Origin of the sequence: Cohnella soli, assembly GCF_042655525.1 — a bacterium.
Lineage (GTDB): Bacteria > Bacillota > Bacilli > Paenibacillales > Paenibacillaceae > Cohnella > Cohnella soli.
Map to the genome: position 1 here is coordinate 410,224 of NZ_JBHSMI010000028.1, position 57,671 is coordinate 467,894.

A 57,671-nucleotide genomic window follows, 5' to 3' on the forward strand; every position below is an offset into this window, starting at 1 on the left:
CTCATTCAGGACGGGCTCGACAGGCTGGCGCGCGCAGGCGTAACCCGCGTGTTGGCAGTGCCGCTGTTCGTCTCGTCGGGCAGCACGCATGCGGACGAGATCGGTTGGGCGCTTGGGGCTTATTCCGTAGCCAGAACCGAGACGGAACTGGATCAGTTCCTTATTCCTGATGGGATGTCGCTCTCGTATGGCCATCCGATGGACGATGCGCCGGAATTGATCGGGATCGTGGCCGATAGGTTACGCGCGATGTCCGTCGACTGTTCGCGGGAGAGCGTGCTGCTCATCGGACATGGCAGCGAGGAAGAAGGCTTCCAGCAGGCATGGAACAAAGGGTTGCACGCTGTCGCGGATTTGGTGGCGAAGCTCGGCGGATATATCGGTTACGAGACTGCGTTGTTACTGCCGGATGAAGTGCCGGAGAAGCTGAGGAAGCTGAAGGCGGCGCGTCCGGGAGATCGGGTGCTCGTGATGGCGCTGTTCTTGAGCGAAGGTTATTTTACGAAGGAAGTCGTTCCGCGCAGGCTGGCAAGCTCGGCGTTGGACGATGATTATGTATATGCCGGGCTTGCGCTGATGCCTCACGACAACGTGGCGGCGTGGATCGTTCGTCAGGCTGCGGAATGGATAAGTACGGTTAAAGAAGAGGGGATCTGGCTTGGACAGGATTCGGGCACGGTTGATTTATAATCCGACTTCCGGCAAGGAGGAAGTCAAGAGAAAGCTGGCTGCGATATTGCAGAAGCTGGAACGCGGAGGCATCGAGACATCGTGCCACGCGACGGAATGCGCAGGCGATGCGACGAAGGCGGCTTCGGAGGCAGTCGAACGGGGCTTCGACATGGTCATCTCCGCCGGCGGTGACGGTACGCTGAATGAAATCGTGAACGGATTATCGATTCATGAGCAGGAGAAGAGGCCGGCTCTTGGTATCTTGCCGCTCGGGACGACGAACGATTTCGCGCGAGCTCACGGCATTCCTCGCAGGTGGGAAGATGCGTGCGAGCTGATCACGAAGCGTTACACGACGCCAATCGATGTCGGTCGCGCGAACGACAGTTACTTCATCAACATCGCCGGCGGCGGTTCGTTGACGGAGCTTACGTATGAAGTGCCGAGCAAGCTGAAGACGATGGTCGGCCAGCTTGCCTATTATATGAAGGGATTGGAGAAGGTAACTCGTCTCCACCCGATGCACATGAAGCTGACGGCGGAAGGCGTTGGCGAGTTCGACGAGGAGTTCATGCTGTTCCTGATCGCGAACAGCAACTCCGTTGCCGGCTTCGACCGACTTGCGCCGAACGCAAGCACGAGCGACGGATTGTTCGACGTGTTGGCGCTGCGCAAGTGCAGCTTGCCGGAGTTTCTGCGCATTGCCACAACCGTTCTGCGGGGCGAGTTGATTACGAGCGATCCGCATTTTATTCACTTCCAATGCACCAAGCTCACGGTGGAATCGAACGACCGCGTGCAGCTTAATCTCGATGGCGAGTTCGGCGGCACCTTGCCTTGCACGTTCGAGATTTTGCCAGGGCACCTACAAGTCGTCGTAGACGAGCTTGGAGAGTCGTCGTACCGTAAAAACGGCGGCCCGAACCGGGCGTTGATGTTATGAGTCATTCGCGGAAGAGCGGGGGCAATAGCGGATCGCTTGGTGGAGCTGGCCGCGGTCCGAGTGGGCGCGGTGGTTCTGGGAAGAGTGCGGGACGTCGCGGTGATCTGAGTGAACATGGCAACTCGGGGAAAAGTGCGGGGCGTAACGGAGGGCGAGCGAATAGTGCGGGGAGAGAGCAGCGGAACGGCGTGCGGGATCATGGCGCTGGTCGGGGGCGTTCAACCGCACCTGCTGGAGTTCCGGTCGCGGTCGGCGAGAGCGTCTCTTGCGAAATCATCGGTTTGACGCATGACGGAGAAGGGGTAGGCCGGGTCGCCGGCTATACCCTTTTTGTTCGTGGTGCTCTACCGGGCGAGCGGGTGCAGGCCGACGTTGTTAGCGTCGGTAAGTCGTTCGGGAGAGCTCGGATGACGAAGTTGCTGGCTGCGGGTTTAGGAGCGAGTTTGGGAGCAAGCGAAGGGGACGCAACTGGTGTTGAGGAAGATCGGACAGTTGGGGCCATTCGCGTCGAACCCCCTTGCCCAATCTACGATACTTGCGGCGGATGCCAGTTGCAACATATGGACTATGCCGCTCAATTGCGATGGAAGAGGCAGCATGTCATTGATAACCTTGAGCGGATCGGGAAGCTGACTGTGGTCGGCGGGCGGAGTGCGTCCGTGGGCGAGAGCGGTGCGGCGGGTGAAAGTGCGGGCGATATGGTAAGCGGCGAGGGTGCTGCTGCATCTAATCGACCGGGCGTTATCGTTCATCCGACGATCGGCATGGACGAGCCATGGCGTTACCGCAACAAGGCACAAGTGCCGATCGGCGTTATTGCCGACCGCCTTGTCGGCGGTTTCTATGAACTCGGCAGCAACGACATCGTCGATATGGACGCGTGCCTGATCCAGCAGGAACAGAACGAAGAATCGGTACGCGCCGTCAAAGAGGCGGCGCGGTTATTGAAATTGTCTGCGTATGATCGGACCACCGGACGCGGCCTGCTGCGGCATGTCGTCGTGCGCCATTCCCGTTCGACCGGCCATCGGATGGTCGTACTCGTCACGAATGGGCGCGATATCCCCCACGCTCAGGAACTTGTTTCCCTCGTACGCGAGCAGGTACCCGGCGTCGTCAGCATATGCCAGAATGTGAATACAGTATCGACCCCAGTCGTGTTCGGTGAGGAGACCCGCGTGCTGTGGGGTGAAGAGTATATATATGATGAGATCGATGGCATCCAGTTCGCCATCTCGCCAAGATCGTTCTTCCAAGTGAATCCGGAACAGACGGTCAGACTGTACGGCAAAGCGGTCGAGTACGCTGCTTTAACCGGGAACGAAACCGTCGTTGATGCGTACTGCGGCGCGGGTACAATCTCGCTATTCCTGGCGAGACATGCCGCCCGCGTCTACGGCGTCGAGATCGTCCCCGAAGCGATCGAAGACGCGCGCCGCAACGCCAGTCTGAACGGCATCGCCAACGCCGAATTCGACGTCGGTGCCGCCGAAGTCATCATGCCGCAGTGGCAACGCGAAGGCATCGCCCCCGACGTCATCGTCGTCGACCCTCCGCGAAAAGGCTGTGACCCTCGATTGCTTGAGACGATGCTGGAATTGAAACCGGAGAGAATCGTCTACGTATCGTGTAATCCTTCGACATTGGCGAGGGACTTACGATTGCTGGAGAATGGGGGCTACCGGACTGTAGAAGTTCAGCCGGTGGATATGTTTCCGCATACGGGACATGTGGAGTGCGTAATAGGAATACAACGAATCGATACGTAAAAATCCTTTGTTTTCAACACTTTCCGCTATTTATGACGTTCACGGCGGACGGCAACGACTTCAAAAATAAGCTACTCAAGGACAAAATTGAGGTTTCGGTCGTTTTGGGCTTGGATTTGGACGTCGGGTGGGTAGATATGTTGTAAAGTGTATAGAGCGTCCTTGAGTGGGCGTTCTTTTTGTTTTGATTTGAGTTTACAAGGTGGGTGCTCCATACTAACTATAAGTATCCAATAATCCTATCCAAAGGCGTTGTGGTGGTCACCGCCTTTATCATGCGAAAATGCGAGAAAAACGAAGAAAACATTAATTCATTGAGGGAGTCAACCAAATGGCCACTTGCTTAAAACTCGCAATAACCAAAATCGGCGACTTATTGTTGCACGATACAATCACGCAGGATAAAACCGGGAACACCATAAATGACATAGATTTAGTGATACCGGATTATCAACGTCCCTATAAATGGACAGCGAAAAATGCAATTCAGTTGTTGGACGACATTGTTGAAGCCAAAAACGAAAACAAAGAAACCTATCGGGTAGGAACACTCATACTCCACCAAGAGGGCGAAGCATATAACATCGTCGACGGGCAGCAGCGAACCATCACCTTTTCGTTGTTACTTAGGGCGCTTGGGGCAGACACGATAAAGTTTTTAGAACAGCCCCTCGCTAATAATCCGTTTAACATTCGTAACATACCTAACAACTATCGCATACTGGAAAGACGCGTAAATAATATCATTGATGACAGGGACAAAAGAGAATTGCTTGATTACATAGAAAACAATTGTGAACTCATCGTTGTCATTACAGAAGATTTGTCCGAGGCCTTTCAGTTTTTTGACTCGCAAAATGCACGCGGCAAAAAGCTGTATCCACATGATTTGCTTAAAGCGTATCATCTTCGTGAGATGAACGATATCGATGTAACTGAGACAGAGAAGGTTGTAAAGGGTTGGGAGGATTTAGACCAAAAAGAACTCTCGGCTCTATTCAGTGACTATCTTTATCGCGTGAAAGAATGGACAAAAGGGAATAAAGCTTGGGAACTGACCGAGCATAACATACATAAGTTCAAGGGCATCACCCGGCAGGACAACTTTCCTTACGCTATGTTCTACAAAGGGGCTTTTGCCTATGCCGATTCGGTCAATCGCTCTGCCATGCCTTTCGTTTCAGGCTTACGGAATCTTAAGCCGTTTCAGTTGGACACGCCAATTGTGGCTGGCAAGCCGTTCTTTGACTACGCCAAGCACTACTATGAAATTCTTAAGGATATTCAGAACAACGACAAATATGAGGGCTATTACATAAACGATAACGACATCATAAAAACGCTAAACCTGCGGAAATACAAGAACGGCGCCGGCAACCGGATCACGCGCTTGCTTTTAGATACGGCCATCTTGCTCTATGTTGACAGGTTCTGCCCCGAACGACCCACAAAGGCGGACTTGGAAATGTTAGAACAGTTTGTGGTGTTTGCATTCGTCTGGGCCTATTCGCTTAGGGCTCAGTATTATAATGTCGGCTGGCAGGCAGCACAAAACTTCATTATGGGAAACGACGTCATGAATTCATTCAATATATATAAAATCATCACCGAGTCGGATTCGCCGATATCGCTATTAAGCTTACTTTCCGACAGGGTTAATCCGATACCGGTTAGTTCAATTGCGGCGAAAATGGATAATGTTGACGAACAAGACGAATTCGGCGTTTATCAGAACTACCTTCATTATTTTAAGGTGAACAAATTTATGGAGGACGCAAATGAAAACTAAAACGCTGCCGCTCAAAGAAATGTCTATCGCCGAAATATACAACGGAGACAAGTCAACCTATGAAGTGCCGATCTACCAGAGGAACTATGCGTGGGAAAAAGATGAAATTTCCGCACTAATTCAGGATGTCTATGACGCGTACACCGCTAACAAACAAACTTATTTCATAGGGACGTTGGTGTCATTTCACAAAGGGGACCAGGTATACGAAGTGATTGACGGTCAGCAGAGATTGACCACGATTAACCTCGTGCTCGGCGCTCTGGGTATTTCCCTTCAAAACAAGCTGACCTATCGAGCGCGCAAAAAATCGAACGATACGATCCAAAGCGTTCCCGATTTTAAGATTGACGAACTAGACTATGGAATCGTAAAAGGCTATAAATACGCCAGGGATGCCATGGATGAGATCGTTCCGAAAGCCTGCAAAGATGGCTTTAAGACCTATTTTCAAAACAACGTCCATCTGATTCACTACCAAGTGCCGAAGGATATAGACTTAAACCACTACTTTGAGATTATGAATTCCAGAGGAGAGCAACTTGAAAAACACGAAATTATTAAGGCGCGTCTTCTCGAAAAATTAAATAATGACGATAAGGCGAAATTCAATCGCCTGTGGGAATATTGCAGCGAGATGAATGTCTATATTCAGCAAAAGTACAGCAGCGACAAGAACAGTGCGACTCAGATTTTCGGGAAGTCTCTTGGCGAGTTTGACGATATTATGGATTTTGATGATTTACCGGATGTTAAAGATCACACCAATACGCTGAAAATCAGCGACCTTATCCATTATAAAGGCGCAGTCACCAAGCAGGGCGAAGATGACAAAATGGATACGTTCCAGCCTATTATCGATTTTTCAAACTTCCTGCTGATTGTGCTTAAGCTCACCCGCATGGAAGAGAAAGAATTTGATCCTGCAAGCTTTAATCTCGATGATAAAGAATTGATTCATGAATTTGATAAGGTGCAGGTTGACCAGAAATTTGTCAAAAGGTTCGGATTCAACTTACTGATGGCAAAATATCTGTTGGACAACTATATCGTGCATCATTCAAATGAAGATGACACGATTGAGAACAATCCTTGGAAGCTGCAATACTGGCAAAAAGAAGGGAAGAAAGGGTATCTGAAAAATCTTGGCGGCGATAGCGATACGCATCATAAATTGGTGCAGCTGCTTTCAATGTTCGAGGTATCATTTACCGCAAGGCAAAGGAAAAATTATCTCTTCTACTGCTTGCTGTACTGGTTCTGCTCTGACAACTGGGATCTTGACGAGTATTACAAATTCTTATCGGGATTGGCGGATAAATACTTGACAGACGTATATTTGGTGGCGGATAACCTTAACGAGATCAATACGCCTAAACCCGGCAGTTTTGACAGCGTCATTCTTCACAATTACGTACTTGATGTTACGCCGCACAATGAACGTTTTGACTTTGCCGCAATCTATGGAGACGGCACGAGCAGGTCGAAGGGAATTCCATTGTTCGTGTTCAACTATCTTGACTATAAACTGTGGGAGAAATATGCGAATGAGTTCCGCGGCAAGAAAACAAAAGAAAGCAGTAAAACACGGATTGAATTTTTTACTGCACTTGGCTGTGCCGATTTTGGATTGAAAGTTTTTGAGCAGTTTTATTTTTCGAGAACGCGCAGAAGTTTAGAACATTACTATGCACAAGCCTATGCAAAAGGTCAAACCGATGCGCTGAATGAGGATCAAAAAAACTGCTTTGGCAATTACGCTATGATAGGCAGCGAGATAAACAGTTCCGGTTCGGACTGGAGCCCAAAAACCAAACTCGACCGCTATTTAGATGCATCCGGAAAGATAAAACAGGTCAGCGTCGCGTCGATTAAGTTTATGATTATGATGCAGATGTGCAAAGACAACCAAAATCTTCGAGCATCCGGTCGGGAATGGAATTTTGAAGACATAAAAGCACACCAAGAAAGAATGTTAGAAGTATTGCTTGGGGATAAACAAAATATTCGCAGATAGGATATGTTTGCCGAAATGTCAGCTCTCAGTTGCTACATGTAGAGTGCGTTGTAAAGCTACGTCGACAAGATACTTAAAAGCCCTCAATTACCAGTATTCTGTTTAGTATGCGTCGTTTACGACAGAGAGCAGCTACTTTAGAAATAAGGTAATCAAGGATAAAATTGAGGTTTCTATCGTGTTGAAGTTATAATGTGTGAATATTTCCAACGAACATTAATTGAAAATTATGTATTCAAGAGAACATCCCTTCGAATTTCAGGGGTGTTCTCTTTTATGTACACCCAGCATGGGCGTCATTTATACGGTGAAAGGTAAGCGAAAAATATAGCTCAACTATTCAAAGGATAGTTGGGACAATCCATCACTACTTATAACTTAAAGGATTCCATATCGAGCGAAACTTGTCTTTTAAATTCTGATTGGACCCAGTAATGAACCTCCGTACCGTTAAGTGTATAATCTTCTTTCATGCCAAGCCCCTTTTTGTGATGCATTGCGAAAGCAAAGTTAACCTGAAACGTCGGATTCAAATTTAGATCATAGGCATAATAACTGTTACCTTTTACTGAGACAAACTTGCCGTTATATACCTGATCTGGCTGCTGTACATTAATCGTTTTATCCTTACCTTCTTTATCGTAGATCATATCTCCGACAATGATATCGTAGAATCTCGCATCCCACATACCGAAAATGTAGAGAAGATTGCTCTTTTCGTTCAAATAGTAAAATCTATTTTCAGATCCCCAGCTTATAAATTCATTCAAAATTCCTTTGTCGTTTTGAATCGTGATTGGTTTGCTGTAATTATTGGCAAGATAAACTTTGACTGTTTTCTCATCGGATTGCACCATTATTCCATATGAATTAGCTGAGTAAATTGGCAATACGGTTCCAAGTGGTCCCGTGTTTAGATCAGTAACTTTTGTGTCTCCAGTCTCTGTAACGTTTAACGCCTGAACTCCATCTTTGGTAAGAACAAATACGGTATTTTTCATGAACTGAAATTCAGGTGTTTTGTTGCTATCTTCATAGTTATAGACGACTTTGTCTGTTACAATCCATTTTCCTTTCTTGGCGATTGATACATAAAGGTTGCTGTAACCAGGTGTTTTCGAGAACGAGGATCCCGTATCGTTATTCCAAAAGAAATATAGATAGTCACCTTGTTCATAAAAATAGGTTTGCGTAGACCAATCCGGATAAAAACCCTTTGGATCGAACGTACCTTGTCCATACTGAATCGTTTTGAGAGCAGGTTTTACTTTTCTTATTAGCTGCCAATTTTCCAAACCAATGAATGAATCGTATCCTAAGGCTGTTCCAAGTGTGCCTATATTCACATAAGGTTGCTTCTGGATAATTTTCACGGGTATATTAATTGTTTTACCGTTAATTTTATAAGCGATTTGGGTGTTCTTCGTGTTCAGCTTCCCTTTTGAATGAGCGATGCGGTCAGCAACAGATACTTTTGCCCAGCCTGAAGAGAAGATCCCCTCGGACAGTACAGTCTCATTGTTCGTCCTCTTACCATCCACGAGCAGTGGGTACGATTTTATAGAAGCTGCAGAAGCCGGTACTGCGAGGATCAATACAAACATCATTAATGCGAGAATAATTACAGTTTTTTTCATAGAACCTCCTTGGTGTAAGGCAGCTACTATAAAGTTCAGCAACCTTTTTCATCGACACTCTCCTTATTCGCCATAATTCTCCAAAACTCCTCTAAACCAGGTGGATCTACAACTGCAAGGATGAATTGAGAGTTTAATGGGGGAGTCGAAAGAGTATGTTGCAGAATACTGGAATATTTCGAGAGAGGAGGCAGTGGTGTATTGCAATCCATTGCGAAACAAGCATGGAGAACAAGATTTGCCTACGATGACCATATTAGTTCAAAAGACACGGCACTCTCGGGATTGCATTTTCTTAGTACGCGTTACTATCATTTAAATATCTGATTAGGACTGGAAATAGAGTGGCAGGAATCAGATATGATATTGTCGAATTATAGTTCTTCAGACACGATTTTGATGAACATACAGATAGGAGAAAGATGGATGCTGACAGGAGAAATTCGTAATAAAGTTGATAAAATATGGTCGGACATATGGGCGGGCGGAATTACCAACCCCTTAACCGTTATAGAACAGTTGACTTACTTAATGTTTATTCGTTCCCTTGATGAAAAGGAGCTTGAAAACGAGAGCTTCGAGGCATTGAGCGGTGAAGTGATGCCGAAGATTTTCCCTCAAGATGATAATGGCCAGTCCATGCGCTGGAGCAAGTTCAAGACGAAGGATTCCCGAATCATCTTTGATATTGTTGGTACCAAGGTATTCCCTTTTATTAAGGATATGAATGGAGCGAATACATCGGCCTTCTCGCGTTATATGCAAGATGCCATGTTTCTTGTGCCAACCCCGCAAGTATTGCAGAAGATGATCACTGGTCTTGACGAGCTGTACGAACATGATATTAAAGACTTGGATATGCAGGGAGATCTATACGAGTACATGCTCGGGAAGCTGGCGTCCGCGGGGCAAAATGGTCAGTTCAGAACACCCAAACATATTCGTGATTTGATGGTTCGTCTTCTGGCACCTACGCCAAATGATAAAATATGCGATCCGGCATGCGGTACGGCTGGATTTCTGGTATCAGCATCAGAATATATTAGAGAAAACTACGAGGCTGAGATGACAGGCGAGCAGTGGGAGCATTTTGCCGGGGAGATGTTCTCGGGGTTTGATACGGATCGGACGATGCTGCGACTTTCAGCTATGAATCTCATGCTACATTCGATTACTCATCCTCAAATTGATTATGTGGACAGTGTCTCGAAGCAAAATCATACAGCATCCGCCTACGATATCGTGCTTGCCAATCCTCCATTCACGGGAACAGTCGATGCCGAAAGCATTCACGATAATCTGAGAACCGTCTGTGATACGAAGAAAACGGAACTTCTATTTGTGGCACTCTTCTTGCGCATTCTTCGCAAAGGCGGCCGCTGTGCTTGTATCGTGCCGGACGGCGTATTGTTTGGCTCGACAAAGGCGCATAAATCGTTGCGCAAAGAGCTGGTTGAGAATCATCAGCTTCAAGCTGTTATTTCCATGCCAAGCGGCGTGTTCAAACCGTATGCAGGTGTCAGCACAGCGATTTTGATCTTTACGAAAACGGGCGCTGGCGGTACGGATAAGGTCTGGTTTTACGATATGAAAGCCGATGGCTTCTCCCTGGATGACAAACGTTCGGCTGTGGAAGCAAATGATATTCCCGACATTCTCATCCGTTTCCATAACCTTGAAGGTGAAGCGGACCGCAAGCCAACTGAGCCAAGCTTCCTAGTGGAGAAGTCTGCAATTGAAGCCAATGATTATAATTTATCCATTAATCGCTATAAAGAAGTTGTATTCGAGAAGGTCGAATATGACACTCCTGCTGTGATTATAAGTCGGCTTGAACAGTTGAACCTAAATATTACCTCCAAGATGGAAGAATTGAGGGGGCTTTTGGGTGACTAGGGTGAAATTATCAGAGATTACAAGTGTTATTACCAAAGGTACTACTCCAATGACGTTAGGTTTTTCATTTAATGACACGGGGATAAACTTTGTGAAAGTTGAAAGTATTGGAGAAAACGGGAACTTTCTTCAGCATAAATTTCAATATATATCAGATGAATGCAATGATAAATTGAAACGATCCATCTTGTTTGAAAATGATATCTTGTTTTCTATTGCTGGTGCATTAGGAAGAACCGCTATTGTTACAAAAGATATTTTACCAGCAAACACTAACCAAGCAATAGCTATTATCAGGCCATCACAGAAAAAACAATCATGCCCGAAATTTATACAATTTGCTTTGAAATCAAACAAAGTATACAAACAATTTCAGATGCAAAAACAAGGAGTGGCACAATTAAATCTTTCCTTAAAAAATATTGGAGATCTAGAAATACCTTTTCCCAATCTCGAAAATCAAAAACAAATTGCCAAAACGTTGGACACTGCCGTAGAACTGCTTGCCATACGCAAACAGCAGCTTGCAGAGCTGGATAACCTTATCAAATCGACTTTTTATGATATGTTTGGTGATCCTGTTGAAAATGAAAAAAAATGGGTTGTGATGAAACTTTCACAATTAGGTGATGTGAATAGAGGGGTTTCAAAACATAGACCTAGAAACGATCCGGCGCTCTTAGGCGGCGTTCATCCACTGATTCAAACAGGTGATGTCGCAAATGCTGACTTTATAATAAGGGATTTTAAACAAACTTATTCGGATTTGGGATTAAAACAAAGTAGAAAGTGGCCTGCTGGAACTTTATGCATAACCATAGCAGCTAATATAGCCAAGACGGCTCTAATGGGGTTTGATGCTTGTTTTCCAGATAGTGTAGTAGGATTTACTGCAAATAAATTAACAAATAATATATTTGTATTTGTGTGGTTTGGCTTTTTTCAGAAAATAATAGAGTCACAAGCACCAGAGTCTGCACAAAAAAATATAAACTTAAGAATTCTAAGCGATTTAGATGTAATTGTCCCCCCGATCCAACTACAAAACCAATTCGCCGAAATCGTCACCAAAATCGAAGAGCAAAAGGCTCTCGTCAAGAAGGCGATCGACGAGATGCAGTATATGTTTGACAGCTTGATGAGCGAGTATTTTGATTAGCGGAATTACTAAACTTTTTGAATCGAGAGGTGAATGCTAATGTCTGCAAACTTTGAATTTTTACAGGGGCAGGCGGAATATGCCATGTTTGCGAGTGCCGCCATCGAAGCGGAGCGGGTGCTCGCCACCTCGCCCGCAATGACGGCAGCTGGTAGCCGTAAAGCCCTCGAGTTGGCAGTGAAATGGGTTTATGCTGCGGACAATACGATAACGATGCCCTATAAAGATAATTTGCAGGCATTAGTTCACGAGCCTTCCTTTAAATTTGCAATGGAGAACCAAACCTGGGGCAAGCTGCAGTTCATTATCAAGCTGGGGAACCTTGCAGTACATACAAATCAAGCCGTAAGCCGAAGCGACGCTGTGTTGTCTTTGTCGGCTTTGTTCGAGTTCATCCAGTGGCTGGATTATTGCTACGGAGCCAATTACGAAGAACGCCAATTTGCAGAAGCGAATATACCTGCCGAGAAAGTCGTGCTTGACGAAGCCAAGATCAAAGAGAAAGATAGCCTGATCGAGCAAAAGGATTCCGAAATTGAGGCGCTACGTGCCAAGATTGCGGCTATGAGTGATCGGCTTACAGCTGATAAGGCTCAGCATAAGGAAGAACGAGAGTTCAAACCAGCGGATCCGTCAGAATTTCAAACTCGGAAGAAATATATCGATGTGGACCTGAAGCTGCTTGGCTGGACATTCGGCGACGATGTGCGCGAAGAAATTGAGCTATACGGTATGCCTAATAACGAAGAGAAGGGCTATGCTGACTACGTGCTATACGGCAAAGACGGCTTGCCCCTTGCCGTTATCGAAGCGAAGCGTACGTCCAAAGATCCGAAGATTGGCACGCAGCAGGCGAAGCTGTATGCAGATTGCTTGGAGAAAATGACTGGTAGACGTCCCATGATGTTTACGACCAACGGTTTTGAGACGAATCTATGGGATGACAAAACCTCGCCGCAGCGGAAAGTAAGTGGCATGTTCTCCAAGGCCGATTTGGAAAAGCTGATGAACCGCCGCGATGAACGCAAAGCGCTGGATGAAATCATCATTGATGATAATATAACAGATCGCTATTACCAGAAGGAAGCGATTCGGGCAGTCTGCAAAAGTGTGACAACAGGACATAGACGCTCATTGCTCGTCATGGCCACAGGAACAGGGAAGACGAGAACGGCATCCAGCTTGACCGATGTTTTATCGCGCGGCGGGTATGTCACGAACATCTTATTTTTGGCGGATCGGAAGGCTCTAGTTAAACAGGCTAAGGATGACTTCAAAAACTACCTGCCCCATATGTCTCTGTGCAACCTGCTAAGTAATAAAGACGATAAGGCGGCTCGCATTGTCTTTTCCACATACCCAACAATGCTGGGAGCTATTGATCATGCCAAGGGCGATGACGGGAAACGTCTGTTTACACCTGCCCACTTCGACCTCATCATTGTAGATGAGGCGCATAGAAGTATTTTTAAGAAATATCGGGCGATTTTTGAGTATTTTGATAGTCTCATTGTAGGGTTGACGGCTACTCCGAAGACGGAGGTTGACCGTAATACATATGATTTTTTTGAGATGGAAAGCGGCGTACCGACTTATGCGTATCCCTATGAAACGGCGGTCGAGGTTGACCGGGTGTTGGTTCCTTACCATAATATCGAGACTACGCTGAAATTTCTGGAGCGGGGAATTACATACGATGATCTATCCGCGGCTGATAAGGCACGATATGAAGAGGATTTTACCGATGAGGATGGCGACATGCCGGACTTTATCCCTTCACCTGCGGTCAATGAATTTATCTTCAATCAATCTACGGTTGATCATGTGCTGGAAGATTTAATGACGAAGGGTTTGAAGGTAGCGGGCGGCGATAGGCTGGGGAAGTCGATCATTTTTGCCCAAAATAAAAATCACGCGCAATACATCGTTGAACGTTTCGATAAGCTGTATCCGCAATTGAAGGGGAGCTTTGCCAAACGTATTATTTCCAATGACAACTATGCCCAGAGCATCATTGATGACCTTAAAGTGGCGAGTAAGGAGCCTCACATTGCGGTCTCCGTGGACATGCTTGATACCGGGATTGATGTGCCGGAGATTGTTAACCTTGTATTCTTCAAGCGTATTCGTTCGAAGACAAAATTCTGGCAGATGATCGGACGTGGGACGAGGCTATGCAAGAACTTGTTCGGGGAGGGTGAGGATAAGACTCGTTTTGTAATCTTCGATTATCTTGGCAACTTCGAGTTCTTCCGACAACATCAGGAGGGGTTACAAGGCAATGAAACACAGAGTTTATCCGAAGCTATTTTCGCGAAGCGGATTCGGTTGGTTCATTACTTGCAACAGGCTGACTTTACGGACGAGATGTATCAAGCGATTCGTATAGAACTGATCGCAACGGTAGTGAATCAGATTAATGCGCTGAATACGGAACTGGTATCGGTGAAGATGCAGTTGCAATATATCGAGAGGTATAAGTCTGCGGATGCTTATGTGTGTCTAACGGAACAGGATAAACACCATCTGATCACATACCTTGCACCTATTGTCTTTATGGATGATTCGGATGAATATGCGAAGCGCTTTGATAATTTCATGTATGGATTGATGATCGCCCAGATCGAAGAAACGCCGCAATTCAAAAAAGGCAAGATGCAACTGACTGAAATTGCTGACAATCTGTTGAGGCGTACTACGATTCCGCAGATCAAGGAAAAGTTGCCGCTTATACACATTATCGGAACGGATGAATTTTGGAAGAGCGCTAGTCTGTTGCAATTTGAGAAAGTGCGTGTAGAGTTGCACAATCTGGTGAAGTTTATTGTTGATACTGGTGGAAAAAGCCCGATATATACCAATCTGGCTGATGAAATTCTCACAGTCCATGAGGGCAAAGAGATGTACCAGGCATATGACTTCGAGAATTACAAGCTGAAGGTAAACCGTTATATCGAACAGAATCGGGACGCGCTTGCAATTCATAAGCTGCGTAATAACATTCCGCTGACGGCTCTGGACTATGAGAGTTTGGAAAACATTTTTACAGGGGAGCTTGGAACGGCAGAGGATTATAAACGTGAATTCCAAGATACGCCTTTCGGCCTGTTGGTGCGTAAAGTTGCAAAACTGGAATATGAAGCTGCGATCGACGCGTTCTCGGAATTCATTAACGACGAGTCGCTAAGTCAAATGCAAATTGTATTTGTCAAAAAGGTTATCGATTATATCGTGCAGAACGGCTATATCGATAACGTATCCGAACTAACCAGGCCACCATTTGATAAGCCTCAAAGCTTTATCAAGCTGTTTGACGGCTCGAAGCAGAAACAAATTGTAGCTGCCGTTAATCAGATTAAGGAGAATGCGGTAAAGGTTTTGTGATAGGTGGAAAATGTAAATGCGATTTGAAGAGAGAAGGAAGAATTCAAATACTAACTGACATCTAGGACGCAGCTAACATGAAAGATGTTAAGCTGTTTTTTGTTGTATACCATCATGGGGCGTTATTTCTACAGTGAATGTCGAGACTATCAATCAATTTTATAAGAACCGTAATGTCAAGGAATTGCTGATTTTCCAGCATGTTGGAGTTAGTATCCATTTCACTTTTTGTTATTTAAAGAAAATTAAAGAAGATGTCGAAACGTCTAGTACAGAATGGATGGGGATTGAATGAGGATAGAGAATAACCTGAGGAGAGCAATGGAGGATATCGCGCATACCACACTGGCAGCGAAGAGGTCAGCGTTTGATCCCGCTGAGGTCCACCAAAAATGCAAATTCGTGTTTCGTATTTGCCAGGTCAACTAGGTGGCTGGTTGGCCTATTTAAATATGGCTCAATGATGTTGGTAGCCGGGAGAACGTTGAGCTTTTCGGGGCAAGACTCCGTCAAAAAAACTGTTTTCCTACTACCGTCGTTGTAGGGAACCTGAAACAATTCCTGAATTACATAGCTGTCATGCTTTTCTGGCGAGGAACGGAAGTCGGGGCGAGATTTTTTATGTCCTTGCCCCCCCTCCCTTTCACCCCGGCACCATCTGGAAGGAAGTCTACAACTACCTGGATCGATTTAACGATATGGATATCTCCAAAGAGGTCAACGAGCTAATCAGGCAATCGCTCAAAGAAGATGAGCAACGATTTAAGAGTTTAACGAAGGAAAAAGATGCTGTGGTGGCTGAGCTGAACGCACTATACGCCGAAGTCGTCAAATCGTTGATGGGTAAGAGCGATTATGACCCGAACTTCTTAGTTCATTGATTACGCTAAAAGAAACGGACCTCAGAGAACTGGCAACGAAATTATCGAACCTCGAAGGGGAAGTTACTTCCAGGCAAAATGAAATGAACGATCTGTTCTTGGTAAAGAAGCATGTGCCGGCAGGGAGAGAAATATTTGAAACGGCGCCATTTGAACGAAAGAAAATGATGGTCCATTCCCTGATCAGCAAAGTACAGGTTTTCCGTGACAGAATGGAGATATCCGTCCGATTGCATTTTGGTCAGTTTCTGGATGGAGTTAGAGGTAAGGGGGAGAACAAATCGGAGACAATGTTTGAGCGAGGCGGTCATGAATATAGAATGGAGCAGAAGATTGCGATCCATAAGTAGTCACGATAATTGCTAGAAGGAACAATGATATTGAAGCGTTAGCTGAATGAATTTGGTCCGATGAGTGGTATGAAGACATCCCTCAAAGGGCCATACATATGTATCACAACAACTATCTGTCGATTTCAATAAAAAAGAGCATGTAAGTTTTAATGCTGCTGTAACGTAGCTATAAAAATGATCCCAAAGAGCAGCGAAGGTAGAGGTAGTCAAGCATAAGAGAGATTCTAAAGATTTGCATATCATCGACAAGCATTGTAATATTGTGGTATGGAAAATGGTTCCAAAGTCCTTGAATGTGTATGTAAAAGATAAAATATGTATGCAGTATAAGGATAAATGAACTAATGGGCGGGAGAAAAATGAAAAATTATAATCCTTTGTTTTGGGGGATCTTAATAATAATTTCTGTGATTTTATTTCTATGTTCGCAATACGATCTTAGCGTGCTAAATACTAACCGTTTTTTTCAGAATATAAAAATAATATCGACATACTTTTTTGGCGTACTTCCGTTGCTAATATTAATGGTTTTCTTTCTATTGTTAATGACAAATAAGTGGGCATTTAAAATCGAGAAACTTAGTTTAGGAGGATTTAATCTACTGTTTGATAACCCGGCTAAACTCTATAAAAGAGCTGTTCGATCATTTCTCGATACCAAACGATCGTTATTTAAAATTGACTTTGAACTTGATAACTTTGATGAAACTTTAACTTCATACTATAAAACATATGAATTCTTCCGCGAAGAGATGAAGATCTTAGACAATGAGAAAAAGCGCGGTAGATGGAGTAATAGAGGTGAACAACAGGAATTATATAGAGTTACAAACGAGGTTATTCAGGTGCTTAATGAGTTTCTTACTACCCATCAAAATAATTATAGACGTTGGTATAAGAGAGTTGCTGACACAAACGCTGTTGCTACGATTAATGAAAGTGAAGTCATATATTTTCATATTACACCAATATCTGAAGTGCAAAAATATTATTATAGGTATCAAGAGATCTGCGATGGATTTGCAAGAGTTAATCTATTTTTTAAGTCTACAGTCGAAAATACATTTGAAGTTAATACAGTGAAGTGGGAGAGAGCTACGTAGTACACATTTTTCTGGGGAAAAATCCAAGGTAAGAGTACCAATTGATTAGGGGGCAAGATTAACATGGCTTATCAAGGTACAAGACGAAAAGTGTTTATTTCACATTTTAGAGATGACCGCCGAGAAGTGGATGAGTTTATTGACAAGTTCTCAAATAGAGAAAAAGTTTTTATACCATATGTTCTTGGCGCAAATAATAATGATGAATTTATACAGAGCCGCAACACAGAATATGTAATGACACAGATCCGGAGAAATTATCTGCAAGATACAACTGTAACTATTGTGCTGATAGGCAGTTGCACTCATAGCCGTCGTTATGTTGATTGGGAAATAAAAACTTCATTAAGGCAAGGGGAGTACACACCCAATGGATTAATGGGAATCATATTGCCAAGTCAAGGGAAATCGGCTCATCTTCCGCCTAGACTTAAAGCGAATTGGTCATCAGGACATGAAAATTGTTATGCTCGTTATTGGGTATATCCGAATTCGGCTGAGCAGTTAGGTGAATGGATAGAGGATGCGTTTAGAGCAAGGACAGCAAGAAAACATTTAATAAAAAATGCACAAGATATGATGGGGTATAACGCAAAGTGCAACGTATGTAGCACAACTCATTAAGGAGGGGTGTTAATGGCTAAATTTATTTCTCCCCTTTCTATTTACTTTGTTTGGTATCCATCAGATTCTGATAAAGTTAAACCTGTATTTGATTATTGTTTTGCTTTATTGTCTCGAGATGTAAATAAACCTTTTTCAAGGTCAATGAACCTTCCTATTTACTGCAGAACTAATACGCATAATGGTGTCCCGAAAGATGTCGAGGGGCTTTCTCAAAAAAACTTAGTATTTGTTTTTGTTAGTAGAGATTTAGTTGTCGATGCCTCATGGGTACCTTACATAAAAAATATGTCTCAACAAACTAATTTAACACTGATCCCCATTGCACTCGATACATTGGCGTTTAAGCATACTGTGTTTGAATACCAAAATTTTATTAGAGCGTATGAGTTTGATCCCAATTATTTAAATGAATTGTTCTTTATCGCAATTACTCATGAAATATATCGGTTTTCATTAAACGGAAAATTTCAAAAAATGGCTAATGGAAAGAATAATGCTTTAAAACTATTTTTAAGCCACACGAAGGATGGAGAAAATGGAGTCCTTTTGGCAAAGGCATTGAAAAGCTTCATTGATAATAGCTCTATGAGGAACTTTTTTGATGCCACAGATATAGCGCCTGGGTACAGGTTTGATCAAGAGATTATTCGACACATCCAACAATCAACGATTGTTGCAATTCATACTGACTCCTATTCATCTAGATATTGGTGTCAAAGAGAAATCATTAGCGCTAAAGATAACGACAGGCCCATAATTGCTGTTGACTCTCAGGAAGACTTTGAAGATCGCAGGTTTCCTTTTGCAACCAATATACCAGGAGTTCATATTAACCTTGATGCAGAGCCAACTCAACGAGATTTATTAAGAATATTAAGTGCTACCCTTTTGGAAACAGTACGTTATTTTTATGCCAATCTGCTATTGAAGGAATATAAATTGGCTGGGTTCATTGAGGATGGAGCTGAGATTCTATCACGCCCTCCAGAAGTATCTGACTTAGAGAAAATACTTTCTGTTAATGAAAGTGGAGAAATAATAAGCAAATATAAACAATTAGTTTATCCTGAGCCTCCTGTTTACTCAGAAGAAATCAATTTCTTAAGCAGGCTTGGAATTGAGTGTAAAACACCGTTGACATTGAGTTTCTGTTTTTTATCAAATAAAAATATCGGAATCTCAATATCAGATCTATCTATTGAAGATGTTACTGAAATTGGACAAACATCAGCTCATTTGGTCCAACTCTCACAGGATGTGGCCAGACACTTAATTTCTCGTGGAGCGGAGCTTAATTACGGAGGCGATCTTCGTGAAAATGGGTTTACAGAATTTATTTTTAACGAATCTCTTGCCTACCAGACGAGAGCGTTGACAAGCGAAATCCAACTAAATAATTACTTAGCTTGGCCTATATATAAAGCTGACACTGAGAAAGTGAAAGATTGGAAAGCAAATTATATTTCAATCGCCAGGATGATTGAGTTGGATCCAGCAGATGATGTTCTTAAATTTATTCCTAGCATTGATTCTTTCTTGCCTCCTTCAAATTCGCAGAACTTATATGTTTGGAGTCGGAATCTAACGGAAATGCGCAAAATACTAGCTGAAAAGTGTGATGTTAGGATTTGTGCTGGAGGCAGACTTACGGGATATAAAGGGGTCTTACCCGGGGTACTTGAAGAAATTCTACTTACGCATCAGATGAATCGACCAATTTATCTATTGGGTGGTTTCGGTGGTGTTACAGCGAGTGTTTGTCAAGCAATTCGAAGCCAATCAATACCAAATGAGCTTACAAAAGATTGGCAAGTTGAAAACAATGCAGGATACAAAGAATTGCTTGATCTCTATTGTGAAAGGAACCCAGATATCATTGATTATGATAAAATTGCGGGCTCCTTAGTAAATCTAAATTTAAACAACGGTTTGACAGAAGAAGATAATTTAGAACTTTTTAGTACTCCATTCATTGATGAAGCCCTGTATCTTGTCTTTAGAGGTCTTCAAAATTTGTCTTTAAATAATGGCAAAGTATAGTCGGGTTTGTGATTAAGGCATAAATGAATGATGATCCGATAAATGCGCTGAGTTAATAAGAACAGGAGTTAGGGTGGTGTTGAAATGTATGCTCCTCAGAGTGGAATGTTATTTGTGTTTGAAGGAGTAGATGGGGTCGGTAAAACGACAATTATTAGGGAAGTAGAGTTGGCATTAAGAGAATTAGGAATGTCTTGTTCTGCCTACAGCTACCCTGGAAAAACTGCTGGAACACTAGGAGCGCTTGTATATAACTTGCACCATAATCAAGAGAGTTATTTTTCTGAACCACCTGATCCTTTGAGCCTGCAGATGTTGCATGTTGCTGCCCACATTGACACCCTAAACAAAAATATTATACCGGATCTTGCCGAAGGAAAGATCGTTTTATTGGACAGATTCTGGTGGTCAACTTACGCATATGGTATTGCTAATGGTATTCTTAAAAGTAAAATAAAAGAAATAGTCACACCTGAAATAAATATTACAAACAAAATCCAAGCGATTCATTACTTTTATGTTCATAAGGATCATGGTTTCAGGGAGGATTACTTAAATAAAGTACTGTCAATATATGACCGCCTCTTTCTAAAAAATAACGATTCTGTTACTACTGTAAACAATAACGATACGCTTGAACAGGCAGTAAAAACCGTTTGTGACACTATCATGGCAAATCTAAAAGATAGAGAATCATCGAATCGAAATTCGAAATTAGTAAAAAAGGTTAGGGGCAAAAATTTAACAATTCATATCAAACGTCCTGAAATCAAAAAAACACCTATTTATGATGCATATTGGAGGTTTGCTGTTGAGAGACAAAATGTTTTTTTTAATCGATATTACGAAGTTACATCAGAATGGACAAGAGACCCTATATTGCAGAAATATAAATTTACAAATGCATATCGTGCGTCTGATAGAGTGAGCCAGTATTTAATAAAGGAGGTCATCTATAATGGCGAAACCTACTCAGTAGTCGATATGTTTTTTAGGATAATGTTGTTTAAGTTATTTAATAAAATTGAGACGTGGATCTATTTGAAAAAGGAGTTTGGGGATATTTCGTATAAGAACTACAATTTTGAAATGTACGACAAAGCACTAAATCAGATACTAAATAACAAGGAAGCTATTTATTCTGCAGCATATATTATGCCGTCAGGTCAAAGTTCATTTGGCTATACTCGTAAACATCAAAATAATTTGAAGCTACTTGAGAAAATGATTTCTGACCAACTGCCTCAAAAAATTCAAAGCTTTAAAAAAATGGACGATCTGTATAATGATTTATTGTCCTACCCGACAATCGGCAAATTTTTAGGTTTTCAGTATTGTATTGATATAAATTATAGTGAACTATGCAACTTCGACGAAAATTCTTTTGTTGTTGCAGGTCCCGGGGCAGTCAACGGAATCGAAAAATGCTTCCATAATGCCAGCGGTTTTTCAAATGAAGACTTAATAAAGTATATGCAGTATTCACAAGATCAAGAATTTGAAAGGCTCCAATTACATTTTAAAACATTATGGGGAAGACCATTGCAACTTATAGATTGTCAAAATCTTTTTTGTGAGATAGATAAATATTCGAGGGTAGCTTTTCCTTTATATGGTGATGGGAATCGAAAACGAATCAAGCAATTGTTCATACCCAAAGGAGGGATCGAACTCTTCTATCCTCCTAAATGGAATATAAATGAGAGAATTATGAAGGGGATGCCATGAACAATTATTTTTCTGGCGAGACTGCAAATGATGTCTGGAATCAAGCTCATGCTGAGCTAAATAATAATAGCTCCACTCTTGTTGCTGGTCGTACTGGTGATACTTATGAGCTACTGCATGCAGTTTTTTCAATTTCGAATCCACGTGAAAGGTGGGTAACACATCGGCTTCCTCCGATAAGTATTGCTTTTGCTCTTGCAGAGGTAGTATGGATTATGGCTTCTAGTAATGACGCTGCAGTTATCAACTTCTGGAATCCGCCGCTACAGAGATATTCAGGAACTGGAGAAACGTATCATGGAGCGTACGGATACAGGATTAGAAAAAGATTCGGAAGGGATCAGTTTATAGATGCTTACAACACATTGTCTCATAATAGTCAATCCAGACAAGCTGTGATCATGATCTGGAATCCTGAGGATGATCAACCTAATCAATTTGGAGTTCCGGTTTCATCAGATATACCGTGCAATATTTGTTCAATGCTCAAGATAAGAAATTCGAGTCTTGAATGGACTCAAATTTTACGAAGCAATGACATCTTTTTAGGCGTTCCTTATAATTTTGTGCAATTCACAATGCTACAAGAAATCATGGCAGGATGGTTAAACGTCGGTCTCGGCACCTACACTCATTTTAGTGACAGCTTACACTTATATCTACGAGATTCTGGGAGATTGTCTTCTTCCCAGATAAGCAGTCCCCCAAATTCTGATAATTTAATGGCAGACAAAGAAACTTGTTCAAAAATTCTGGAATGGATTTATGAAAATATGATGATCTTGTCAAGTGGAAAAAATGATGAGAACACAATATTGGAGAAAGCTTTTTTGAAATCAGGGAAAAAGGCATATGATAATATTATGCTTATTCTCGCAGCCTATGCCGCAAAAAGAGCCGGATATGATAGTCTAAAGGGTCATTTAATCGAAAATTGCGAAAACCATCTCTATAAGCATTTGTGGAGAAATTGGGAAGTACAAAATAGTGAAAATCGAGGAGATGTACACCATGAAACAGAAGAGCATTAATGTATTTATCTCACACTATGGAGGGGATGAAAAACACATACCAAAGGTAAAAGGTTTGATAGAAAGCAAAGGCTATACTGTCAGGGATAGTTCCGTTGTAGAAACCGAACCTAACAATGCTAAAAATACAGAGTACATCAAGTCGTTACTCAGAGCAAAAATGGATTGGGCAGGAACGGTTATTGTTCTGATTGGTCCTCAAACACATGAACGTGATTGGGTAAACTGGGAAATTGACTACGCAAATAGAAATGATAAACGAATTGTAGGGGTCTTTTTGCCAGGGGCTACTGATGCCGATTTACCGGAGAGTTTTGAAGATTACGGTGATGCTTGTGTTGAATGGGATTCTGATCAATTAATATCTGCCATTGAGGGGGAAAATATTTGGCATGACAGCACAGGAAATAACCGTCCAGTAGATGGGACAGGACGGGTAACATGTTAAATAACAAAGGAACGCTATATTCGTATGTTCTTACGAGGGACTATGGTTTTGCTCCGAATCCATTTGGAGGGTATTGTACGTTAGCTACTTGTAAACCGGAGATAAGAAAGAATGCTTCGGTGGGTGATTGGGTTATTGGAACAGGTTCCAATAACCAGAAAGTAAAAATGGGAAATAAATTACTTTATGCCATGCAAGTAACAGAAATCTTAGGTTTTGAAGAATATTGGAATGATCAAAGATTTCAGTACAAAAAACCGATTATGAACGGCAGCAAGAAGCAAAAATACGGTGATAATATTTATCGGTTTGACCAACAAGAGCAGAAGTTCTTTCAAATTGATTCGCATCATAGTCTTCCGAATGGTCAAGTAAATCTGATGAACTTGGAGAGAGACACCAAAGGTAAAAAAGTTCTTATTTCCACGTTATTTTGGTATTTTGGAGAGGAAGCTCCACAAATGCCTGTTGAGCTATCTGAGGAATTTGTAAAAAAGGGAGTTGGACATAAAAAAATAAAAAATGAATTAAGAATGAATGATTTTATAGAGTGGATATCTACATTTGAATCGGGATACATTGCAAGACCGTGGCTCTTTAAAAAAGAGTTTGAAAGGTATGATGGGAGAACATAACAATAGAACCTCTTTAATACGCCGAATGATTTGTCCGATAACCTAATCTCTGCTGGCATAATCCCCCATAGCTTGCTGCGAGGAAATTGATTTAAGTTGATATTTTGCTGAAGACACATGAATAATTGGACTTATCTTTAAGAGTGATTATTTTACAAATATATTCTCAGTGTTCGTTCGTATTTCTCTGTTTTCTGTGGTTTTATACTTAATTCTTCTAAAACATCAAGTGCCATATAAAGTTCTTGGTTTATAACATTTAAGTATTGTTCTATGTCACAATAAAGCTCAGATATTTGTATATCGTTAATTATTACGACATCTTTTGATAACTCAGATTTAGATACCATTATAGATTGACTAATAAAGAAAGATATGCTGTGACATATTCTTTTATAGAGTTTAAACTCGTCGTCTGTTAGCTTTTCACTTTCATATGTGTAACCATCAGTAAAACTCATAAGTCGTGCTGTCATTTTTTTTATTTTGGCTAATCGGTTATCAATCCATCTGTCCTTAATAATATCCAAAAAACTACTCCAAGTTTCAAGACGGATGTTTGAATATCTAGCTGCCTCAATAGCTCCGGATTGGTAACCATTTTTTGAAATAATAATACCTAATTCAGCACCACTATCATGAACGACTGTTCTAAATGCATGAATTTTCTCTTTAGTGACGCGAGTTTTCCAATGTTTGCACTCACAAACTATGCGTTTAACTAATTCATTTGGGGCCTCGATAAAGACATCGACTTCAACTTTTCCTCTCGCTGTATCAATTTCATATGGAGTAATGGCTTGATAACCAGCCTCATTTAAATATTTTGAGATTTGATCTTGGAGATCTCGCCAAGTTTCTGGGGATTGTTGTGTAAATTTCATGCTAACTTCTCCTTAGGCTACAACGCCACATAGTAACATATTTATAATTAAAATAAAAAAACCAGTTATTGTAAATAAAATAATTGTTATTTGATCGCTCATGCAATTATCGAGTTGAATTAAGATGTTTTCGGTAGTGAACTCGCCTCACGTGGGAGAGCGCTTCACTGGCAGCGAAGAGGCCAGCGGTTCGATCCCCCTAATCTCCACTAAACCTAATGAATTGACGGCTGTGATGCCGTTTTTTTGTTTTAAAAATTTTCTACGCAGTTCAAGTAATCAATCCGATGGCTATTCTGATTGCTAAAAGTGTCATCAGTACAGTGATTGGCGCAAATAACAATTTTTCAGCAGAAACACCTGAAGCAAAATTTCCTATTGTATTCAGAAAAAAATATCCAAACATGATCCATACGCCGGCCTGAATCGTTTTGAGGCGGAAGGAAAAGAAGCGGAAGTTGTAGAAGATATGCACATTGGCCGCGTACTGACAGACATGGAACGGTAACGAGGGACGGCAGGGTAACCTGCCGTTTTGTTGCAACGGGGATGATTGGCGTTAGAACGCTCCTATTCGTGACAGGCCTGACGCACAAACGCTCACGTAATTGATGGTGATTTCTCCACCGACAAATTACGTGAGCGCTGACATCGAATACAATCAGTTGTCCTTGTTAGGCAATGCGGTCAACCATTGCTGCCGCCATCTGGTCGCCGGTAAATTGCTTCCCCTGGAGAACTCCAAATTCGTCATCAAGTTCAGACTACGGCGCCCAGAGTTGGTGTCAATCACTTGAAAACAAGCTGAGCTTCTTCCCTGTTCATTAACAGATAACCTCACTTTCAATAATGACAAACTCTGCCTCTCCTGATCCTTCATCGTACGTCAAGAGAGTCGCTATGCTTGCTATTATTCAAACGCGTAACGAATGTCGCCGTCGTGATAGAAATTTGTCTGAAGTGTGGGAGAAAAACTTCACATAGTTGAACAAACCTGGAACCGCAGAAGAGGCTGCAACTGCATCTCTTAAGTAAATATGGTTGCTGTCATATGAGAGTGTGCCTTTTGAATCGTGTATAATTTCGGATTCATACTGTCCCATATCGTACTGAGAAAAATACCAAGGCCCCCCATTTTCAAGAAGTGTAGCATTGATGATTAACTTAGGAAGGCCACTTACTTGAAGTTCTGACATTGTATACTTTAATTTGTAAAAGTATTTTTCATATAACCGAGCCAATAATTTTTCTCTTTGTTGAAAAACAGCTCGGAGTTCATTAACAGGATGGAGAAATAGTTTTTCTCTTATTTTTTTTGATACCCCTATTGTAAAATCTTCTTCAAGTTCCTTTATGATATCTACGTAATCTTTATGAGTAAGTTGTTTCTTTTCTAGCAGTTTACTTCTTAATTTGATGAAATAAAGCCCACCAATAATAGAACCGCCAGAAACAGTCGAAATTATGGATATATCTTTTAAAATGTTTTTCTCAGCTAGATTCGCCAATACGCCTAAATGAAAAAAAGAGGCTCTATAACCTCCACCTGACAATGCAAGACCTATTCGTTTACAAGCGATTTTTTTTGTTAATTCTCGTTCTTTTGCATTTTCATTATTCGAGTATAAATTAAATACTTTTTTCTCTTCTGCATTTATTAAAGGCAACTTGAAACCTCCTTAAACCCCGAACCCTTCCAAGCATGAAAATGAAATTAGTTTTATCAATAGCCTTTGAGTTGGAAAATGCCATTGGCGCGGAAGTGATTTACATCCCCCATAAACTTACAAGATTCTACATAAACATTAAAAATCCTTCATAGGCTAGTTATATGTTGAAGGGGGGGTGACGAGGCGAAGATGGTTATTGCGTTACTATCCGATCCATTCTGAGAACTCCATCACTTTTCGACAGCCGGGGCTTTGACCAATTCGACTGTCGCTCTCGGAGAAGGAACGTACAATAAAAGTAAGTGCCCGTACAAGAAAGACAGATCTCAATTTTCAAAAATGGCTGCCCTTTTTAGCTTGCCGCAGCAGAATTCCGCGACTTCCCGGAAATCATTTCTATATTTCACCTAACAGTTCACCTACGGAGACGTCTAGTGCTTTGGCAATTGCAACGACTTCATAATCCTGTACAAGCCGATATTGACCTTCGAGTCTGGACAGGCTGGTGGGACTGATATCCAAACCGAATGTTTGGAGTCTGGCGAGAAATTCCTTTTGTTTCATTCTTTTTGCTTTTCGAAGTGCGACAATCCGAGTGCCAATAATGTTTTTATCGCCTGGCGGCTCCTTTCGGTGCTTCATTTCTTGTCACCTCACATTTTATATAAATAGTATGTGAGGATGTTGTTGATTTAATGCGATAATCGCATTAAAATGAAATAAACCGATATATGCATTAAAAAAATGTATGAATGCATCAGGCACAATCAGAAGAGCTCGGGAAGGGAAGCGGGGCCAACTGATGAAAGAACTGCTACGTAAATACGAGGAAGAGAAGCAGAAGCTGAATGAGCTTGGTCATCAATCGTTGGAGCAGGGAATTGCTCTTGGAGAGAATGAAGCCGTACAGGCTCTGAGTCGGAAGGTGGATGAGTTGCTTATTCGATTTTATCGTCATAAATCCGCAGTAAGGAACCAGGGGTAACATTAGAAATTCATGAGCAATGACCCACTAATAGAATATGAGAAGGGAGATCAGACAATGGGATTCCCGCCCTGGTTTCAAAGAGCCATACAGGAGAGAATGGATTGTGTCGCAGCCCGCATAGTTCGTCATCCTGAAATTCGTAAATTGCGTGAAGAAGAAGACAAAGCGTTTCAAAAGCTGTTTTCTAATATGGATATTGTGAGGTTGCCCGAGTTTTCGGAATGGGAGGATAGGCATCACCATAAACATGCCTTGGAGAACGAGTATCTGTATTTGCAGGGTATAAAGGATGGTGTACATCTTGCAGGCACGTTGTTCAACATCCCGGATGACGATGAAGCAGAGAGGGATCTATACCCTGCTGTACCTGATACCGATTAGGAATATACATGGCAGGAATCGATTACCACTTTGGCGAATGATTAGGAAAGTTGTTGAATTCCTTATCAATTGCCAAGGTGGTTTATTTATATGTCTTTGCCTAATGCCCTGTCCGGGATCTTCACTCATAAACAGAAGTCGTACAAAATGGTGCTCGTTCTCGCTCTCCTCAGTGAAATGGATGCTGCGGGAGAGCGTATGGTCTTTCTTCAAAGCTTAAAAACACGGTTTCAAGCCTTTCTGCAGGACCGAGAATCCAGTGGAGAGCCGGTTGATCCACCAGTCAATGGTAAGGCCAGTTGGTCGGATGTAACTCTTAGTCAGATCACTCAGGTGATACAGACGCCGATCACAGTTCTACAGGAAATTCTTGAGCAAGATCCTCAAGAACAAACGATCGGGTTCAAGAAGCAATTGTATGAAACTTGGGACCAAGACGTCCTGATCGAGTTACATGATTACGCGATGCAAGAGCTGGAGCAGTACTACAGCAACCGGCCCAGTTCATCGACCTTTTCACTCAGAGATACGTTGCATCACATTATGAAGAACTACTTACAAGCCAAAATGGAGCCCTTTGGGAAAAATGCTTTTGGCGACTTCGTACGTCGACAAGTTCCTGCAGGTATCAAAAGTCTGCCCTTTATTCACGAGAATCTGAAGATTCAAGCGTCTGTCGGGCAGGGTGTGTGGGCAACGATCCCATGGATAGCCATTTTGGATCGCCGAATTGGGGAGTCGACACAGCGCGGCGAGTACATTGTGTACCTTTTTGCAGAGGATATGCAGTCGGTTTATCTTACACTTGCACAGGGAGTAACGGAAGCGAATAAGAATGGGCGGGTTGAAGGTCACAAGTATTTACGTCGTAAAGCTCAAGAGCTTAGAGCCATGCTCCCACTGGAAGGTCTAAATAAAGACGAGGAAATTCACCTTACCTCCGGCGGCTTGGGACGTGATTATCAAGTATCCACGGTTGCGTACTACAAATACGATCGTGATCAGTTGCCTGACGAAGGGCAGCTAATAAGCGATTTACATAATCTTGTGAACAATTACGAGCAATATGTCGATGCCGTCTTAAACCCCAATGAACAGGAGCAACCGCCTGTGGCTGATCTTACCGTGAGCGAGCGGCTTGCCGCGATTAATGCCTATATTCGCCGTAAAGGCTTTACCTATCCGGAGCATCTGATTGAGAACTTCTACTTGTCGCTCAAATCTAAGCCGTTCGTCATTTTGGCTGGCGTGTCTGGAACAGGTAAAACCAAGCTGATCAAGCTATTCGCGGAGGCTCTGGGAGCGACCAGCGAGAATAAACAATTTACGCTTATTCCGGTACGGCCAGACTGGAGCGATCCATCGGATCTGCTTGGATACAAGGACTTGTCACACCAGTTCCGACCTGGGCCGCTTACTGAAGTGCTGACTGAAGCGAGTCGACCGGCCAATCGCCATAAGCCTTATTTTATCTGCTTAGATGAGATGAACTTGGCGAGAGTGGAGCATTATTTCAGCGATATGTTAAGCATCTTGGAAACACAGCAATGGCGGGAAACACAGATTGTGACAGACCTGTTGATTCGGGAAGCCGGGCTTGTTAGTCAAGAAGATAAAATGCGGTACGGAAATCTGTATTTGCCGGAAAATGTGTATCTCATCGGAACAGTGAATATGGACGAAACGACGCATCCGTTCAGCAAGAAGGTGTTGGATCGGGCGAACACGCTTGAGTTCAACTATATTCGTCTCGATCAGCTTCCGGAACTACGCGATGCCTCCTCTACTAGAACGACAACGCCACCCGTCCCTGCGCCGAACGCTTTTCTGCGCGCGGATTATCTTCAACTGATTGAAGTATATGATGCTGAGTCGCCGTTCAAGGGACTTATCGAAGAGACGACGGCAAAGCTGGTAGAGGTCAACAACATTCTGGAATCGATCCATTCGCATGTCGGGTTCCGGATTCGGGACGCTGTCTGCTTTTATCTTATCTATAATGAGCAATCGAATCTGCTTCCTAAGGATGCGGCATTCGATCTTCAGCTTCTGCAGAAAATACTGCCAAGAGTTCAAGGAAGTCATGATTCAATTAGACGTGTTCTCCTGCGGCTCTTGGAAATTACGCTAGGCAGAAAACTGCCGATTAACGAATGGATCGAAGACGCCTCCGAGCTATGGAAGGATGTCGACAAGACTGTGGAGTCAGCTAAATACAAGCAAAGCGCGAGAAAAATCATCTTCATGCTGCGGAGGTTAGATGAGGATGGATTCACTTCGTACTGGCTCTCTTAATCGTCCGGTCGAGCTGCTCAGAATCGAGACGAATCGGTTCAATTTATATTTGCAAGGGAAGCCGTTTCATCCAACAGTGGAGACGCTGCGGCTTCATCGCAAGGAAGACTCGACATGGGCGGATGCCCGTCTTCATTACCAGGGGCTCTCGTCTAGTTTAGAGATGATATCTACAAAGCTGTTCTCGCCTGAAGAGCAGAAGCTTGTCCCGTGGCAGCTTGGCGATACGTGTCTTCCCTTATTCTATGAGACGCAATCGTATGAGTTAATCGTAGAAATGGAGCCGGATACGCCGATTACTTTTTACCATGATAACGTTCATCTGCGTGATTCCGTTCTGCCCAAGGGGAGTCGACTGCTGTCCGGGGTGCTCAATTTTCAGAATGAGGTGGGTTTTACGGAGCTTGAGCTTCGTCTTCATGGGGCGCCTCTGTTCCGGCTGCAGTTGGAGATTTTCCCATCCAAAATGGATTATAAGCAGGATTATCAAGCCATTCTTCAGGATGTCAATGACCAGGTCTACAATCTATCCTTCGATTTTATGCGCAAAACTTTTCACCTGACGGGATTGAAGGAGACTCGGAACCAGAGCTTAACTGAGTTTTTTGCGATTTTGCAGCATGTGTTTCAGCAGCTCGTACAGACCGTGGACCGGATGCAGAGCACGCCGCACCACCGGCTGAGCATGGAAAATCGGCTCGTCGAATCGGCGCGGGTCAAGAAGGCTGGCCGTGAAAATGTCACATTTCTAGCCAAACGCCCGCATCTGCTAGCCCCGGATAGCAGGCATGGACTGCTTCAAATCGATGGAAGGGGCTACACGCCAACACACGTGCTGGAGACAAAAAGGTATGTGGATTATGATACGCCGGAGAATCGTTTTGTTCGGTGGGTGCTTGTGCGGGTGCAGACGAAATTGCGGAATCTGAAGCTGCAACTGGGGAAAAAGGAACGGTCGCCGGACCCGTATCTGCTGAAAAAGCTAGCGCGAATGCAAACGGAGATCCAGCGTCTGCTGAAGCTGGACTTTCTGCAGGTGGGGGATATGCGGCAGATGACGATCTCGCTTGTGCTGCAGATGGCGCCGGGGTATCGGGATGTGTACAAGTTTTATTTGATGCTGATGAAGGGGCTGGCGATCCAGAACGATCTCTTCCGCTTATCCATGAAAGATCTTGCCCAGTTGTACGAATATTGGTGCTTCCTCAAAATCCATGAGCTGCTGAGCCGTAAATATGAACTGGTTAAACAGGATGTCATTAAGCTGAACCGAGGCGGACTGTTCGTGAAGCTGGAGCGGGGGAATGCCTCGAAAATGGTGTATCGTCATCCGCAGAATGGCGAAGAGTTCGTGCTGTACTATAATGCGTTGCCATCCGGAGATGGTAGCCGGACGATCGGTCAGCAGCCGGACAACGTACTGACGTTGAAGAAACGGGACTCGGCGGTGGAGTACAAATATATTTTCGATGCGAAGTACCGGATCAATCCCGCTTATGAGGGGACACCTTATCGGGAGAAATATAAGATACCCGGCCCGCAGGAAGAGGATATTAACACGATGCACCGGTATCGGGATGCGATTGTGGTCGGTTCGGGGGCAGACGGTAAGGAATTGGAGCGCAGTATGTTCGGAGCGTATGTGCTGTTTCCTTATGCGGATGAGGAGAAGTATCGGGAACATCATTTTTACAAAAGTATTGAGCTTGTGAATGTGGGGGCGTTCCCGTTCTTACCGAATTCGACGTCGCTGCTGGAGGCGTTTCTTGACGAGATTATTCTGGACAGTCCGGAAAAAGCATACGAACGTTCTACGCGACCTCGGGGAACACAAGAGTATTATACGGACAAGCTGGCCGGGCGGACTGTATTGGTTGGGGCACTCAGCCATGAGGATCAGTTCCGCGACTTGAAGCGTTATGGGTTCTATCATGTTCCTCTGCAGCATTTTACGAACCATGGGACGTTGTCGCAGTTGGAATATGTGGCGATCTATCAATCGATTAAGCGATTTGGCCGAGATCAGGCTGGGATTGCATTCTATGGTCGGGTGAAAACGTGGCAAGTGCTGCCGCGGCGCGAGATTACCGAAATTCCGTCACGACGTGGGGCGACCAATGAACTGTATGTGAAGCTTACGGTCGAGGAATGGGTGGAGCGGGATGAGCGGATTGTACCAGGCGGACATGGCGTGAAAAACATTCTGCTGACATCGAAATACATATTTGATCGCGCGACAGAGGTGGCGGAGCTGCGACTGGAAACGGAAGATCAGTTGCGTGACTGGCGGGAGAAACGACGACAGGGGAAGATCAGCGTGAAGTGGGATGACTATCATCTGGACCGGGCGACGCGGCTCGAAAGGCTGGAGTTAGGCGACGAAGGTGGGGGAGAGGCATAACGATGTGGACGGAAATCGCGGCGTTTTTGAAGGCAAATACGACCGAAACGCTCCTTATTTCGATTATCGGCACGATACTGGTCTGGATGTACAAGCAATTCAAGGGCATGATTGATCGCAGGCAGCAGAATGAGTTGGCAACCATACAGTTAAAGCAAAGTCTCTTCACAAAGCTTGAATTAAGCATTGCGAGCGTGTTTCATCTGGATAATGAATCGAGCAAGCAGCAATTGTATGCGTTGTTGGGTGACTGCGGTTCTTATATGACAAGCGCGCAGCGTGCGATCGTTCGGGATTATTACAAGCAATTTAATCCGATGCTGCTTCATTCCTTACAAGCTTTGACTGTGAATGAGGTGGACAAGCTTGGTCGGCAACTGGATAAAATGAGGGAAAACGAAGATAACAGCGAGTGGTTGAGCTATATTCAGAGGCTGTATGCTCCGATCTGGCCGATGCTATTATTTGCGATCGTTACAATGTATATCGTATTTATTTTCTCTGCCGTAAAGCAGGGGGCTACTTTGTGGATTCAGATTTGCATTTTTCTTCTGTGTGTGACGTTTTTCCTCTCTGCTACGCTACTCATCAGCATGATCATTTTCCTTGTCAAGCGAGATTTGGGCAAACAAGGAGTCAAACGTTGGTTCGTTGTTGCTTTGATTATCGTTGCGCCTAATCTAGCTTTCATTGTCAATCGAGTAGATATGTCCGTTATTGTGTTCGTGATCCAAATCATAGGATTCGTCATGATGTCACGCTTCAAGCGGCCTGCGGAAATTGTTATGGCGTAGTAGGCACATGTTGACCTATACGACGACGAACCGGAAAGGTTACCGCGAGTATAAATCAAATCCCAAAATATGTGTGGAAGCGGGACATCATTCGGAGATGTATAAGCGAAAATAGAGCATAACCAGTGAAAGCCTGTGGTCTAATTCCCCACGGGCTTTTTTGGGTTAGGCACTGCTAACGTTTAGTGTTGATTTTTCTGCTAAGCTAACTGGAAGTTTAGTTAAAGATGGAAATGGAGTATTTATGGAAGAATATTGTAATAAGAGGATGTTTAGGAAGGGATTTGCCGTTGAGTAACGAGGGGACTTCAATTTTGATTTCGTCTAAGAGAAAGCGTTTCCATTGGTAAATATTATAATGCAACTTCACAGAATTATAACTTGCCCATACTCCCTTACGGCTGACAAAAGCCAGGACCAATCAGAGTGAGAACAAGCAGCTTGTCAGCCAAAAAACCAAACGAATATTCAGGTTTACTCAATAGAGGATTTATTGGTCTTCTTCCCGAATAGTAAGTTCACAACGACTGGCCAGAGCAAAATGCTTGCGGATACAGAAAAGCCGGAAGTTTCGTAAAGGAGAAATTTGTCATGGATAATAACTTGAAATCGTTTTGGAGTTTACCAACTGAAGAAGTAATGGAGCGACTGGAGACAACCTCAGAAGGGTTGACTCAAAACGAAGCCGAGCAGAGATTTATTCGATTTCGTTCGGATATGCTCAAGCCTCGAAAGAGGATGGAGACCCTACTGTTGCTGCTCTCTCAAATAAAAAGTCCGATCATTCTGATTCTTCTTTTTGCCGCAGGCTTATCGTTTTTTTTACGCGATTCCATTGATGCGTTTATAATTCTCAGTATCATCCTGATTAGTACATTCCTTGGATTCATGCAAGAGCGGGGGGCCGCAAATGCAGTAAAAAAACTGCTGGCGATTGTTCAAATTAAGGCGTCCGTACTACGAGACGGGAATTCATGTGAAGTCCCCATCACAAGTCTTGTACCCGGAGACGTGATCCTGCTGCATGCGGGGATGTGATAGCGGGCGATTGTTACGTGTTGGAATCGAAGGATTTGTTTCTGAACGAGGCAGCATTGACGGGAGAAACTTACCCGGTCGAGAAGACGCCCTCTGTCCTTGAAAGCGATACTCCATTAGCCCAAAGGACGAACACGCTGTATATGGGGACTAGCGTCATTAGCGGGAGCGCGAGGGCCGTTATTGTCCACACGGGAAATAAAACCGAGTTCGGGAAAGTATCGGATCGGTTGAAGCTTAGGCAATCGGAAACGGAATTTGAATACGGCGTTCGAAGATTCGGATATTTGTTGATGGAAGTCACTCTAATGCTCGTTCTTTCGATTTTTGTCATCAATTTATTTCTGGATCGGCCGGTGCTGGACTCCTTCTTATTTTCATTGGCGCTTGCCGTCGGGTTAACTCCGCAGTTGCTGCCGGCTATTATTAGCATCAATCTGTCCCACGGCGCAAAGCAAATGGCACGCAACAATGTAATCGTAAAACGGCTAGCTTCAATTGAAAACTTCGGCAGCATGAATGTGCTTTGCTCTGACAAAACCGGAACATTGACGGAAGGAATCGTACGCATTCATTCCGCAGTCGACGTAAACGGCGTCCCAAGCGAGAAAGTGCAGCTTAATGCTTATCTAAATGCAAGTTTTGAAACAGGGTATACCAATCCAATTGACGAGGCGATCTTATCGGATCGGCCATTCGATGTTAGCGGTTATACAAAATGGGATGAGATTCCGTATGATTTTACCCGAAAGCGCCTAAGCATTCTTGTTTCCGAAGGGAACGAGCATCGAATTGTGACAAAAGGAGCCTTGCAACAAATATTGGATGTTTGTTCGTTTGTAGAAACGGGGGATGGGCAAGTTGCCGACCTAATCTTGCACAAAGATCAAATTCAACGGCAATTTGAAGACTTTAGCAGGCAAGGGCTCCGCACACTGGGAATCGCGGTGAGAAACATCGGTTCGCAATCGTCCATGAAGATTGACGATGAAGCGAATATGACATTTCTCGGGTTTCTGCTCTTTAACGATCCACCGAAGACGGGTGTCGCCGACACGATCATGAATTTAAGAAGACTCGGCATCTCGCTTAAAATCATCACCGGGGATAATCATCTTATTGCGGCCAATATTAGCCGGCAAATCGGATTGGATCAACCGAAAATCATGCTTGGAAAAGAACTTCATGCGATGAGCGACGAAGCATTAATGCAGCAAGTGAATCAAATCGATATTTTTTCCGAAGTCGAACCGAATCAGAAAGAGCGAATTTTATTAGCGGCCAAGAAAGCAGGAAATGTCGTTGGATATATCGGGGATGGGATTAATGACGCCTCCGCTCTGCATGCTGCAGATGTCGGGATTTCCGTAGACAGCGCTGTCGATGTCGCCAAAGAAGCGGCGGATATCGTATTGCTCGGCAAAGATTTGGATGTCCTTGTTCGCGGCGTTCAGGAGGGGCGGAAGACGTTTGCCAATACGTTGAAGTATGTTTTTATGGCAACAAGCGCGAACTTCGGAAATATGTTCAGCATGGCGGGCGCCTCGCTCTTCCTCCCATTCCTGCCTTTGCTACCGAAACAAATTTTGTTGACCAATCTGCTGACGGATTTCCCGGAAATGACGATCGCTTCCGACAATGTCGATCCGGAAATGGTTGATAAGCCGCGGCGCTGGGATATGAAATTCATTCGACAATTTATGATTACGTTTGGTATTGTCAGTTCCCTTTTTGATTTTGTGACATTCGGGGTATTACGATTTATGCTGCATGCGTCGCCTGAGCAATTTCGGACAGGCTGGTTTCTGGAATCAGTAGTTTCCGCTTCACTAATCGTGTTGGTGATTCGAACGCAAAGGTCTGTATTCAAGAGCAAGCCCGGAAAACACCTGGTTATCGCAACTCTTTTGATCATCGGCCTCACACTGTTGCTTCCTTTCACCCCTTTGGGGCCGCTTTTTGGATTCAAACCGCTTTCTCCCGCAATATTTATCGCCGTCGGGCTGATCGTACTTCTCTATATGGCAACGGCGGAGTTGGTTAAAAAGTTGTTCTATAAAAGGATTAATAAAAGTATCGGAATATTCTGAATCAACCGTGGAAATTCGATACGGATTCAGGTAAGCTATTTTCAAGTGGGAAAAATTTTCCGGGAGGAGATTGGGATGACAATAAAAGAGGAATTGAAGGGAAAAAACATTCTGATTCCCGAAAATCCGGTATCAAATTTCTTCTTCAACAATACGAGATCGGGTCTGCTGTGGTTGATCGTTCGGCTTTACCTAGGGTACGCGTGGCTCAATGCCGGGTATCACAAGATCACGAGTGACAAATGGGTGGGAAGCGACGCCGGAGCGGGGCTAACGGGCTTCATCAAGGGAGCGCTCGGCAAAGCGGCGGACGGTAAAGACGTCACCGGCTGGTATGCTTCATTTTTGGAAAATATGGTGCTTCCACATGCCAAGGTGTTCTCCTATATGGTGGCGTTCGGAGAGACTCTCGTTGGCCTAGGCCTAATACTGGGCTTGCTTACCGGCATCGCCGCCTTTTTCGGCGCCTTCATGAATGCGTGCTTCCTATTCGCCGGAACCCTCAGCACGAACCCGCTGCTGTTCATTTTGGCGACCTGGATCGTACTGGCCTGGAAAGTGGCCGGATGGTACGGGTTAGACCGGTGGGTGCTTCCGTTCCTCGGGACGCCGTGGAATCACCCTAACCGCTCGAAAAGCGGCTGATCGGTCGGAGACTGAACTCGCAGACCTTGCCGCAACAGAATATCCGGGATTGCTAAACGCAAGAACCTCCAATTCACGAAAGAGTGAATTGGAGGTTCTTGCGTTTAGTGGTGGACAATTTTCTCCAGCGGTGGTTAAGTGACGTATCGAAATCTGTTCGATTTAGATAAACAAGTACTGTTTAATAGGTCTCTTCTTCCGAACGATAACTTTACGGTCTTTCACTCTAAGAACGCTTTGTGCCTCCCAAGAATGACCCGCTTTCTTCATAAAAAACTTAGAATTTCCCATGCTTCGTTTTCATTATTTTTTGGTAAGTTGGAACTAGTTGAATTGAAGCGAGGGAAGATGGACATGAGGTTATTGGAAGCAGTCTTGATTGTGGTGAACTTTGGTCTGTTTTACTGGGCGGTATTCGCGAATAGGAAAGGCGGTCGGGGGTCTTTCATCCCTATAGGGATCGCCTTCGGGCTGGTTATTGTGCAGGTTGTCGCGGAAGGCGGACGGTGGGAGATGATTCCGGCCTATTTGACACCGCTTCTACTGGCGGTTTATTTCTTTATCGGCAAGCGGAAAGAGGCAGGAAGACGCAGGGTCGTGGTCACTGTTCAAGCGGTATTATTGACCGTATACCTGGCTGTCTCGGTCGCAGCACCTGCACTATTTCCTGTATTTTCATTCGCGAAACCGACAGGGCAGTACGCGGTCGGAACGGCGGTGTATCACTGGGTAGATGAACAACGGCAGGAACCTTACTCGGACAACCCTGCCGACCGGCGCGAGTTGATGGCGCAAATATGGTATCCGGCCGCCGAAGGAGGCGGGGAAAAGCGGAGCCCGTATTTGCTGAATGCATCGAAAATGACGGCTGCCATTTCTTCGAATATGATGGATCTTCCGGCTTTTGTGTTGAGCCACCTGGGGCTCGTCAAAACGCATTCTTTACTGGATGCCAAACTTTCTGATACGGAGAGCCGTTACCCGGTATTGATTTTTTCCCACGGGATGCTTGGGTATCGCGATCAAAATATGTTCCAGATGGAGGAGCTTGCAAGCCACGGCTACATCGTTGTTGGCATTGATTATGCCTTTGAAGCCGCTGCCTCCGTGTATCCTAACGGCAGGGTAGCCCTCAGCAAAATCAGTCGTACCCTGACTTCCAATGCCCAGTACGCTGAACATATACCGCTGTGGACCGCTGATGCGACTTTCGTGCTCGATCAAGTAGAGAAGCTAAACCGGAACGATGAGACTGGCCGTTTTACCGGGAAAATCGATCTCGATCGGATTGGCATGCTCGGACATTCGTTCGGGGGAGCCGTTACGTTGCAAATGCTAAAGAATGATCCGCGTGTGAAAGCGGCACTGAGCATGGACGGCGGGATCTATGGTCCTCCGGTTTCCGAGAAAGGCTTAGGGAAACCATTCTTGATGATGTTCTCTGACGAAATATACAGTATGGTGATGACCTCTTACGATGACGTCGCTAAAAAGATGGGCGGAGTAAGTCGCGAAGCGTTCGAAGCTCCTAGGAAAGAATACAAATTAAAAATTCGCAATGCTTTGGCGGGCGGAGGTTTGTCGATCCTGATTCCGGGTTCTAAGCATGCAAGCTACTCCGATCTTGCGTTATTTTCTCCGCTGCTAGGTTTGGGCGGCGCAGATCCGCGGCGGGATCACCGCATCGTGAACGAATTCAGCGTTGCCTTCTTCGATCGGTACCTCAAAGGAAAGGACAATTCCGCGCTGCAAGATTTGGCTGCCAAATACCCGGAAGTGAATTTCAAGGTGAATAATTAGGTTGGGGCAGTTCAAGGATGAAAGCATAATGTCCCGATGAATGGACCAGGCTTAAGGTGCCGCCATGCCGTTCGACGATTCTCCTGGCAATGGATAAACCCAATCCTGAACCGACTTGAACGGCTTGGGCCGCTCGCGAATGATCGGCTTTATAAAATCGTTCGAATATTAGCTCCTCCTGTTCTTTGGAGATCGGTGTTCCATCGTTCTCGATTCTGACGGTAACAAAAGAGACGCTTTCCTCCATGGACACGCGAACGACTCCGGGTTTCACCGAGAACTTCAGCGCATTCATCAGAAGGTTGTCGATGGCCCTCCTGATTTTCCCAGGGTCCATCGGTATCGGCATAGCCTTGAACGCCATTGACGTCTCCACGACGACGCCGAGTTCTTCGGCGAAAGGTTGAAATTCGGCCAGGATTTGCGTAAACAGTTCCCGCATGTCGAATTGGCCCGTTTCAAGCTCGGCGTCGCTGGTCGTGAGACGAGTGTACTCGAACAGGTCGTCAATGAGGTTTTTCAGTTGCAACGCTTTGTTGTACGTCATGTTCACGAAACGATCCCGCTGCTGCTCATCGCGATACACTTTTTTCATCAGCAGCTCCAGATATCCGATGATGCTCGTCAAGGGAGTTCGTAGATCGTGGGATACGCCCGTAATCAAGTCCATTTTGGACTTTTCGATTTGGCGTTCCTTCTCGATCTGGCGTTCCAGTTTCTCGGCCATCGCGTTAATGTTCTCCGCAACCTTGCCTAGCTCGTCTTGCCGTGAGAGAGGAACGCGATAGCTCAGATTTCCTCCGGCGATATCATCAAGTCCCTCTGCCAAACGCAACAAATATCGTACAATGCGCCTGGTCATCAGGGTAAAGCTTATAATAAACAGCACGAGAAACGAAACGACGGACAAAATATCATGGAGAAGGATGGGAAAAAAGGAGGAGCGACTTGTCGTAAGCAGACCGCCGAACAAATAATCGTTGATGAAGGACGATGCGTTGATCGCAAGGATGAGGCTCAGGATAAACGACCATAACATGCGTACGCGTACACTGCGTTTTCCGGAGATCACGGGAAAGAGTTTATTTTTCAATTTTGTATCCCACTCCCCAGACTGTCTTGACGTACCGAGGCTCTCTGGGGTTTTCTTCGATTTTCTCCCGGAGGTTTCGTACATGAACCACAACCGTATTTTCCGAGAAGTGGGTCGTTTCGTTCCAAACCCGCTCGTAAATTTTATCCGCGCTGAACACGTATCCTCGATGGCTTGCCATGAGTTCAAGTATGGAAAATTCAATAGGCGTCAGGAATACTTCCCTTTCCTTTATCGTTACCTGGTGCCGAGCCTTGTCTATGATTAGGTCGCCAACAGCGATGACTTCTTCTTGATCCATGACGGAATAGCTTTGCCGCCGCAGCTGTGCCTTGACCCGGGCCATCAATTCCAGAAGACTGAACGGCTTGGTCACGTAGTCATCCGCCCCGGTAGTTAGCCCGGTTATTTTATCAATTTCTTCTTCCTTGGCGGACAGCATGATAATAGGAATGTTTGAGGTTTCCCTGATTTTAAGGCATGCCTTGATCCCATCCATGTGGGGCATCATCACATCAAGAATGATCAATTGGACTCGCGATGTATTAACGATCTCGAATGCCTGCATACCATTTGTCGCTTCAAGCACATGATATCCTTCATTGCACAAGAAAATATGGATAATGTCTCTGATTTCGGGGTCATCATCCACGACCAAGACGGTGATCTTATTCATCTGCAGCCTCCTGGTTCCTAACGCATCTTCGGTCTCCAAGCTACTCTCAGTGTAAGTAAAATAAATTAAGATCTAGTGAAGGAAAAAATAAAGAAAATATGAAGAGGTCCTAAGCGGGACATATTTCGGAGAAGTATTGGCGAAAAATTGAGCATAACCAGTGAAAGCCTGTGGTCAAATTTCCGAATTTCCCACGGGCTTTTTTGGGTTAGGCACTGCTAACGTTTAGTGTTGATTTTTCCGCTAAGCTAACTGGAAGTTTAGTTAAAGAAGGAATCGGAGTCTTTATGGAAGAATATTGTATTAAGAGAATGTTTAGGAAGGGGTTTGCCTTTGAGAAACGAGGGGATATTAGAGAAAAAAGTTTTAAATAGAAAAGCTGTCACTTCTTTGGTTTTAGGGGTTCTATCAATTGTTTTATTTTTTATTTATGTTGGATTTATTTTAGGTGTTATTGGTTTAATAATTGGTATTGTAGCTCTAAAAGAGATAAAGCTTAACGAACAAAGTGGAAGAAGAACAACAATCACAGGAATCGTTTGTAGTTGTTTAGGAATTATTATGCCAATTATTTTGATGACAATTCTGTATGTAAATAGATAGTGATTGTGAATTCGGGATTGAATAATTAATTGGTAAAAGTATTGAGCTGGTGAATGTGGGGGCGTTCCCGTTCTTACCGAATTCGACGTCGCTGCTGGAAGCCTTTCAGGACGAGATCATTCTGGACAGTCCGGAAAAAGCATACGAACGTTCGACGCGACCACGGGGAACACAAAAGTATTATACGGACAAGCTGGCCGGGCGTGCTGTATTGGTTGGGGCACTCAGCCATGAGGATCAATTCCGCGACTTGAAGCGTTATGGGTTCTATCATGTTCCTCTGCAGCATTTTACGAACCATGGGACGTTGTCGCAGTTGGAATATGTGGCGATCTATCAATCGATTAAGCGATTTGGTCGAGATCAGGCTGGTATTACACTGTATGGTCGGGTGAAAACATGGGAAGTGCTGCCGCGGCACGAGATTACCGAAATTCTGTCACGACGTGGGGCAACAAATGAACTGTATGTGAAGCTTACGGTCGAGGAATGGGTGGAGCGGGAGAAGCAGATTGTGCCAGGCGGACATGGTGTGAAAAACATTCTGCTGACATCGAAAATGCTGAATAAAGCGATTCGTTATGATCGAAAGTGGCGGAATTCAAAGCGGGAATATTCACTTAAACCAAAACACAATCTCTAATTACATCTTCATTCTTGCGGTCGTGTTCTTTCGTTCCCTGCTGATTCACAAGATGCCTAAAAAGACAATTGATAGGCGATCCCGAGAATGTCGCGAAATGAGGGGGTGTCCCATAAGTCATGCTGATGACGAAGGGCCCCCCCCCCCTTTTTATCCGGGCTAAACGGCAGCCTTTCTTAAAGCAAATGTCCGCCAGACACTTCAATGTCTTGGGCTGTAACCCAGCCGAAATCATCGGACAATATGCTCACAATGACCTTCGCAATATCTTCGGGTTGGCCGATTCTGCCAAATACAGATTGCTCAGCTAGCGGCTTAATGAATTCAGGATGTTTATCGAATACTCCGTCGCCAAAATTGCTGTGCGTAGGACCGGGCGAAACTGCGTTGACCCGAATTTGTCGAGGTGCAAGTTCTTTGGCAATGTAGCGAGTCCAAGTTGAGAAAGCTGCTTTTAACGAGCCATAGACGGAGTAGCCTGGGAATGATTGGTTCTTGGATGAGCTCGTGGTATTTACAATAGCTCCAGCATCCTCCATGAATCCGACAAGTTGTTGTGTTAAAAAAATCGGTCCTTTGAAGTTCGTATTAAGAATTTTGTCGAAGTATTCTTCGCTCATCTCATTGAACATCATTGGCCCACCGACACCGCCATTATTAACCAAGTAATCAAAAGTCGTTCTGTTCCATATGTCTTGGAGGCTCTTTTTCATTTCTAGAACAAAACCTTCGAATGTTGATGCTCGTGTCAGATCCAGCTTCAGTGCGAATGCCCGAACGCCTTTATTCTTCTCAATTTCCTTAACGACAGCTTCTGCCCGGTCCTTATAGGAATTGTAGGTGAGAATGACGCTAATTCCACGTTTGCCAAGCTCTAGCGCCGTCGCTTTTCCAATGCCATTACTTCCGCCTGTTACAATCGCAATTTTCATAAGATCCTCCTTAATGATGTGTTCGATCTGGATTTAATTTTAGTCGCATCTGTTGAAACAATATAGATCTAATAATGCCGATTGATTGCCTAAAAACACCACTTCACTTTTTGGGTAACCTGGATTATCCTTTATATTTGTCAAATGAAGAGCCTAAAAATGCCGAAGTATTTCAGAGTTGTGTTGAGGGATAAGAAGTCGCGTGATAAAATAAGTGCATGAATAACGTCCTTGATGAAATTATTGAACTAATGAAAGGCGCAGGCACTCGACAAATTGAAACCGGAGTACCGGGGCTAAGTATGATTAAGGGAGACATCCCCGCTCATCAACTTGCAGCGCTCTACGAGCCGATGATTGGTTTCACAGTTCAAGGAACAAAGATTCTTTCAATCGGGGAGCGTAGCACTGACCTTGAAGGGCCATCATATTACGTGTTACCGGTGCATGTTCCTGCAACGGCGAGTGTACATCCAGACGGTGATGGCCGTCCTTACATGTCCCTTGGTCTTAAGTTGAATCAGAATGTTCTTCAGAGTTTATTAAGAGATCTTCCTGAAAATCTATTACCGACTGCTTCCGAGCATTTCGCAGCTTGTGAAATGGACATTGAATTTATGGAGGCATGGCTGCGTTTATTGCGATTATCGAAAACATCAAGAGATATTCCAGCTCTTGCACCAGCTTATGAGCGCGAAATCCTATATCGCGTTCTGATGGGACCACAAGGATGGTATCTGAGGCAATTTGGTCTGCGGGAAAGTAATTTATCTAAGATTTCCCAGATTGTAAAATGGTTTCGCGATAATTTTATGAAGCCAATAGACGTTGGCGAGATGGCATCAAAATCTGGCATGGCGATAAATACCTTTCACCGTCAGTTTAAAAGGGCAACGGGTTTAAGTCCTATTCAATTTCAAAAGCAACTAAGGCTTTTGGAGGCTAGAAACCTCATTGCATTTGAGGGCTATCCAGTAGCAAGCGCCGCATATCATGTTGGCTATCAAAGTCCCTCACAGTTTAATCGAGAGTACTCTCGCTTCTTCGGTTCATCTCCAGCTCGGGACACTGAGAACCTAAAACGAATCGAAAGCACGAGGGATTAGATAGTTGGCATCTTTTTTGTACGCTCCACACATGTGGAGTGCGTAGTAAGGATATATTCGGGGAGGGGCGCTGTGAATCGGCTAAGATTTAATAAACTAACAATTATCAGTAATCGCCAACAAAAGCAGATAAATCGCCAAGATTCGTGAAAACGAGCTTTGGGTGATTTATCTGTTTTTTTTATGCCCCGAATTTCGTGCCATTTCACGTTAAACCCTCGTCAAAGTATGAAAGATACACCTTTATAGGTATGGAGTAATTCATAGATTTGCTTTATTTTATCGTTTAAAACGTCTTTTTATTTTTGCACAAAAATTCTTGATCGTTATTCAAAAGTTACGGAGGGCAAATAAAAATGAAGGAAGTACGAAAACGTATTTTCACCTGGCTGCTGGCGGCGTCGCTGGTTTTCCCTATGTTGTCTAAGCCCGCACTGGCTGAGGAACAGGTAATCATTAACGAATCGCCTGACCCGGTACCCGACCCGGATCTTGTCGATTTGCAGGCAGCGAAAGCATCGGTAGAGAACGCGGAGTATCCGGCAGCCAACCAGGAGGAACAGAGCACGCAAGCGGCGGCCACGAGTTATGTGGAACAACTGGTGAAGCAAGCGGTGAACAACGAGGCGATTGGCTTGTCCATCCACGTTGACGAGTATACGGCGCCGAAGTCGAGCGACGCGGACTTCCCGGAGGGGACCGACGGACAGATTGCGTTTACCGTCACGTTGACCAAGGGAGCGCAGGTGCTAAGCACCGCTCGGCGGACGGTTGCGATCAAGGCGACACCGTATGCTGGCGTATCCAATCAACAGGTGATCGACAAGGCCGGAAGCCTGTTCGAAGGTGAGCTTACGATGGATGTGGAGCTGGGCACAACCTGGGCCGAGTTATATAACATGATAACGAAGCGTTTTAACGATTTACTCGCTGAATTCGACTTGGATTATGTGTGGATTGTTCCTAACTATCCCAAACCCGAGAAGCAAACGATAACGGTCAATCTATATTTTGAAAAGGGACGGGCCTATTACAGCTCGATATTAGACCTGCACATTAATCAGGAGCGCGACCCGGACTTGGCTAAGGTCAAGACGGCGATCGAACACGGCGACTATGGGGGCATCAGACAGTCTACGTATGACGATCGGTATATTAATCAATTTGTTAGTAATCGAGCTTATGACGCAATCAGCCACAGCGGTGTTAACAACGCTGCCGGGATTGGCGTAATCAGGGTCGGCACCATAACGGGGCTGGACTACGTTCCGTCGGTAACAGGCGATGCCGATAATCCAAGCGGTACAAATGGCAGTTATACCTTTACTGTAACGTTCTATAGAGCATGGCAGGTTTGGACGACTGATCCGATTACGGTTCCGATTCTGGCCACGACCCTCCGCGAAGTGAATGAGCAGGCTTTGGCAGCGGTCAAGGCAGCTTTGGTGGACGGAGAAGTTGATGTCGCATTCGGGGCCTCGCAGGCTGATAAAACAGCGGCCGTGCAAAACTATGTAAATCGCCTGCTGGCTGGCGATCCCAAGGTAACGGCAAGCGTCGCCTACAACAGCGACACGGGCGGTTATGATGTGGCCTTGGTCAGGGGGAACGCAAGCGACAGCAAGAGCCTGACGATGACGATGAAGGAAGCGGTCGACCCGGACATTGCCGTTGTGGCGGCAGCCAGGGCAGCGGTTGAAGGCGCGAGTTACCCTGGTACTACGCAAGCTGCGCACGGCGATGAAGCTGCTGCTAAGAGCTATGTGGAGAATCAGGCGAGAGCAGCAGTCAATAACAGCGAGGTAACGATCACGGCCACCAAGGTCAGTTACACCGCGCCGATCGCAGGCGACGGGGACCATCTGAACGGAACAGACGGCAGCTACACCTTTACCGTCACGGTGGCTAAAGGCTCGCAGAGCCAGACGACCGCGCAGCACACGATTGAGATTAAGGCAACGGCCTTTGGCGGCGTGTCCAACGAGCAGGCGGTGGCGGCGGCCAAGGCGGCTCTGGTGGATGGAATCGTCGATGTCGTCTTTCAGCCTTCGCAGGCTGACAAAACTACGGCCGTACAGAGCTATGTAAACCGCTTGCTGGTAGGCGATGCCGCAGGGGTAACGGCGATCGTCACCTTCAACAGCGTTGGCGGCAGCTATGACGTAGCGCTTTCCAAGGGCGCTCGCACCGACAGTACGAGCCTGCATGTCACGTTTAACGAAGCGCCCGACCCGGATATTGCGATTTTGCAGGCAGCGAGGGAAGCTGTGGAGAATGCGGAGTATCCCGCAGGCAACCAGGAGGAACAGAGCACGGAAGCGGCGGCCACGAGCTATGTGGAACAAAAAGTGAAGCAAGCGGTGAACAACGAGGCGATTGGCTTGTCCATCCACGTCGACGAGTATACGGCGCCGAAGGCGGGCGACGCGGACTTCCCGGATGGAACCGACGGACAGGTCGCGTTTACCGTCACGCTGACCAAGGGAGCGCAGGTGCAAACCTCCGCTCGGCGGACGGTTGTGATCAAGGCGACGCCGTATGCCGGCGTATCCAATCGAGAGATCCTAGACAGGGCCTTGAGCCTGTTGGCGGGGGAGCATCCGACGATCGAGGTGCCGCCAGGTTCAACCTGGTTAGATCTCTATGCGATAGTGGAACGATATTTCAAAGATTTACTAGCGAATAGCAATGTGGACTATGTGACCGTTACACCAGAGAGGATCGCAATAGAAGGGCAACTCAAGGTTAATGTCTATCTGGAAGAGGGAAATTATTTATCGGATGATATGGACGTAATCCTCTCTCTTAAGGAGGAGCCTGACGCGTATTTGGCTGACGTCAAGACCGCGCTGCAACAAGGCAACTATGGGGGCTTCAGACCGTATGAGTATTACAACGGATCGATCAATTCAACGATAAGTAGTATGGTGTTTAACGTAATCCGAGACTACGGTCTTGAGGTCGACCGAGTGAGAGTCCTGGCCGTGAAAGAGCAGGGCTACGTTCCGCCGATCACGGGCGATGCCGACCACCCGAACGGGACGGATGGCAGCTACACCTTCACCATCACGTATGTGAGATTCTGGCAGGGCCGGACGACTGCTCCGATCACGGTCCCGATTCTGGCGACGCCTTATGACGGGCTTTCAAACGCGCAGGCAGTGGCAGCAGCGAAGACGGCTTTGGTAGACGGAACGGTCGATGTCGCTTTCGGAGCCTCGCAGGCAGACAAAACAGCGGCGGTTCAAAGCTATGTAAACGGTCTGCTGGTTGGCGATGCCGCAGAGGTGACAGCGATTGTCACTTACAACAGCGTTAGCGGCAGTTACGATGTTACGTTTTCCAAAGGAAGCGCAAGCGACAGCAAGAATTTGACAATGACGGTGAAGGAAGCGGCAGACCCGGACATCGCCATAGTAACGGCAGCCAAGGCAGCAGTCGATGGCGTAAGCTACAACATTATGACTCAGGCAGAGGCAACTAGTGAATCGATCATTGCAGCAGTGCTGAAAGCCACTGCAGAAGCAGCGATCAACAACAACGTCGTTACGGTCACGATCAATAAAGTTAGCTACACGGCCCCGATCGCAGGCGTCGGCGATAATGTGAACGGCACAGAAGGCAGCTACATCTTCACCGTAACGGTGGGCAAAGGTTTGCAGAGCCAAACGACCACGCAGCAAACGATTGCGATTAAGGCGACGGCCTTTAACGGTGTGACCAACGCGCAGGCGGTGGCAGCAGCCAAGACGGCTTTGGTAGATGGAACGGTCGATGTCGCTTTCGGAGCCTCGCAGGCAGACAAAACAGCAGCGGTTCAAAGCTATGTAAACTTTCTGCTGACTGGCGATGCCGCTGGAGTAACGGCAAACGTCATCTACAATAACGTTAGCGGCAAATACGACGTTGCCCTTTCCAAGGGGAGTGCGAGCGACAGCAAGAGCCTGATGATGTCGGTAAGGGAATCGGCCGACCCGGATATCGCCATTGTGGATGCGGCCAAGACAGCCGCGGATAACGTAACCTATCCTAGCACCACACAGACTGCACATGGTGATGAAGCCGCTGTTAAGAGCTATGTTGAAAATCTGGTCAAAACAGCAATCAACAACAATGCCGTTACGGTCACTATTACTAAGGTCACCTACACCGCACCAACGGCGGGAGATGCCGACAATCCGCAAAGCATAGACGGCGTCTATACTTTCACCGTCACAGTGGCAAAAGGCCAACGGAGTCAGAATACCGCACAACACACGATTACCATCACTGCAACAGCTTTTAACGGCGTGACCAATGCGCAAGCAGTAGCGGAAGCCAAGGCGGCTTTGGTAGACGGAACGGTCGATGTCGCTTTCGGGGCCTTGCAGGCCGACAAAACAGCGGCGGTTCAAAGCTATGTAAACAGCCTGCTGGTTGGCGATGCCGCAGGGGTGACGGCAACCGTCGTCTACAATAGCGTTAGCGGCAACTATGATGTTGCGCTTTCCAAGGGAAGCGCAAGCGACAGCGCGAGCCTGAAGATGACAGTCAATGAATCGGCCGACCCGGACATCGCCATTGTGGCTGCAGCCAAGGGGGCGGTTGAAGACGCAAGTTACCCTGATGCCGCACAGGCCGCATATGGCGATGAAACTGCTGTTAAGAACTATGTTGAAAATCAAGCGAGAGAGGCGATCAACAACAACGGTGTTACAGTCACGGTCACCAAGATCAACTACACGGCACCGACAGCGGGCGATGCCGAGAACCCGCAGGGCACAGACGGCAGCTACGTCTTCTCCGTCAAGGTGGCAAAAGGACAGCAGAGCCAAACGACCGCGCAGCAAACGATTGCGATTACGGCGACGTCTTTTATCGGCGTAACCAACGCACAGGCGGTAGCGGCGGCCAAGACGGCTTTGGTAGACGGAACGGTCGATGTCGCTTTCGGAGCCTCGCAGGCCGACAAAACCACGGCGGTTCAAAGCTATGTAAACAGCTTGCTTACCGGCGATGCCGCAGGGGTAACGGCGACTATCGCTTACAACAGCGGCAACGGCAAGTACGACGTAGCACTGTCCAAGGGAAGCGCAACTGACAGCAAGAGCCTGATGATGTCGGTGAAGGAATCGGCCGACCCGGACATCGCCATTGTGGCGGCAGCCAAGTCAGCGGCGGAAGTCGCAAGCTACAGTAGTATGACTCAAGCAGCGGCAACTAGCGAATCTGTCATTGTGGCGGCACTGAAAGTCACCGCCGAGGCTGCGGTCAAGAACAGCAACGTTGCGGTCACGATCAATAAGGTCAGTTACACTGCACCGGTAGCCGGAACCACCGCAAATCGAAGCGGTACAGACGGCAGCTATGTATTTACCGTCACTGTGGTAAAAGGGGCGCAGAGCCAAACCACAGGGCAAATCAGAATCAATATTACGGCGACTGCTGATACAAGCGGCGGAATTCCTGGCGGCAGCACGCCCGGCGGCAATACTCCAGGCGGTACCACACCAGGCGGCACCACCGAACCAGGCGGTAACACGCCTGGAGGAGGGAGTGAACCTGGCGGCGGCACATCCAGCAACGGTATTTCCTATGCAGATGTTAACAAGTCCGACTGGTTTTTTGACGCAGTAGCCTATGTCCAGCACAAAGGCTTGATGTCAGGAACAAGCGAAACGACCTTTAAGCCCAACCAGACAGCCAACCGCGCCATGATTGCAACCGTGCTATACCGCATGGCAGGCAGCCCGCAGGTGACCGGAGAAAGCACGTTCAATGATGTACCTTCCGGTACATGGTATACGGATGCCATCAAATGGGTGGCGCAGAGCAGCATTGCGAGCGGCTACAGCAACAAACGATATGGCATCGATGACGCAGTGACCCGCGAACAGCTTGTCACCTTGCTGTATCGCTACGCACAGCATACTAACCTTGATATTACAGTGACGGGTGATCTGTCCGACTTTGCAGACAAGGACAAAATTTCCGATTGGGCGACTGTGTCTATGAAGTGGGCGATCGGAAAAGGTATCATCTCCGGTAAAGGCAACGGATTGCTTGACCCGTCCGGTACGGCAACTCGTGCGGAAATTGCAGCGATACTGATGCGGTTTTTGCTTGGTCAAGATTCCATTTAGCGGACACTAATAAACATCTGGACAGCAAACTGGCGTCGGTACTCTACGGCGCCAGTTTCTTGTATTCAATTCATTAACTGACGATGGAGAACAGTGGATTGCTAATGAAAAGAGATTTCCATGATCGAAGGTAAATATCTATTTACTTAAGTCCTCGCATAATAAAGTATCGAATTAGGCAAAGAATGAACCTTGAAAATCGTTATGATAATATAAAAATAAGGTATAGCACACGATTTAATCTAAAAAGGTGAGTCTGTGAAAATCAGAGTGGATGATGAAGAACGACAAGTCATAATTGATGATTATTTTTGTATCGGTGGGACGGTTGTTCCAAATAGTCATTGTGAAAACTGTAGGAGTGTAATTCCTCCATGTGGAGATTCATCTTGTATTTATTGTAAATTCCGACCTGTTAAGCCTTTAGAAATCAAAACTCTTGCTGAGAAGTCATGAGAATATGGAGTAACAAACTATGAAAATGATGTGGTGTTGGCGTTGTAAATGTGAAATGCCTATGTTAGATGAAGCAGAATATGCTCGGATTCATAAGTTGTATGGAGATTGTATGAGAGCAACAATGGAGTTTAGGCAAAAGCATGGACTATCATTAGAACAGATATCTATGGATGATAGATTCAGTCCTGTCGTAAAGGAATACGAAAAAATAACTGGTGTTTCAGGCATTCATCATAATGCAATTATGCACCATCAAATATCTTTATTTGGCGCCCCTTGCCAATATTGTGGCAAGCCATTGAGAACTCCAAACGCGAAGCTGTGTGCTAGCTGTGGTCAGCCCAAATAATAGTTGATGACTGAAAAAGAAAGGTAAGTGTCAAATGAATCGGCATAATTGTCCCTGTTGTGGTTAACCCACTCTAGAGGAAAGGAGAGGTTGGGAGAAGTCCAAATCAAGATTACTCATTACTCACTTACAGAAGCACGGGAGAACTTTAAAAAACACTACATCATGTATAGAGATAGACGAAGCATCCTAAAGCAGACGGATAAAGAAATTCAAACAAAGAAAAGTTTAATTAACGCATTTGAAAAACTTAGAACCGCAAATAATGAATCTATTCAACAAATATGGAAGGAAATTGGTTTTTTCGAAAAGGTACTAGATGATATTGTTCACGAAAGTACAGAACGTTGCAGTAATAACATAGAGAAAAATCAAGAAATTATAAACCAAATTAATTCCGATAACCCTGACACAATAGTAAGAGGCTTGCTTTCCCTAGCACTAAATGCGGATGATGGAGAGTTTGTACAAGACCTGATGGTCCGATACAGTCAGCATAAAAACGAAAATATAAGAGGAATAGCAATTCTAAGTTTTGGTCATATTGCGAGAATACACAGAACCGTTAATAAGGACCTAATTATTCCACATATTAATGATGCATTGAATGATAAGAGTAAGTTTGTTAGAGGACATGCTCATTCAGCTTTAGATGACATAAATATGTTTTGCAAGTAATAACGCTTCAGAGACTCTCTCTGAGGTTTTTTTGTTATGGGGGTGGGTGCCGTTAAATTCAGTGACCGACACTCAAGTCATGTGAAGTGCTGTGTGTTGCTTAAATGGACGGGGGAATGATAGTCTGGAAACATATTCCCCATTTCAGGATTTGACCATTTTACCATTCTGAAAAATCCCTTTCGAGAAGAAAAGCAAGGGAAGTGGTGTCATGAAAACAAAACGTGTTCTGTATATTGAAGACAATCAAGAAATCGGACGCTGGGTTCAGGAGGAACTTGAAAAGCGGGGATATGCAGTTCGTTGGCTGTTATCCGGTGAAAATGCGGAAAACGAAATACAGGGAAGCCATGTGGTTATTCTCGATATCATGCTGCCTGGACTGGACGGTTTTTCGGTCGGCCAGCGATTGAAGAAAGCAGCGCCTGAGGTGCCCATTTTGCTGCTATCCGCCCGAGCGGCTATCGATGATAAGCTGCAAGGGCTGCAGTTTGCCGACGATTATGTCACCAAGCCTTTTCACCTCGATGAGCTAGCTGCCAGAATAGAAGTGCTGCTCCGCCGCAGTGGAGTGGGACTCCCGGATCATATAAAGCTTGGACAGCACATCCTTGTTGACCTATCTGGACGCATGGTGATCATCGAGCGTACTGGAGAAGAAGTTAACCTAACCGGAAAGGAATACCAAATTCTTGAGTGTTTCCTGCGCCATCCGAATCAGATTCTTACGCAAGAGCAAATATGGATGGCTGTCTGGGGAGAATCATACATCAATGGAGACAAAACTCTGTCGGTCCATATTCGCCATCTTCGCGAGAAACTGGAACAAGATTCTAATGCGCCGGAAATCATTCAGACAGTACGCGGTATCGGATATCGGGTGAAAATATGAAACAACGCTCATTTTTTCGACGGTACTTAGTGGTCCATTTCCTGGGCCTTGTTTTGCTTCCTGTAATGATCCTTATGATGGTAGCTGGCGTGAATCCGTCTTCTGACCCGAGTATGAATACGACACGCAGCATATTCGGTTTGATCGGCCTCATCATTACCATCTTTATTTCCGTTTCAGGGGTGTTTTTTTATCGCCTTCGGCAGCGGCTCATCCGCCTGCAAAAGGCGATGACTGTTCCCGGGGATGGTTCCTGGATTCCAGAACCGATCCCGGAACGTGCTTCTGGAATGAATGAAGTGGATCAGTTGGGGGCTTCGTTTAATCAAATGATTCGGAAGCTCCGCGATAGCCACCTGCGGGAGCAAGAAGAAGAATCGCTTAGAAAGCAACTGATTGCCAATCTGTCCCATGATTTAAGGACGCCGCTGACCGCTCTTCGCGGGCACGCCTCCAGATTGCAAAGGGAACCTCTCAGCCGGGAAGGGGAGGCCTCGCTAACAGCGATTGATCACACGATCACGCATATTAGCGAACTAATGGATGATCTTTTATCCTATACATTGCTTACGTCGGGTAAATACCCATACCATCCCGCGCCTACCGATATGGTTCGATTCCTAAGAACATCTGTTGCATCGTGGTATCCGGCATTCGAGAACGCAGGCTTCCTTATAGACGCGGACTTGCCGTTCGATGCGACCTTCTCATGGGAAATCGATCCGCAATGGATGACGCGCGTGCTTGGCAACCTGTTTCAAAATGTCCTTCGCCATGCGGTCGATGGAAGATTTATCGGTATTGCTGTGGATATCGGGCAAGTGCGGTTCATCATTCAAGATCGTGGACCGGGGATGGATGCCCTGTCTGCCAATCGCGGCGCTGGCATGGGACTCACGATTTCAAAGTACATGCTAAATGAAATGGGACTACAGGTCCATTTTAGTTCCGATGCGGAGGGGACGACCGTGTGGGTCGGAAAAAATTAGACCAAACTTAGAAATTACCTTCCCTGATCTTAGACTTGGCTCGATAGGATGTGAAGCATAACAAAGACAAGGAAGGTGTTATGCTTGCTCACTATCGAACAGTTAACAAAGCGCCGTGGATCGCACAAGATCCTAAACGGCATTAGCTTTAAAGCTAAGCCCGGTCGCGTGACCGGGTTCCTCGGTCCCAATGGCGCAGGGAAAAGTTCTACTCTACGAATCCTATTGGGACTTGACCGAGCCACATCAGGCACTGCGCTGATCAATGGCGTGCCATACGCCCAGCTTTCCGATCCGCTGACGACCGTTGGCGCCGTATTTGACGGATCGGGAGCGCATCGGTTGCGAACAGGGCGAGCTCATTTGAACTGGATTGTTAGGTCCGCAGGGCTTCCTCGTTCCCGGGTCAATGAAGTCCTCGAAATTGTAGGGCTCGCGCATGATGCCTCGAAGAGGGTAGGCAGTTACTCTCTTGGCATGGCGCGGCGACTAGGCTTGGCTGCGGCGCTGCTTGGCGATCCGGAGATTTTGATATTGGACGAACCTACGAATGGGCTTGACCCCGAGGGGATCCGTTGGATCAGGACGTTTCTCCGTGAACGCGCGGCATCAGGGCGCACCGTATTATTATCGAGTCATCTAATGGGGGAAACCGCCGAAACAGTAGATGACATTGTTATTCTTAATAAGGGGCACATTGTGGCGAGCGGTACGATTACCGAGATCGTTGGTTCCCATAAGACATTAGAAGATGCCTTCTTCGCTTTTACCACGAGGGACATCTCATGAAAAAAGCGCTTGCCGCAGAGTTTTCAAAGCTTCTCTCCTTACCCACCATATGGATCGCAGTTGCGGTTAGTATACTTGTTGCGCCAGTAATCGCCGTAATCCGCTCCTATCAGGAGCTTTCCGAAGTCACAAAAGGCGTTCAAACAGCGGTCGAATACCCTATCGGTTTTGAAGAGTTGGGGTTCGGTGTTATGGGTGTTATTATTGTTGGCGTTATAGCAATCAGTAGTGAGTACTTCACCGAGAGTGCAGAATCCGGCGGCGGACGCCAGATGACCACCAGTTTGACCGCCAACCCATCACGAATTCGTTTTCTGCTGTCGAAAGCGACTGCCGTTGCAACGGTTAGCGCCATTCTCGCCATCATTGCGATCATTCTCACAATGATTGTGGTTCAGATCATCCTTGTGGAGCATGCTCCTGCGCTTGGGATTACCGATATTTCCCGGCTTATAGGCGTTGTATGCTATTGGGTGCTTACCGCGCTTATGGCCTTAGGAATTACAATCCTTACACGGCACGCCGCCCTGCCGCTGGCCGTTTTGATTTTGAATACATCCGTCGTGTCCGTGACTTATTTGCTGACCCGCGTCACGCCTTTGGCGAACTATCTGCCGGATATGGCCGGAATTCGCATGTTTCATGAAATCAAAGATGCCGGGAGCACACTCACACCGCTTGGGGGCGGTGTAGTCATGGCGGCTTGGGTGACAGCATTGTTGACCCTTGGTACGATTACCTTTTGTCGGAGGGATATATGAGTACGTTGATATCCCGGACGTATGGCCAAGAAATGTGTCGGGCGATAAAGGCGGAACTGTCAAAGTTATATTCGCTGCCGATTACATGGTTCACCCTCGGCGGTACTTTTATCGTCAATCTTATTCTGGCTTACGCTTTCTCATTTGCCGGATTGCAGGATTTAACCTCCATACAGAGCACACTAGAGATCGGGTTGGCTTCTATCAACTATTCGCAAGCGGGACTTATGATCTTTGGTATACTGACTGTATGCTCCGAATATAACGGCGGTCAGATTCGCACAACACTGACGGCAATGCCGCGGCGAGGCATCCAAATTTTCGCGGCGATATTCGCCCTGACAGTCGTGCTCATCCCTGCTACATTCGTTGTATCATCTTCTGGAGTTCTGCTAACCCAAATTCTTTTCGGAGATGCCAGTGCTCCTATTGTGTGGGGAAATCTCGTGTCCGCCATGCTGGGAGTAAGCGCATACCTCACGTTGACTGCACTGATCAGTGCGGCAATCGGAGTTGTTCTGCGCAGGATGCTTCCTGCGCTCGCTATCATGTTCGGCTATTACTTCATAGCGGGTCCGCTTATACGGGAGCAAGCAGATTTCGCAAAGTATCTTCCGGATACGGCAGGAGTAGTGATGGGGTTTCCGCAGCCCGATCATGCAAGTTCGCTCACCCCAGTGCAAGGCGGCATCCTTGTGGGTGTTTGGACACTTGCCGCAATCATCATTGCTGCTACTGTATACCGAAAGCGAGATGTGTGAATCGAGGTGGGGGGGGTGAAACGAAACATGAACAAAAGAATGACGTGGATTTTAACTTTGGTTTTAATTGCTATAGAGCAAGGTATTAAAATGATCATCAATAGTAAATTCCTTGATAAAAGCGTATCTATTATTCCTCCTTTTTTGTATTTCGATCCAATGTTCAATAAGGATTATTCTTGGTTTAACTCCATGCTTCAATTAGGAGTTGGGAAGAGTCTCCATATCGCATTAGTTGTTGTAGTAATTAGTCTATTATATTTGATGTATCGATTTATAAATAAGTCTATAACGATTGAAGCTAATTTAATTCATGTAATGTTCTCTTTTATTTTTGCTGGCGCGACATGTTCATTAATTGATAAGGTGTTATGGGATGGAAGTTTGGATTACATACTATTACATGGTCTATTTACGTTTGATTTAAAAGATGTATATATTAATATATTTATAGGATTATTTATTATAGGTGTATACAGTAAAAATGAAGATTTTAAAAAAATTAAAGATCAAAACATTCTTGAAAATCTCTCGAAATATATGTTAGGAAAATTACCTTAAGACGGGATCACCACCATAGTTATTGGATAAAATCGGATTGTTGACATGGTTAGAGCCGAGCCGAACTCGGCTCTATTTTTTTTGTCAGGAGGTCCGTCTAAAACTTGTTTATCCAGTTTACCGCTATTTTACCGGAGGACTCTATACTGATAAACGACCGTATTCGACATTCTATTTAAGTTGGACAAGGAGGACTAAGCTCGAAATGAAAACGAAGAAGATTTTCTTAAGCCTCGTACTTATCGCATGCATGTTAGCATCCTCGTTAGGCGCGGCATCGGCGGCGCCGAAGACGTCGGATATCGAGGGTTCGTGGGCGGAAGCCACTTTGCGTGAATGGCTTTCAAAGGGGTGGCTGAGCGGGTATTCAGATGGAACCGTGAAACCGAACGGCGAGGTGACGAGGGGAGAATTCGTCTCGCTGATCAACCGGGCGTTCGGGTTTACGGAGCAGGCCTCCGTTCAGTTCGCCGATCTGAAGAAGACGGACTGGGTATACGATCAGATCGCGAAAGCAGTCAAAGCAGGTTATATCAAAGGATACGCCGACGGCACGATCCGGGCGGGCAAGAAAGTAAGCCGCGAGGAGTCGGCTGTTATGCTGGCTAATCTTATCAAGCTCGATATGACGAGCGGGAATGCGTCCAAGTTTGCGGATTCGGGTTCAATTGCCGCTTGGAGCAAAGGCGCCGTGGGCGCGATTTCGGACAAGAAGATCATGAATGGGTATGCCGACGGCACGTTTAAGCCAAGGGCATCGATTACGCGAGCGGAAACGGTCGTCGCGATCGACAATGCGCTTAAAGCGGCGAAAGGAAATGCTTCTTCGGGCGAAAATGTCAGCTATGATCAAGCGGGCACTTACGGCCCGGACTCCGGTACGAGCGTCGTTCGCGGCAACGTTACGGTTTCCGTCGCAGGCGTTACCTTGCGGAATCTTGTCGTCGAAGGCGATTTGATTTTGGGACAAGGGATCGGCAACGGCGACGTGACGATCAAAGGCGTTAAAGTTTTAGGGAAAACGATCGTAAATGGAGGGGGAGCAAATTCCGTTCATTTCGTCGATTCCGTATTGGTTACGGTAGAAGTGAACAAGAAGGACGGTACAGTGAGAATCGTAGCGGAAGGCTCCACGACCGTGCAAACCGTCATCCTGAAA

General features: G+C 45.4%; 45 protein-coding genes (2 of these 45 only partly in view). 38 read left to right on the top strand and 7 right to left on the bottom strand.

Features of this window, described 5'->3' with window-relative positions; translation table 11 throughout:
• The 5 genes from ACFPOF_RS18060 to ACFPOF_RS18080 form a co-directional block, all read left to right on the top strand.
• Positions 1–690: the 3' portion of a sirohydrochlorin chelatase gene (locus tag ACFPOF_RS18060; protein WP_378135122.1), read on the top strand. Its footprint begins 147 nt before the window's first position; only the last 690 of its 837 coding nucleotides appear in the window; the start codon falls outside the window, past its left edge; the stop codon is at positions 688–690.
• Positions 659–1,615, top strand: coding sequence for a diacylglycerol kinase (locus ACFPOF_RS18065; RefSeq protein ID WP_378135124.1), 957 nt, complete (start codon positions 659–661; stop codon positions 1,613–1,615). The genes ACFPOF_RS18060 and ACFPOF_RS18065 overlap by 32 nt, the downstream gene beginning before the upstream one ends.
• A complete protein-coding gene (gene rlmD / locus ACFPOF_RS18070) occupies positions 1,612–3,384 on the top strand; it encodes a 23S rRNA (uracil(1939)-C(5))-methyltransferase RlmD (protein WP_378135126.1) in 1,773 nt (590 codons plus the stop codon). The genes ACFPOF_RS18065 and rlmD overlap by 4 nt, the downstream gene beginning before the upstream one ends.
• 331 nt (positions 3,385–3,715) lie before the next feature.
• On the top strand, positions 3,716–5,173 hold the full coding sequence (locus tag ACFPOF_RS18075) for a DUF262 domain-containing protein (protein WP_378135128.1): 1,458 nt from the start codon (positions 3,716–3,718) through the stop codon (positions 5,171–5,173).
• Positions 5,163–7,190, top strand: coding sequence for a GmrSD restriction endonuclease domain-containing protein (locus ACFPOF_RS18080; RefSeq protein WP_378135130.1), 2,028 nt, complete (start codon positions 5,163–5,165; stop codon positions 7,188–7,190). The genes ACFPOF_RS18075 and ACFPOF_RS18080 overlap by 11 nt, the downstream gene beginning before the upstream one ends.
• Before the next feature lie 371 nt (positions 7,191–7,561).
• Here ACFPOF_RS18080 and ACFPOF_RS18085 read toward each other — a convergent pair whose 3' ends face one another.
• Complete coding sequence (locus ACFPOF_RS18085) at positions 7,562–8,827, bottom strand: hypothetical protein (RefSeq protein WP_378135132.1); 1,266 nt, start codon at positions 8,825–8,827, stop codon at positions 7,562–7,564.
• 426 nt (positions 8,828–9,253) lie between these two features.
• Here ACFPOF_RS18085 and ACFPOF_RS18090 point away from each other — a divergent pair, with 426 nt between their 5' ends.
• From ACFPOF_RS18090 to ACFPOF_RS18140, 11 genes are all read left to right on the top strand, one after another.
• Positions 9,254–10,723: a type I restriction-modification system subunit M gene (locus tag ACFPOF_RS18090; RefSeq protein ID WP_378135134.1), complete on the top strand. Its 1,470-nt coding sequence runs from the start codon at positions 9,254–9,256 to the stop codon at positions 10,721–10,723.
• Positions 10,716–11,882: a restriction endonuclease subunit S gene (locus ACFPOF_RS18095; protein WP_378135136.1), complete on the top strand. Its 1,167-nt coding sequence runs from the start codon at positions 10,716–10,718 to the stop codon at positions 11,880–11,882. Before ACFPOF_RS18090 ends, ACFPOF_RS18095 begins: the two co-directional genes overlap by 8 nt.
• Before the next feature lie 39 nt (positions 11,883–11,921).
• Positions 11,922–15,266: a DEAD/DEAH box helicase family protein gene (locus tag ACFPOF_RS18100; protein WP_378135138.1), complete on the top strand. Its 3,345-nt coding sequence runs from the start codon at positions 11,922–11,924 to the stop codon at positions 15,264–15,266.
• Between the two features lie 698 nt (positions 15,267–15,964).
• The gene (locus ACFPOF_RS18105) at positions 15,965–16,147 is read left to right on the top strand and encodes a hypothetical protein (protein WP_378135139.1); all 183 of its coding nucleotides are present in this window, start codon (positions 15,965–15,967) and stop codon (positions 16,145–16,147) included.
• A 697-nt stretch (positions 16,148–16,844) separates the two neighbouring features.
• Complete coding sequence (locus ACFPOF_RS18110; RefSeq protein ID WP_378135141.1) at positions 16,845–17,603, top strand: hypothetical protein; 759 nt, start codon at positions 16,845–16,847, stop codon at positions 17,601–17,603.
• Between the two features lie 63 nt (positions 17,604–17,666).
• On the top strand, positions 17,667–18,227 hold the full coding sequence (locus ACFPOF_RS18115) for a TIR domain-containing protein (protein WP_378135143.1): 561 nt from the start codon (positions 17,667–17,669) through the stop codon (positions 18,225–18,227).
• 12 nt (positions 18,228–18,239) lie between these two features.
• Positions 18,240–20,270 (top strand): TIR domain-containing protein, encoded by a 2,031-nt coding sequence (locus tag ACFPOF_RS18120; RefSeq protein WP_378135145.1) that lies wholly within the window; start codon positions 18,240–18,242, stop codon positions 20,268–20,270.
• 84 nt (positions 20,271–20,354) lie between these two features.
• Positions 20,355–21,998 carry a nucleotide kinase domain-containing protein gene (locus tag ACFPOF_RS18125; RefSeq protein ID WP_378135147.1) on the top strand — a complete coding sequence of 548 codons (1,644 nt, stop codon included), beginning with the start codon at positions 20,355–20,357 and terminating at the stop codon, positions 21,996–21,998.
• Positions 21,995–23,029, top strand: a complete 1,035-nt coding sequence (locus tag ACFPOF_RS18130) for a thymidylate synthase (protein WP_378135149.1) — start codon at positions 21,995–21,997, stop codon at positions 23,027–23,029. The genes ACFPOF_RS18125 and ACFPOF_RS18130 overlap by 4 nt, the downstream gene beginning before the upstream one ends.
• Positions 23,010–23,477 carry a TIR domain-containing protein gene (locus tag ACFPOF_RS18135; RefSeq protein ID WP_378135151.1) on the top strand — a complete coding sequence of 156 codons (468 nt, stop codon included), beginning with the start codon at positions 23,010–23,012 and terminating at the stop codon, positions 23,475–23,477. The genes ACFPOF_RS18130 and ACFPOF_RS18135 overlap by 20 nt, the downstream gene beginning before the upstream one ends.
• Entirely contained in the window at positions 23,471–24,112 is a 642-nt protein-coding gene (locus ACFPOF_RS18140; RefSeq protein ID WP_378135153.1) for an Nmad2 family putative nucleotide modification protein, read from the top strand. Before ACFPOF_RS18135 ends, ACFPOF_RS18140 begins: the two co-directional genes overlap by 7 nt.
• Positions 24,113–24,264: 152 nt before the next feature.
• Here the strand turns inward: ACFPOF_RS18140 and ACFPOF_RS18145 are convergent, their stop codons facing one another.
• From ACFPOF_RS18145 to ACFPOF_RS18155, 3 genes are all read right to left on the bottom strand, one after another.
• Positions 24,265–24,996, bottom strand: a complete 732-nt coding sequence (locus tag ACFPOF_RS18145; RefSeq protein WP_378135155.1) for a restriction endonuclease — start codon at positions 24,994–24,996, stop codon at positions 24,265–24,267.
• Positions 24,997–25,910: 914 nt separating this feature from the next.
• Entirely contained in the window at positions 25,911–26,663 is a 753-nt protein-coding gene (locus ACFPOF_RS18150; protein WP_378135157.1) for a patatin-like phospholipase family protein, read from the bottom strand.
• 399 nt (positions 26,664–27,062) lie between these two features.
• Positions 27,063–27,308 carry a helix-turn-helix domain-containing protein gene (locus ACFPOF_RS18155; protein WP_378135159.1) on the bottom strand — a complete coding sequence of 82 codons (246 nt, stop codon included), beginning with the start codon at positions 27,306–27,308 and terminating at the stop codon, positions 27,063–27,065.
• A gap of 160 nt (positions 27,309–27,468) precedes the next feature.
• Between ACFPOF_RS18155 and ACFPOF_RS18160 the strand changes: the two genes are divergently transcribed.
• The 9 genes from ACFPOF_RS18160 (at position 27,469) to ACFPOF_RS18200 (ending at position 39,098) form a co-directional block, all read left to right on the top strand.
• Positions 27,469–27,651 carry an aspartyl-phosphate phosphatase Spo0E family protein gene (locus ACFPOF_RS18160; protein ID WP_378135161.1) on the top strand — a complete coding sequence of 61 codons (183 nt, stop codon included), beginning with the start codon at positions 27,469–27,471 and terminating at the stop codon, positions 27,649–27,651.
• A 57-nt stretch (positions 27,652–27,708) separates the two neighbouring features.
• A complete protein-coding gene (locus tag ACFPOF_RS18165; RefSeq protein WP_378135163.1) occupies positions 27,709–28,035 on the top strand; it encodes a hypothetical protein in 327 nt (108 codons plus the stop codon).
• 90 nt (positions 28,036–28,125) lie between these two features.
• Positions 28,126–30,330 carry an MrcB family domain-containing protein gene (locus ACFPOF_RS18170; protein WP_378135165.1) on the top strand — a complete coding sequence of 735 codons (2,205 nt, stop codon included), beginning with the start codon at positions 28,126–28,128 and terminating at the stop codon, positions 30,328–30,330.
• Positions 30,302–32,731: a DUF2357 domain-containing protein gene (locus tag ACFPOF_RS18175; protein ID WP_378135167.1), complete on the top strand. Its 2,430-nt coding sequence runs from the start codon at positions 30,302–30,304 to the stop codon at positions 32,729–32,731. The genes ACFPOF_RS18170 and ACFPOF_RS18175 overlap by 29 nt, the downstream gene beginning before the upstream one ends.
• A gap of 2 nt (positions 32,732–32,733) precedes the next feature.
• Complete coding sequence (locus ACFPOF_RS18180) at positions 32,734–33,525, top strand: hypothetical protein (protein ID WP_378135169.1); 792 nt, start codon at positions 32,734–32,736, stop codon at positions 33,523–33,525.
• A gap of 591 nt (positions 33,526–34,116) precedes the next feature.
• Positions 34,117–34,563: a cation-transporting P-type ATPase gene (locus tag ACFPOF_RS18185; RefSeq protein ID WP_378135171.1), complete on the top strand. Its 447-nt coding sequence runs from the start codon at positions 34,117–34,119 to the stop codon at positions 34,561–34,563.
• Between the two features lie 17 nt (positions 34,564–34,580).
• A complete protein-coding gene (gene mgtA / locus ACFPOF_RS18190; RefSeq protein WP_378135173.1) occupies positions 34,581–36,653 on the top strand; it encodes a magnesium-translocating P-type ATPase in 2,073 nt (690 codons plus the stop codon).
• A 75-nt stretch (positions 36,654–36,728) separates the two neighbouring features.
• Positions 36,729–37,298 (top strand): DoxX family membrane protein, encoded by a 570-nt coding sequence (locus ACFPOF_RS18195; protein WP_378135175.1) that lies wholly within the window; start codon positions 36,729–36,731, stop codon positions 37,296–37,298.
• A 354-nt stretch (positions 37,299–37,652) separates the two neighbouring features.
• Positions 37,653–39,098, top strand: a complete 1,446-nt coding sequence (locus ACFPOF_RS18200; protein ID WP_378135177.1) for an alpha/beta hydrolase family protein — start codon at positions 37,653–37,655, stop codon at positions 39,096–39,098.
• On the opposite strand, the gene ACFPOF_RS18205 is transcribed toward ACFPOF_RS18200, so the two are convergent.
• Together ACFPOF_RS18205 and ACFPOF_RS18210 are read right to left on the bottom strand one after the other, a co-directional pair.
• Positions 39,082–40,191, bottom strand: coding sequence for a sensor histidine kinase (locus tag ACFPOF_RS18205; RefSeq protein ID WP_378135179.1), 1,110 nt, complete (start codon positions 40,189–40,191; stop codon positions 39,082–39,084). The genes ACFPOF_RS18200 and ACFPOF_RS18205 overlap by 17 nt on opposite strands.
• On the bottom strand, positions 40,181–40,867 hold the full coding sequence (locus ACFPOF_RS18210) for a response regulator transcription factor (RefSeq protein WP_378135181.1): 687 nt from the start codon (positions 40,865–40,867) through the stop codon (positions 40,181–40,183). Before ACFPOF_RS18210 ends, ACFPOF_RS18205 begins: the two co-directional genes overlap by 11 nt.
• A gap of 333 nt (positions 40,868–41,200) precedes the next feature.
• Between ACFPOF_RS18210 and ACFPOF_RS18215 the strand changes: the two genes are divergently transcribed.
• Both ACFPOF_RS18215 and ACFPOF_RS18220 read left to right on the top strand, forming a co-directional pair.
• On the top strand, positions 41,201–41,470 hold the full coding sequence (locus ACFPOF_RS18215; RefSeq protein ID WP_378135183.1) for a DUF4190 domain-containing protein: 270 nt from the start codon (positions 41,201–41,203) through the stop codon (positions 41,468–41,470).
• 49 nt (positions 41,471–41,519) lie between these two features.
• Positions 41,520–42,113, top strand: coding sequence for a hypothetical protein (locus ACFPOF_RS18220; RefSeq protein ID WP_378135185.1), 594 nt, complete (start codon positions 41,520–41,522; stop codon positions 42,111–42,113).
• Positions 42,114–42,289: 176 nt separating this feature from the next.
• Here ACFPOF_RS18220 and ACFPOF_RS18225 read toward each other — a convergent pair whose 3' ends face one another.
• The gene (locus ACFPOF_RS18225; protein ID WP_378135187.1) at positions 42,290–43,045 is read right to left on the bottom strand and encodes an SDR family NAD(P)-dependent oxidoreductase; all 756 of its coding nucleotides are present in this window, start codon (positions 43,043–43,045) and stop codon (positions 42,290–42,292) included.
• Between the two features lie 218 nt (positions 43,046–43,263).
• Between ACFPOF_RS18225 and ACFPOF_RS18230 the strand changes: the two genes are divergently transcribed.
• The 11 genes from ACFPOF_RS18230 to ACFPOF_RS18280 form a co-directional block, all read left to right on the top strand.
• Entirely contained in the window at positions 43,264–44,151 is an 888-nt protein-coding gene (locus ACFPOF_RS18230; protein WP_378135189.1) for an AraC family transcriptional regulator, read from the top strand.
• Positions 44,152–44,507: 356 nt separating this feature from the next.
• Positions 44,508–50,273, top strand: coding sequence for an S-layer homology domain-containing protein (locus ACFPOF_RS18235; RefSeq protein ID WP_378135191.1), 5,766 nt, complete (start codon positions 44,508–44,510; stop codon positions 50,271–50,273).
• A gap of 475 nt (positions 50,274–50,748) precedes the next feature.
• A complete protein-coding gene (locus ACFPOF_RS18240) occupies positions 50,749–51,081 on the top strand; it encodes a hypothetical protein (protein WP_378135193.1) in 333 nt (110 codons plus the stop codon).
• A gap of 90 nt (positions 51,082–51,171) precedes the next feature.
• Positions 51,172–51,759: a hypothetical protein gene (locus tag ACFPOF_RS18245; RefSeq protein ID WP_378135195.1), complete on the top strand. Its 588-nt coding sequence runs from the start codon at positions 51,172–51,174 to the stop codon at positions 51,757–51,759.
• 211 nt (positions 51,760–51,970) lie between these two features.
• Positions 51,971–52,651, top strand: coding sequence for a response regulator transcription factor (locus ACFPOF_RS18250; RefSeq protein WP_378135197.1), 681 nt, complete (start codon positions 51,971–51,973; stop codon positions 52,649–52,651).
• Between the two features lie 89 nt (positions 52,652–52,740).
• Positions 52,741–53,640 carry a sensor histidine kinase gene (locus ACFPOF_RS18255; protein ID WP_378135199.1) on the top strand — a complete coding sequence of 300 codons (900 nt, stop codon included), beginning with the start codon at positions 52,741–52,743 and terminating at the stop codon, positions 53,638–53,640.
• Between the two features lie 84 nt (positions 53,641–53,724).
• Positions 53,725–54,429, top strand: coding sequence for an ABC transporter ATP-binding protein (locus ACFPOF_RS18260; RefSeq protein ID WP_378135201.1), 705 nt, complete (start codon positions 53,725–53,727; stop codon positions 54,427–54,429).
• Positions 54,426–55,190, top strand: coding sequence for an ABC transporter permease (locus ACFPOF_RS18265; protein ID WP_378135203.1), 765 nt, complete (start codon positions 54,426–54,428; stop codon positions 55,188–55,190). The genes ACFPOF_RS18260 and ACFPOF_RS18265 overlap by 4 nt, the downstream gene beginning before the upstream one ends.
• Positions 55,187–55,951, top strand: coding sequence for an ABC transporter permease (locus ACFPOF_RS18270; protein ID WP_378135206.1), 765 nt, complete (start codon positions 55,187–55,189; stop codon positions 55,949–55,951). The genes ACFPOF_RS18265 and ACFPOF_RS18270 overlap by 4 nt, the downstream gene beginning before the upstream one ends.
• 27 nt (positions 55,952–55,978) lie before the next feature.
• Entirely contained in the window at positions 55,979–56,512 is a 534-nt protein-coding gene (locus tag ACFPOF_RS18275; protein ID WP_378135208.1) for a signal peptidase II, read from the top strand.
• 205 nt (positions 56,513–56,717) lie between these two features.
• On the top strand, positions 56,718–57,671 hold the beginning of the coding sequence (locus ACFPOF_RS18280) for an S-layer homology domain-containing protein (RefSeq protein ID WP_378135210.1). It continues 6,303 nt past the right edge of the window; only the first 954 of its 7,257 coding nucleotides appear in the window; its start codon is at positions 56,718–56,720; its stop codon lies off the right edge, out of view.

Coding starts and splice junctions, on each gene's coding strand:
- rlmD (WP_378135126.1), top strand. CDS start 1,612: ATGAGTCATTCGCGGAAGAGCGGGGGCAATAGCGGATCGCTTGGTGGA.
- ACFPOF_RS18075 (WP_378135128.1), top strand. CDS start 3,716: ATGGCCACTTGCTTAAAACTCGCAATAACCAAAATCGGCGACTTATTG.
- ACFPOF_RS18080 (WP_378135130.1), top strand. CDS start 5,163: ATGAAAACTAAAACGCTGCCGCTCAAAGAAATGTCTATCGCCGAAATA.
- ACFPOF_RS18085 (WP_378135132.1), bottom strand. CDS start 8,827: ATGAAAAAAACTGTAATTATTCTCGCATTAATGATGTTTGTATTGATC.
- ACFPOF_RS18090 (WP_378135134.1), top strand. CDS start 9,254: ATGCTGACAGGAGAAATTCGTAATAAAGTTGATAAAATATGGTCGGAC.
- ACFPOF_RS18100 (WP_378135138.1), top strand. CDS start 11,922: ATGTCTGCAAACTTTGAATTTTTACAGGGGCAGGCGGAATATGCCATG.
- ACFPOF_RS18105 (WP_378135139.1), top strand. CDS start 15,965: ATGGATATCTCCAAAGAGGTCAACGAGCTAATCAGGCAATCGCTCAAA.
- ACFPOF_RS18110 (WP_378135141.1), top strand. CDS start 16,845: ATGGGCGGGAGAAAAATGAAAAATTATAATCCTTTGTTTTGGGGGATC.
- ACFPOF_RS18115 (WP_378135143.1), top strand. CDS start 17,667: ATGGCTTATCAAGGTACAAGACGAAAAGTGTTTATTTCACATTTTAGA.
- ACFPOF_RS18120 (WP_378135145.1), top strand. CDS start 18,240: ATGGCTAAATTTATTTCTCCCCTTTCTATTTACTTTGTTTGGTATCCA.
- ACFPOF_RS18125 (WP_378135147.1), top strand. CDS start 20,355: ATGTATGCTCCTCAGAGTGGAATGTTATTTGTGTTTGAAGGAGTAGAT.
- ACFPOF_RS18130 (WP_378135149.1), top strand. CDS start 21,995: ATGAACAATTATTTTTCTGGCGAGACTGCAAATGATGTCTGGAATCAA.
- ACFPOF_RS18135 (WP_378135151.1), top strand. CDS start 23,010: ATGAAACAGAAGAGCATTAATGTATTTATCTCACACTATGGAGGGGAT.
- ACFPOF_RS18140 (WP_378135153.1), top strand. CDS start 23,471: ATGTTAAATAACAAAGGAACGCTATATTCGTATGTTCTTACGAGGGAC.
- ACFPOF_RS18145 (WP_378135155.1), bottom strand. CDS start 24,996: ATGAAATTTACACAACAATCCCCAGAAACTTGGCGAGATCTCCAAGAT.
- ACFPOF_RS18155 (WP_378135159.1), bottom strand. CDS start 27,308: ATGAAGCACCGAAAGGAGCCGCCAGGCGATAAAAACATTATTGGCACT.
- ACFPOF_RS18160 (WP_378135161.1), top strand. CDS start 27,469: ATGAAAGAACTGCTACGTAAATACGAGGAAGAGAAGCAGAAGCTGAAT.
- ACFPOF_RS18165 (WP_378135163.1), top strand. CDS start 27,709: ATGGGATTCCCGCCCTGGTTTCAAAGAGCCATACAGGAGAGAATGGAT.
- ACFPOF_RS18170 (WP_378135165.1), top strand. CDS start 28,126: ATGTCTTTGCCTAATGCCCTGTCCGGGATCTTCACTCATAAACAGAAG.
- ACFPOF_RS18175 (WP_378135167.1), top strand. CDS start 30,302: ATGGATTCACTTCGTACTGGCTCTCTTAATCGTCCGGTCGAGCTGCTC.
- ACFPOF_RS18180 (WP_378135169.1), top strand. CDS start 32,734: ATGTGGACGGAAATCGCGGCGTTTTTGAAGGCAAATACGACCGAAACG.
- ACFPOF_RS18185 (WP_378135171.1), top strand. CDS start 34,117: ATGGATAATAACTTGAAATCGTTTTGGAGTTTACCAACTGAAGAAGTA.
- ACFPOF_RS18195 (WP_378135175.1), top strand. CDS start 36,729: ATGACAATAAAAGAGGAATTGAAGGGAAAAAACATTCTGATTCCCGAA.
- ACFPOF_RS18200 (WP_378135177.1), top strand. CDS start 37,653: ATGAGGTTATTGGAAGCAGTCTTGATTGTGGTGAACTTTGGTCTGTTT.
- ACFPOF_RS18210 (WP_378135181.1), bottom strand. CDS start 40,867: ATGAATAAGATCACCGTCTTGGTCGTGGATGATGACCCCGAAATCAGA.
- ACFPOF_RS18225 (WP_378135187.1), bottom strand. CDS start 43,045: ATGAAAATTGCGATTGTAACAGGCGGAAGTAATGGCATTGGAAAAGCG.
- ACFPOF_RS18230 (WP_378135189.1), top strand. CDS start 43,264: ATGAATAACGTCCTTGATGAAATTATTGAACTAATGAAAGGCGCAGGC.
- ACFPOF_RS18235 (WP_378135191.1), top strand. CDS start 44,508: ATGAAGGAAGTACGAAAACGTATTTTCACCTGGCTGCTGGCGGCGTCG.
- ACFPOF_RS18240 (WP_378135193.1), top strand. CDS start 50,749: ATGAAAATGATGTGGTGTTGGCGTTGTAAATGTGAAATGCCTATGTTA.
- ACFPOF_RS18250 (WP_378135197.1), top strand. CDS start 51,971: ATGAAAACAAAACGTGTTCTGTATATTGAAGACAATCAAGAAATCGGA.
- ACFPOF_RS18265 (WP_378135203.1), top strand. CDS start 54,426: ATGAAAAAAGCGCTTGCCGCAGAGTTTTCAAAGCTTCTCTCCTTACCC.
- ACFPOF_RS18270 (WP_378135206.1), top strand. CDS start 55,187: ATGAGTACGTTGATATCCCGGACGTATGGCCAAGAAATGTGTCGGGCG.
- ACFPOF_RS18275 (WP_378135208.1), top strand. CDS start 55,979: ATGAACAAAAGAATGACGTGGATTTTAACTTTGGTTTTAATTGCTATA.